Origin of the sequence: Bacillus sp. MSP13, assembly GCF_000815295.1 — a bacterium.
Classification (GTDB): domain Bacteria; phylum Bacillota; class Bacilli; order Bacillales; family Bacillaceae; genus Bacillus; species Bacillus vallismortis.
Genome location: NZ_JXAQ01000013.1, coordinates 1 through 55,828, shown reverse-complemented (window position 1 = coordinate 55,828; position 55,828 = coordinate 1). Strand labels below are relative to the sequence as shown.

General features: G+C 40.2%; 62 protein-coding genes, 7 tRNA genes and 7 pseudogenes (2 of these 76 running past the window's edge). 51 read left to right on the top strand and 25 right to left on the bottom strand.

Annotated elements, in window-relative coordinates:
- Positions 1-15 carry the 3' portion of an anti-sigma B factor RsbW gene (gene rsbW / locus SC79_RS15260; RefSeq protein WP_039075783.1) on the top strand. 468 nt of this gene lie to the left of the window's left edge, so the window shows 15 of its 483 coding nt (coding positions 469-483); its start codon lies beyond the left edge, outside the window; the stop codon is at positions 13-15.
- Positions 1-769, top strand: the 3' portion of a protein-coding gene (gene sigB, locus SC79_RS15255) for an RNA polymerase sigma factor SigB (protein ID WP_010331247.1). Its footprint begins 20 nt before the window's first position; 769 of the gene's 789 nt are visible here — the last part of the coding sequence; its start codon lies off the left edge, out of view; it ends in the stop codon at positions 767-769. Before rsbW ends, sigB begins: the two co-directional genes overlap by 35 nt.
- Positions 769-1,368, top strand: a complete 600-nt coding sequence (rsbX, locus tag SC79_RS15250) for a phosphoserine phosphatase RsbX (protein ID WP_039075782.1) — start codon at positions 769-771, stop codon at positions 1,366-1,368. The genes sigB and rsbX overlap by 1 nt, the downstream gene beginning before the upstream one ends.
- A gap of 173 nt (positions 1,369-1,541) precedes the next feature.
- A complete protein-coding gene (locus SC79_RS15245; protein ID WP_039075781.1) occupies positions 1,542-3,701 on the top strand; it encodes a Tex family protein in 2,160 nt (719 codons plus the stop codon).
- 9 nt (positions 3,702-3,710) lie between these two features.
- Here SC79_RS15245 and cmpA read toward each other — a convergent pair whose 3' ends face one another.
- Positions 3,711-3,824: a cortex morphogenetic protein CmpA gene (cmpA, locus tag SC79_RS21040; RefSeq protein ID WP_003225207.1), complete on the bottom strand. Its 114-nt coding sequence runs from the start codon at positions 3,822-3,824 to the stop codon at positions 3,711-3,713.
- Between the two features lie 103 nt (positions 3,825-3,927).
- Here cmpA and SC79_RS15240 point away from each other — a divergent pair, with 103 nt between their 5' ends.
- The 8 genes from SC79_RS15240 to SC79_RS15205 all read left to right on the top strand — a co-directional run bounded on the left by SC79_RS15240 (position 3,928) and on the right by SC79_RS15205 (position 5,222).
- Positions 3,928-4,380, top strand: a complete 453-nt coding sequence (locus SC79_RS15240) for a SprT family protein (protein WP_039075780.1) — start codon at positions 3,928-3,930, stop codon at positions 4,378-4,380.
- A 122-nt stretch (positions 4,381-4,502) separates the two neighbouring features.
- Positions 4,503-4,577 (top strand) — tRNA-Asn (locus SC79_RS15235).
- Positions 4,578-4,581: 4 nt separating this feature from the next.
- Positions 4,582-4,672 (top strand) — tRNA-Ser (locus tag SC79_RS15230).
- Positions 4,673-4,700: 28 nt separating this feature from the next.
- Positions 4,701-4,772: transfer RNA gene (locus SC79_RS15225), tRNA-Glu, on the top strand.
- Positions 4,773-4,784: 12 nt separating this feature from the next.
- Positions 4,785-4,859 (top strand) — tRNA-Gln (locus SC79_RS15220).
- A gap of 27 nt (positions 4,860-4,886) precedes the next feature.
- Positions 4,887-4,962: transfer RNA gene (locus tag SC79_RS15215), tRNA-Lys, on the top strand.
- Between the two features lie 11 nt (positions 4,963-4,973).
- Positions 4,974-5,055: transfer RNA gene (locus tag SC79_RS15210), tRNA-Leu, on the top strand.
- An 83-nt stretch (positions 5,056-5,138) separates the two neighbouring features.
- Positions 5,139-5,222, top strand: a tRNA-Leu gene (locus SC79_RS15205).
- Between the two features lie 85 nt (positions 5,223-5,307).
- On the opposite strand, the pseudogene SC79_RS15200 reads toward SC79_RS15205, so the two are convergent.
- Positions 5,308-5,496, bottom strand: a pseudogene (locus tag SC79_RS15200) (tyrosine-type recombinase/integrase); the annotation flags it as partial.
- 108 nt (positions 5,497-5,604) lie between these two features.
- Here SC79_RS15200 and SC79_RS15195 point away from each other — a divergent pair.
- Positions 5,605-5,952 (top strand): hypothetical protein, encoded by a 348-nt coding sequence (locus tag SC79_RS15195; RefSeq protein ID WP_039075778.1) that lies wholly within the window; start codon positions 5,605-5,607, stop codon positions 5,950-5,952.
- A 272-nt stretch (positions 5,953-6,224) separates the two neighbouring features.
- Here SC79_RS15195 and SC79_RS15190 read toward each other — a convergent pair whose 3' ends face one another.
- The 5 genes and pseudogenes from SC79_RS15190 to SC79_RS20705 all read right to left on the bottom strand — a co-directional run bounded on the left by SC79_RS15190 (position 6,225) and on the right by SC79_RS20705 (position 8,698).
- Complete coding sequence (locus tag SC79_RS15190; RefSeq protein WP_039075777.1) at positions 6,225-6,788, bottom strand: GNAT family N-acetyltransferase; 564 nt, start codon at positions 6,786-6,788, stop codon at positions 6,225-6,227.
- 227 nt (positions 6,789-7,015) lie between these two features.
- Positions 7,016-7,354 carry a hypothetical protein gene (locus tag SC79_RS21355; RefSeq protein WP_231559201.1) on the bottom strand — a complete coding sequence of 113 codons (339 nt, stop codon included), beginning with the start codon at positions 7,352-7,354 and terminating at the stop codon, positions 7,016-7,018.
- Between the two features lie 515 nt (positions 7,355-7,869).
- Positions 7,870-8,322: pseudogene (locus tag SC79_RS15180) on the bottom strand (SMI1/KNR4 family protein).
- A gap of 12 nt (positions 8,323-8,334) precedes the next feature.
- Complete coding sequence (locus SC79_RS15175) at positions 8,335-8,604, bottom strand: HNH/ENDO VII family nuclease (protein ID WP_371807366.1); 270 nt, start codon at positions 8,602-8,604, stop codon at positions 8,335-8,337.
- A complete protein-coding gene (locus tag SC79_RS20705) occupies positions 8,564-8,698 on the bottom strand; it encodes a DUF255 domain-containing protein (protein ID WP_082022750.1) in 135 nt (44 codons plus the stop codon). Before SC79_RS20705 ends, SC79_RS15175 begins: the two co-directional genes overlap by 41 nt.
- A 1,711-nt stretch (positions 8,699-10,409) precedes the next feature.
- On the opposite strand from SC79_RS20705, the pseudogene SC79_RS21170 reads away from it, so the two are divergent.
- The 4 genes and pseudogenes from SC79_RS21170 (at position 10,410) to SC79_RS21350 (ending at position 13,072) form a co-directional block, all read left to right on the top strand.
- A pseudogene (locus SC79_RS21170) lies at positions 10,410-10,605 on the top strand (hypothetical protein).
- Positions 10,606-11,393: 788 nt separating this feature from the next.
- Positions 11,394-11,807: an NUDIX hydrolase gene (locus tag SC79_RS15155; protein ID WP_039075773.1), complete on the top strand. Its 414-nt coding sequence runs from the start codon at positions 11,394-11,396 to the stop codon at positions 11,805-11,807.
- A gap of 678 nt (positions 11,808-12,485) precedes the next feature.
- A complete protein-coding gene (locus SC79_RS15150) occupies positions 12,486-12,719 on the top strand; it encodes a helix-turn-helix transcriptional regulator (RefSeq protein ID WP_039075772.1) in 234 nt (77 codons plus the stop codon).
- Positions 12,716-13,072: a hypothetical protein gene (locus SC79_RS21350; RefSeq protein ID WP_039075771.1), complete on the top strand. Its 357-nt coding sequence runs from the start codon at positions 12,716-12,718 to the stop codon at positions 13,070-13,072. The genes SC79_RS15150 and SC79_RS21350 overlap by 4 nt, the downstream gene beginning before the upstream one ends.
- A 489-nt stretch (positions 13,073-13,561) precedes the next feature.
- Here the strand turns inward: SC79_RS21350 and SC79_RS15140 are convergent, their stop codons facing one another.
- Entirely contained in the window at positions 13,562-14,590 is a 1,029-nt protein-coding gene (locus tag SC79_RS15140; protein ID WP_039075770.1) for a fatty acid desaturase, read from the bottom strand.
- A 788-nt stretch (positions 14,591-15,378) separates the two neighbouring features.
- On the opposite strand from SC79_RS15140, the gene cspC reads away from it, so the two are divergent.
- The 3 genes from cspC (at position 15,379) to SC79_RS15125 (ending at position 17,395) form a co-directional block, all read left to right on the top strand.
- The gene (gene cspC / locus SC79_RS15135; RefSeq protein WP_010331195.1) at positions 15,379-15,579 is read left to right on the top strand and encodes a cold shock protein CspC; all 201 of its coding nucleotides are present in this window, start codon (positions 15,379-15,381) and stop codon (positions 15,577-15,579) included.
- 600 nt (positions 15,580-16,179) lie between these two features.
- Positions 16,180-16,557 (top strand): hypothetical protein, encoded by a 378-nt coding sequence (locus SC79_RS15130; RefSeq protein ID WP_039075769.1) that lies wholly within the window; start codon positions 16,180-16,182, stop codon positions 16,555-16,557.
- Between the two features lie 283 nt (positions 16,558-16,840).
- Positions 16,841-17,395, top strand: a complete 555-nt coding sequence (locus tag SC79_RS15125) for a cupin domain-containing protein (protein WP_039075768.1) — start codon at positions 16,841-16,843, stop codon at positions 17,393-17,395.
- 153 nt (positions 17,396-17,548) lie between these two features.
- Here the strand turns inward: SC79_RS15125 and SC79_RS15120 are convergent, their stop codons facing one another.
- The gene (locus tag SC79_RS15120; RefSeq protein WP_039075767.1) at positions 17,549-18,109 is read right to left on the bottom strand and encodes a recombinase family protein; all 561 of its coding nucleotides are present in this window, start codon (positions 18,107-18,109) and stop codon (positions 17,549-17,551) included.
- A 217-nt stretch (positions 18,110-18,326) separates the two neighbouring features.
- Between SC79_RS15120 and SC79_RS15115 the strand changes: the two genes are divergently transcribed.
- The 10 genes and pseudogenes from SC79_RS15115 to SC79_RS15075 all read left to right on the top strand — a co-directional run bounded on the left by SC79_RS15115 (position 18,327) and on the right by SC79_RS15075 (position 24,965).
- Complete coding sequence (locus SC79_RS15115) at positions 18,327-19,793, top strand: SulP family inorganic anion transporter (RefSeq protein ID WP_039075766.1); 1,467 nt, start codon at positions 18,327-18,329, stop codon at positions 19,791-19,793.
- A 17-nt stretch (positions 19,794-19,810) separates the two neighbouring features.
- Entirely contained in the window at positions 19,811-20,230 is a 420-nt protein-coding gene (locus SC79_RS15110; RefSeq protein WP_039075765.1) for a universal stress protein, read from the top strand.
- A 221-nt stretch (positions 20,231-20,451) separates the two neighbouring features.
- The gene (locus SC79_RS20695) at positions 20,452-20,769 is read left to right on the top strand and encodes a sulfurtransferase (protein WP_082022783.1); all 318 of its coding nucleotides are present in this window, start codon (positions 20,452-20,454) and stop codon (positions 20,767-20,769) included.
- 19 nt (positions 20,770-20,788) lie between these two features.
- Positions 20,789-21,049, top strand: coding sequence for a metal-sensitive transcriptional regulator (locus tag SC79_RS15105; RefSeq protein WP_010331187.1), 261 nt, complete (start codon positions 20,789-20,791; stop codon positions 21,047-21,049).
- A gap of 163 nt (positions 21,050-21,212) precedes the next feature.
- Positions 21,213-21,695: a DsrE/DsrF/DrsH-like family protein gene (locus tag SC79_RS15100; RefSeq protein WP_010331186.1), complete on the top strand. Its 483-nt coding sequence runs from the start codon at positions 21,213-21,215 to the stop codon at positions 21,693-21,695.
- Between the two features lie 24 nt (positions 21,696-21,719).
- The gene (locus SC79_RS15095; RefSeq protein WP_039075764.1) at positions 21,720-22,097 is read left to right on the top strand and encodes a rhodanese-like domain-containing protein; all 378 of its coding nucleotides are present in this window, start codon (positions 21,720-21,722) and stop codon (positions 22,095-22,097) included.
- Positions 22,098-22,166: 69 nt separating this feature from the next.
- Complete coding sequence (locus SC79_RS15090) at positions 22,167-22,736, top strand: sulfurtransferase TusA family protein (protein WP_010331184.1); 570 nt, start codon at positions 22,167-22,169, stop codon at positions 22,734-22,736.
- Positions 22,702-23,866: pseudogene (locus SC79_RS15085) on the top strand (MBL fold metallo-hydrolase). Before SC79_RS15090 ends, SC79_RS15085 begins: the two are co-directional and overlap by 35 nt.
- Before the next feature lie 34 nt (positions 23,867-23,900).
- Complete coding sequence (locus SC79_RS15080) at positions 23,901-24,128, top strand: sulfurtransferase TusA family protein (RefSeq protein ID WP_039075762.1); 228 nt, start codon at positions 23,901-23,903, stop codon at positions 24,126-24,128.
- Between the two features lie 60 nt (positions 24,129-24,188).
- Positions 24,189-24,965 carry a sulfite exporter TauE/SafE family protein gene (locus SC79_RS15075; protein WP_039075761.1) on the top strand — a complete coding sequence of 259 codons (777 nt, stop codon included), beginning with the start codon at positions 24,189-24,191 and terminating at the stop codon, positions 24,963-24,965.
- Between the two features lie 23 nt (positions 24,966-24,988).
- On the opposite strand, the gene SC79_RS15070 is transcribed toward SC79_RS15075, so the two are convergent.
- The 3 genes from SC79_RS15070 to SC79_RS15065 form a co-directional block, all read right to left on the bottom strand.
- Positions 24,989-25,189, bottom strand: a complete 201-nt coding sequence (locus tag SC79_RS15070; protein WP_039075760.1) for a hypothetical protein — start codon at positions 25,187-25,189, stop codon at positions 24,989-24,991.
- A gap of 250 nt (positions 25,190-25,439) precedes the next feature.
- Positions 25,440-25,616 carry a hypothetical protein gene (locus SC79_RS21165; RefSeq protein WP_180298689.1) on the bottom strand — a complete coding sequence of 59 codons (177 nt, stop codon included), beginning with the start codon at positions 25,614-25,616 and terminating at the stop codon, positions 25,440-25,442.
- Between the two features lie 715 nt (positions 25,617-26,331).
- The gene (locus SC79_RS15065) at positions 26,332-27,006 is read right to left on the bottom strand and encodes a hypothetical protein (protein ID WP_039075759.1); all 675 of its coding nucleotides are present in this window, start codon (positions 27,004-27,006) and stop codon (positions 26,332-26,334) included.
- A gap of 209 nt (positions 27,007-27,215) precedes the next feature.
- Between SC79_RS15065 and SC79_RS15060 the strand changes: the two genes are divergently transcribed.
- The 5 genes from SC79_RS15060 to SC79_RS15040 all read left to right on the top strand — a co-directional run bounded on the left by SC79_RS15060 (position 27,216) and on the right by SC79_RS15040 (position 31,440).
- Complete coding sequence (locus SC79_RS15060; RefSeq protein WP_039075758.1) at positions 27,216-28,088, top strand: YitT family protein; 873 nt, start codon at positions 27,216-27,218, stop codon at positions 28,086-28,088.
- Between the two features lie 315 nt (positions 28,089-28,403).
- Entirely contained in the window at positions 28,404-28,718 is a 315-nt protein-coding gene (locus SC79_RS15055; RefSeq protein WP_039076026.1) for an ArsR/SmtB family transcription factor, read from the top strand.
- 12 nt (positions 28,719-28,730) lie between these two features.
- Positions 28,731-30,029: an arsenical efflux pump membrane protein ArsB gene (locus SC79_RS15050; protein WP_039075757.1), complete on the top strand. Its 1,299-nt coding sequence runs from the start codon at positions 28,731-28,733 to the stop codon at positions 30,027-30,029.
- Between the two features lie 24 nt (positions 30,030-30,053).
- Entirely contained in the window at positions 30,054-30,473 is a 420-nt protein-coding gene (arsC, locus tag SC79_RS15045; protein ID WP_039075756.1) for an arsenate reductase (thioredoxin), read from the top strand.
- 184 nt (positions 30,474-30,657) lie between these two features.
- Positions 30,658-31,440 carry a GNAT family N-acetyltransferase gene (locus SC79_RS15040; RefSeq protein WP_039075755.1) on the top strand — a complete coding sequence of 261 codons (783 nt, stop codon included), beginning with the start codon at positions 30,658-30,660 and terminating at the stop codon, positions 31,438-31,440.
- Positions 31,441-31,659: 219 nt separating this feature from the next.
- Here the strand turns inward: SC79_RS15040 and SC79_RS21160 are convergent.
- Positions 31,660-31,812 (bottom strand): annotated as a pseudogene (locus SC79_RS21160) (EamA family transporter); the annotation flags it as partial.
- Position 31,813: 1 nt separating this feature from the next.
- Between SC79_RS21160 and SC79_RS21345 the strand changes: the two are divergent.
- Positions 31,814-31,942: pseudogene (locus SC79_RS21345) on the top strand (hypothetical protein); the annotation flags it as partial.
- A gap of 32 nt (positions 31,943-31,974) precedes the next feature.
- On the opposite strand, the pseudogene SC79_RS20680 reads toward SC79_RS21345, so the two are convergent.
- Both SC79_RS20680 and SC79_RS15030 read right to left on the bottom strand, forming a co-directional pair.
- Positions 31,975-32,085: pseudogene (locus SC79_RS20680) on the bottom strand (flavin reductase family protein); the annotation flags it as partial.
- A 113-nt stretch (positions 32,086-32,198) separates the two neighbouring features.
- Complete coding sequence (locus SC79_RS15030) at positions 32,199-32,642, bottom strand: carboxymuconolactone decarboxylase family protein (RefSeq protein ID WP_039075753.1); 444 nt, start codon at positions 32,640-32,642, stop codon at positions 32,199-32,201.
- Positions 32,643-33,080: 438 nt separating this feature from the next.
- Between SC79_RS15030 and SC79_RS15025 the strand changes: the two genes are divergently transcribed.
- Positions 33,081-33,770: an HAD-IA family hydrolase gene (locus SC79_RS15025; RefSeq protein WP_039075752.1), complete on the top strand. Its 690-nt coding sequence runs from the start codon at positions 33,081-33,083 to the stop codon at positions 33,768-33,770.
- Positions 33,771-33,825: 55 nt separating this feature from the next.
- Here SC79_RS15025 and SC79_RS15020 read toward each other — a convergent pair whose 3' ends face one another.
- The 3 genes from SC79_RS15020 to mneP all read right to left on the bottom strand — a co-directional run bounded on the left by SC79_RS15020 (position 33,826) and on the right by mneP (position 36,689).
- Positions 33,826-34,515 carry a DUF554 domain-containing protein gene (locus SC79_RS15020; protein ID WP_039075751.1) on the bottom strand — a complete coding sequence of 230 codons (690 nt, stop codon included), beginning with the start codon at positions 34,513-34,515 and terminating at the stop codon, positions 33,826-33,828.
- A gap of 83 nt (positions 34,516-34,598) precedes the next feature.
- Entirely contained in the window at positions 34,599-35,420 is an 822-nt protein-coding gene (locus tag SC79_RS15015; protein WP_039075750.1) for a MerR family transcriptional regulator, read from the bottom strand.
- Positions 35,421-35,795: 375 nt separating this feature from the next.
- The gene (gene mneP / locus SC79_RS15010; protein ID WP_010331157.1) at positions 35,796-36,689 is read right to left on the bottom strand and encodes a manganese transporter MneP; all 894 of its coding nucleotides are present in this window, start codon (positions 36,687-36,689) and stop codon (positions 35,796-35,798) included.
- Between the two features lie 406 nt (positions 36,690-37,095).
- Here mneP and SC79_RS15005 point away from each other — a divergent pair, with 406 nt between their 5' ends.
- The 7 genes from SC79_RS15005 to SC79_RS14975 all read left to right on the top strand — a co-directional run bounded on the left by SC79_RS15005 (position 37,096) and on the right by SC79_RS14975 (position 41,571).
- A complete protein-coding gene (locus tag SC79_RS15005) occupies positions 37,096-37,716 on the top strand; it encodes a nitroreductase family protein (RefSeq protein WP_039075749.1) in 621 nt (206 codons plus the stop codon).
- Between the two features lie 25 nt (positions 37,717-37,741).
- Entirely contained in the window at positions 37,742-38,680 is a 939-nt protein-coding gene (locus SC79_RS15000; protein ID WP_039075748.1) for a ring-cleaving dioxygenase, read from the top strand.
- Between the two features lie 137 nt (positions 38,681-38,817).
- Complete coding sequence (locus tag SC79_RS14995) at positions 38,818-39,207, top strand: DoxX family protein (protein ID WP_039075747.1); 390 nt, start codon at positions 38,818-38,820, stop codon at positions 39,205-39,207.
- A gap of 177 nt (positions 39,208-39,384) precedes the next feature.
- Complete coding sequence (locus SC79_RS14990) at positions 39,385-39,723, top strand: thioredoxin family protein (protein WP_039075746.1); 339 nt, start codon at positions 39,385-39,387, stop codon at positions 39,721-39,723.
- A gap of 279 nt (positions 39,724-40,002) precedes the next feature.
- A complete protein-coding gene (locus SC79_RS14985; RefSeq protein ID WP_039075745.1) occupies positions 40,003-40,611 on the top strand; it encodes a TetR/AcrR family transcriptional regulator in 609 nt (202 codons plus the stop codon).
- Positions 40,608-40,955: a DoxX family protein gene (locus SC79_RS14980; RefSeq protein WP_039075744.1), complete on the top strand. Its 348-nt coding sequence runs from the start codon at positions 40,608-40,610 to the stop codon at positions 40,953-40,955. Before SC79_RS14985 ends, SC79_RS14980 begins: the two co-directional genes overlap by 4 nt.
- 142 nt (positions 40,956-41,097) lie before the next feature.
- Positions 41,098-41,571, top strand: a complete 474-nt coding sequence (locus SC79_RS14975) for a GNAT family N-acetyltransferase (protein ID WP_039075743.1) — start codon at positions 41,098-41,100, stop codon at positions 41,569-41,571.
- Between the two features lie 9 nt (positions 41,572-41,580).
- Here SC79_RS14975 and SC79_RS14970 read toward each other — a convergent pair whose 3' ends face one another.
- On the bottom strand, positions 41,581-41,949 hold the full coding sequence (locus SC79_RS14970) for an HIT domain-containing protein (RefSeq protein ID WP_052245614.1): 369 nt from the start codon (positions 41,947-41,949) through the stop codon (positions 41,581-41,583).
- Between the two features lie 329 nt (positions 41,950-42,278).
- On the opposite strand from SC79_RS14970, the gene SC79_RS14965 reads away from it, so the two are divergent.
- Together SC79_RS14965 and SC79_RS14960 are read left to right on the top strand one after the other, a co-directional pair.
- On the top strand, positions 42,279-43,463 hold the full coding sequence (locus SC79_RS14965; protein ID WP_039075742.1) for an MFS transporter: 1,185 nt from the start codon (positions 42,279-42,281) through the stop codon (positions 43,461-43,463).
- Between the two features lie 15 nt (positions 43,464-43,478).
- Entirely contained in the window at positions 43,479-44,045 is a 567-nt protein-coding gene (locus SC79_RS14960) for a TetR/AcrR family transcriptional regulator (RefSeq protein WP_039075741.1), read from the top strand.
- Between the two features lie 39 nt (positions 44,046-44,084).
- Here the strand turns inward: SC79_RS14960 and abc-f are convergent, their stop codons facing one another.
- The 3 genes from abc-f to dinB all read right to left on the bottom strand — a co-directional run bounded on the left by abc-f (position 44,085) and on the right by dinB (position 48,115).
- Positions 44,085-45,719: a ribosomal protection-like ABC-F family protein gene (gene abc-f / locus SC79_RS14955; protein ID WP_039075740.1), complete on the bottom strand. Its 1,635-nt coding sequence runs from the start codon at positions 45,717-45,719 to the stop codon at positions 44,085-44,087.
- Between the two features lie 328 nt (positions 45,720-46,047).
- Positions 46,048-47,424 (bottom strand): amino acid permease, encoded by a 1,377-nt coding sequence (locus SC79_RS14950; RefSeq protein WP_039075739.1) that lies wholly within the window; start codon positions 47,422-47,424, stop codon positions 46,048-46,050.
- A gap of 172 nt (positions 47,425-47,596) precedes the next feature.
- Positions 47,597-48,115, bottom strand: coding sequence for a damage-inducible protein DinB (dinB, locus tag SC79_RS14945; protein ID WP_039075738.1), 519 nt, complete (start codon positions 48,113-48,115; stop codon positions 47,597-47,599).
- Positions 48,116-48,281: 166 nt separating this feature from the next.
- Here dinB and SC79_RS14940 point away from each other — a divergent pair, with 166 nt between their 5' ends.
- On the top strand, positions 48,282-48,740 hold the full coding sequence (locus tag SC79_RS14940; protein WP_039076024.1) for a MarR family transcriptional regulator: 459 nt from the start codon (positions 48,282-48,284) through the stop codon (positions 48,738-48,740).
- Positions 48,737-51,394: an MMPL family transporter gene (locus SC79_RS14935; RefSeq protein ID WP_039075737.1), complete on the top strand. Its 2,658-nt coding sequence runs from the start codon at positions 48,737-48,739 to the stop codon at positions 51,392-51,394. The genes SC79_RS14940 and SC79_RS14935 overlap by 4 nt, the downstream gene beginning before the upstream one ends.
- 39 nt (positions 51,395-51,433) lie before the next feature.
- On the opposite strand, the gene SC79_RS14930 is transcribed toward SC79_RS14935, so the two are convergent.
- The 3 genes from SC79_RS14930 to SC79_RS14920 form a co-directional block, all read right to left on the bottom strand.
- The gene (locus SC79_RS14930) at positions 51,434-52,063 is read right to left on the bottom strand and encodes a nitroreductase family protein (RefSeq protein WP_039075736.1); all 630 of its coding nucleotides are present in this window, start codon (positions 52,061-52,063) and stop codon (positions 51,434-51,436) included.
- A gap of 15 nt (positions 52,064-52,078) precedes the next feature.
- Positions 52,079-52,573, bottom strand: a complete 495-nt coding sequence (locus tag SC79_RS14925) for a MarR family transcriptional regulator (protein ID WP_082022745.1) — start codon at positions 52,571-52,573, stop codon at positions 52,079-52,081.
- Between the two features lie 81 nt (positions 52,574-52,654).
- Complete coding sequence (locus SC79_RS14920; RefSeq protein ID WP_039075734.1) at positions 52,655-53,212, bottom strand: helix-turn-helix domain-containing protein; 558 nt, start codon at positions 53,210-53,212, stop codon at positions 52,655-52,657.
- Between the two features lie 119 nt (positions 53,213-53,331).
- On the opposite strand from SC79_RS14920, the gene SC79_RS14915 reads away from it, so the two are divergent.
- From SC79_RS14915 to SC79_RS14905, 3 genes are all read left to right on the top strand, one after another.
- Positions 53,332-54,057 carry an AzlC family ABC transporter permease gene (locus tag SC79_RS14915; protein ID WP_039075733.1) on the top strand — a complete coding sequence of 242 codons (726 nt, stop codon included), beginning with the start codon at positions 53,332-53,334 and terminating at the stop codon, positions 54,055-54,057.
- Positions 54,054-54,377: an AzlD domain-containing protein gene (locus SC79_RS14910; protein WP_010331140.1), complete on the top strand. Its 324-nt coding sequence runs from the start codon at positions 54,054-54,056 to the stop codon at positions 54,375-54,377. The genes SC79_RS14915 and SC79_RS14910 overlap by 4 nt, the downstream gene beginning before the upstream one ends.
- Positions 54,378-54,567: 190 nt before the next feature.
- Positions 54,568-55,776: a Bcr/CflA family efflux MFS transporter gene (locus tag SC79_RS14905; RefSeq protein WP_039075732.1), complete on the top strand. Its 1,209-nt coding sequence runs from the start codon at positions 54,568-54,570 to the stop codon at positions 55,774-55,776.
- Positions 55,777-55,828 lie beyond the last annotated feature (52 nt).

Here is a 55,828-nt window from a genome sequence, read left to right as displayed (position 1 = left end):
TACGAAACTAACTAAAGATGAAGTCGATCGGCTCATAAGCGAATACCAAACAAATCAAGATGAACAGGCGCAAGAAACGCTTGTGCGGGTCTATACAAATCTAGTTGATATGCTTGCGAAAAAATATTCAAAAGGCAAAAGCTTCCACGAGGATCTTCGCCAGGTCGGCATGATCGGGCTGCTGGGTGCGATTAAGCGATACGATCCGGTGGTCGGCAAATCGTTTGAAGCTTTTGCGATTCCGACAATCATCGGTGAGATTAAACGGTTCCTCAGAGATAAGACGTGGAGCGTTCACGTGCCGAGACGAATCAAAGAACTGGGCCCAAGAATCAAAATGGCGGTGGATCAGCTGACGACTGAAACACAAAGGTCACCGAAAGTAGAAGAGATTGCCGAATTTCTCGATGTTACAGAAGAAGAGGTTCTGGAAACAATGGAAATGGGCAAAAGCTATCAAGCCTTGTCCGTTGACCACAGCATTGAAGCGGATGCGGATGGAAGCACGGTCACAATTCTAGATATTGTCGGCTCACAGGAGGATGGATATGAGCGGGTCAACCAGCAAATGATGCTGCAAAGCGTGCTTCATGTCCTTTCAGACCGTGAAAAACAAATCATAGACCTTACGTATATTCAAAACAAAAGCCAAAAAGAAACTGGGGACATTCTCGGTATATCTCAAATGCACGTCTCGCGTCTGCAACGCAAAGCTGTGAAGAAGCTCAGAGAGGCCTTGACTGAAGATCCCTCGATGGAGTTAATGTAATGATCCAGGTTGAAGAAAACGAGCATATTCAAACTCTTGTATACCAACTGAATAAAGAAGGAAAATCGATTTGCGGCGACAGCTTTTATATGAAAGCTGATGATAAGGAGTTAATTTGTGCGGTAGCAGACGGGCTTGGAAGCGGATCGCTTGCCAATGAATCTTCTGCAGCCATCAAAGACTTAGTCGAAAACTATGCGAATGAAGACGTACAAAGTATTATCGAACGCTGTAATCAGGCGATGAAGCACAAAAGAGGCGCAACAGCTTCTATCCTGAAAATCAATTTTGAACAAAGGCAGTTTACGTACTGCTCCGTCGGAAACGTACGTTTTATTCTGCATTCCCCGTCTGGTGACAGCTTTTATCCTCTGCCGATTTCAGGCTATTTATCAGGCAAGCCGCAAAAATACAAAACGCATACCGCCACCTATGAAAAGGGTTCAAAGTTCATTATACATACAGATGGACTCAACGTACCCGATATCCGCTCCCATTTGAAAAAAGGCCAATCGGTAGAAGACATATCGAATTCGCTGAAAATGTATACAACATCAAGAAAAGATGATCTGACCTATATTCTGGGACAGCTGTCCTAGGGAGATCTGAAAAAAGAAGCTGGGCATCCGGCTTCTTTTTTTGTGAGCGGGCAATCAAACGGATAGTTTGAAATAGGGAGAAAGATATCGGCCTGCGGGCTGTTTTTTTTATGTGTTTTTTTCGGTTTTTGATACACTAGAGAAAGAACGACAAAATTGGAGGCTTTGGTTACATGGAAACGTCAGCCCTTTTAAAACAGCAAATTGCGAAAGAAATCGGTTTATCACAAAAACACGTTGAGAGTGTCATCCGCCTGCTTGAGGACGGCAACACAGTCCCGTTTATCGCCCGGTACCGAAAAGAGCAGACGGGTTCAATGGATGAGGTTCAGATTCAGACGATTTCTGAACGCTGGCAATACATACAACATTTGAATCAGCGAAAAGAAGAAGTCATCAGGCTCATTGCAGAGCAGGATAAACTGACAGATGACGTCAAGCGAAAAATTGAGCAATCGGTGAAGCTTCAGGAAGTGGAAGACCTTTACCGCCCGTATAAACAAAAACGCAAAACAAAAGCGACAGTCGCAAAAAGCAAAGGCCTCGAGCCGCTTGCCGACTATATCCTGACACTTCCGCAAGATAACCGTCTGGCAGAAACCGCAGACCAATACATCAGCGAGGAAAAAGAAGTGTTTACACGGGAAGAAGCGATTGAAGGCGCCAAGCACATTATTGCCGAACAAATCTCAGACGAGCCGAGTTTCAGAAAGTGGATTCGCCAGGAAACTTTTAAAAAAGGCATCATTAAGTCTGGAGCAGGAAAGTCGGCAGACACTGACGAGAAAAATGTGTATGAAATGTATTACGAGTATGAAGAGCCAATCGCAAAAGTCGTTCCGCACAGGGTGCTGGCGATGAACCGCGGCGAAAAAGAAGACATTTTAAAAGTGTCAATCGAACCGCCGGCGGATTACATTAAGGCGTATTTAGAAAAACAAATCATCAAAAGCCGCTCAACATCCGTAAAAGAGATTTTGCAGGAAACGATTGAAGACAGCTATAAACGGCTGATTCAGCCGGCAATAGAGCGTGAAATCAGAAAAGAGCTGTCAGAAAAAGCGGATGAGCAGGCCATTCACATTTTCTCTGAGAACTTGAGAAAGCTTCTGCTTCAGCCGCCGATGAAAGGCAAAACCGTTCTCGGTGTTGATCCAGCCTTCCGAACCGGCTGTAAGCTCGCTGTCTCAGATGAGACCGGAAAAGTCATGACAATTGATGTCATCTATCCGCACGCGCCAGTCAACAAAACAAAAGAAGCCCATGAGAAAGTGAAAGCGATTCTCGAGCAGCATCAAGTCGAGATGGTGGCGATCGGAAACGGCACGGCATCCAGAGAAACTGAGCAATTCATCGTCAATGTACTGAAGGACATGCCGCGGAACATTTATTACGTGATCGTCAATGAAGCGGGAGCAAGCGTATATTCGGCTTCTGAGCTTGCAAGAGAAGAATTTCCTGAGCTTCAGGTTGAAGAGCGCAGTGCTGTATCTATTGCGCGAAGACTGCAAGACCCTCTCGCAGAACTCGTCAAGATCGATCCCAAGTCTGTCGGTGTCGGACAGTATCAGCATGATGTCAGCCAAAAACGCTTAAATGAATCTCTGAGGTTCGTTGTGGAAACCGTCGTAAACCAAGTGGGAGTAAACGTCAACACAGCCTCAGCCGCACTGCTTCAATATGTAGCTGGATTGTCAAAATCTGTCGCAGGCAACATTGTCAAAAAACGTGAGGAAATCGGAAAGTTTTCGAACCGAAAAGAATTGAAGGACATCCCGAGACTTGGTGCGAAAACCTATGAACAATGCATCGGTTTCTTAAGAGTGCAGGAAGGGACAGAACCTTTAGACAGAACAGGCATCCACCCGGAAAGCTATAAAGAAACAAAAGCGCTATTGAAAAAGCTCGGCCTTTCAACAGAGCAAATCGGCACGGCGGAATTGAAGGATAAAATCAATCAGCTGGCGCTTTCTGAAACGGCACAAGAGCTGGGCATCGGAGAAATCACGTTGAAAGATATTTGTGAACAGCTGACAAGGCCGGAACGCGATCCGCGAGATGAGGTGCCTAAGCCTCTGCTGAAAACAGATGTCCTTCAGCTGGAAGATTTGAAAGAGGGTATGGAGCTGCAGGGCACCGTGCGCAATGTAGTGGACTTCGGAGCGTTTGTTGATATCGGAGTCAAACAAGACGGGCTTGTTCATATCTCAAAACTCAGCAATCAATTCGTCAAGCATCCTCTTGATGTCGTATCCGTCGGCGATATTGTGACGGTTTGGGTTGACGGCGTAGATGTACAAAAAGGCAGAGTATCGCTGTCTATGGTAAAATAAAAGCACTGCTTACGAGCAGTGTTTTTTCCTATAGAAATACCAGCATTGATTCAGCAGTTTAATTTGGTAATTATCTTTTTCAAGGAACGCTTTTTGCATCTGTTTTTTAAGCCAATTTGGCATAGGCTCATTCCTCCTCAGCTTTTATCATAAGAGGGACGGTGATTACCATATTGTATGCGAACGGTGAATTGTCCCGTTCAATGTTTTTTAAGTGAGGTGCACCATGGATAACAAAGAGCTTCAAAAGCTGACAGAGGATATTTCAAATACATATTTTAACAAGCCATTCCGCCATCAGGCGCTTTTTAATGACAGGCTGAAAACGACGGGAGGAAGGTACCTGTTAACCTCCCATAACATTGAATTAAACAGGAAATATTTGGTAGAACATGGCAAGGAGGAACTGATCGGCATCATCAAGCACGAACTCTGCCATTATCATCTTCATCTTGAAGGAAAAGGGTACAAGCACAGAGACAGAGACTTTCGAGCGCTGCTGCAGCAGGTCAACGCGCCAAGATTCTGTACGCCTTTAAAGAAAAAAACAGAAAACAAAAAAACTTACAGGTATATCTGTACGGCGTGCGGCCAACAGTATATAAAGAAGCGTGCCATGAATCCTGACAGATACCGGTGCGGAAAATGCCGCGGAAAAATTAAAAGAATTTTTTCGTGAAAAAGGTTGACGGATATGGCAAGCCTATGTTACATTATAAAGGTCGTTACGAGAGATAAACAAACACATTTACCTCTTGACATTGCATATCAAGGCTGATAGAATAAGTCTTGTCTCATTATTCCACAGTAGCTCAGTGGTAGAGCTATCGGCTGTTAACCGATCGGTCGCAGGTTCGAATCCTGCCTGTGGAGCCATATTGGAGAAGTACTCAAGTGGCTGAAGAGGCGCCCCTGCTAAGGGTGTAGGTCGCGTAAGCGGCGCGAGGGTTCAAATCCCTCCTTCTCCGCCATCAGATTTCGATATAAGTCTCGACCATCGGCCCGTTGGTCAAGCGGTTAAGACACCGCCCTTTCACGGCGGTAACACGGGTTCGAATCCCGTACGGGTCATCCCAATTTCGTTGGGCTATAGCCAAGCGGTAAGGCAACGGACTTTGACTCCGTCATGCGTTGGTTCGAATCCAGCTAGCCCAGCCATTTTTATTTTTTGAAATCGAATAGCAAGAGCCATTAGCTCAGTTGGTAGAGCATCTGACTTTTAATCAGAGGGTCGAAGGTTCGAGTCCTTCATGGCTCACCATTTGTCTTTTTGCGGGTGTGGCGGAATTGGCAGACGCGCTAGACTTAGGATCTAGTGTCTTACGACGTGGGGGTTCGAGTCCCTTCACCCGCACTTTATTTACAAAGTGCACGCAAATCGGTTTTGCTAGGTTAAGAGCCTGCTAAACCAGCACAGAAACACAATTTAATGATCACGCGGTCGTGGCGGAATGGCAGACGCGCTAGGTTGAGGGCCTAGTGGGTGAATAACCCGTGGAGGTTCAAGTCCTCTCGGCCGCATCAATGATACCAAGGGTTTTGACGAACTTGGTATTTTTTTGTGTTCATTTTTATATGATCTACTGTCCACAAACTGCCCACTTACCTAAAGTAAGTCATCTAATTTATCAGCCATTTCCTTCTGTTTGTTTGGATATAGGTGTCCATCAACATCAATTGTTGTTTTTACAGAACCATGTCCTAAACGTTCTTTAATTGTTATGTAATCTTCTCCTTGGTGTATTAATAGTGCAACGTGTGAATGTTTAAAATCATGTAATCTAAGTGTTTGTAAAGTCGAAGTTCTTAATTCATAAGTATTCACTGCAGTGGTCCCTTATATAAAGGAGACAATTGTTAGAGTTTAAGAAACAGATTACAATTAATGTGAACGGGGGATTTTATGCTTAAAGCAATTATTATGCTAATTTTAGGATTATCGGTTCTCGCAGCTGGCTTTATAACTCTAAAAAGAGAGTTGTCAATTGAAGCTTTTTCTATATCTTCAGCTGATGAAGCCAAATCAGAAATGAAAAACATCTTTAATGACCAACGCTGGTTTTATCTATCTGGAATAGCCCTTTTCATGCAGTTTGTTTTTCAGGGATTTCACTTGACATTTGAGTATTTTTTTTATGCATTTTTAATCAGTTCCGGAATCCAGTCACTATTTTATCTTTTCAATAAAAAAGAGTTAGACTATAAAGTTTGTGGGGTTATTATTGTTAGCTTTTTAGTGATTTATTTATAACAACAAGAAAAAGAGTGATGATTGTCCATCACTCTTTTTGTCTATTCAACGCAAATTAACAAACCGGTAAGGACAACAATCGCAACTTGCATCAGACTGGGAAGAATCGACTTTTTCATTTGATAATGTGAGTTATCAAATGAAAAGAGAACAGTTAGAGGAGTAGACTATTTAACAAAATTAAAGGGACATAACATATTAGGATATAAAATATGTTATATCCCTTCTTGTTCCACTGCGCACTCGTTACTTTAAGTGTAAATGTCGCTATGTTACTTTATGATGGAATAAAAACAAGTATCAGTTAACTTACTGCCATCTGCAGATAAATCATCATTTCTTAAAGTGCCTTCGAATACAAATCCCAATTTTTCTGGAATAGCACGACTTTTAAGGTTTGTTGATTCACACCTTATTTCAATTCTTCTACATTTTAAATTGTTTAACCCAAAGTCAGCTAATTTCTCTACTGCTTCTGTCATATATCCATTCCCACTACATTTAGAATGTATCCAGTACCCAATCTCACATTTAGGAATGGTCCAGTCAATTCTCTGAAGGCTGGTTATTCCAATAAAGTCATTGCAATCTTTATCAAAAATAAGGAACCGAAAACTTTCTCTCTTTAAAAAATCTATATGAGCATTTCTTACATTGATCTCTGTCTCTTCAACAGTTGGAAGTTCTTGAGCAAATGGCAACCACACTTTTAATTCAGCAAAGGAATCTCTAATTGCTTGATTGATAATATTCCCGTCTCCTGTTTGGTGTGGTGCTCTAAGAATGAGTCTTTCTGTTTCTAATTGTAAAGGAACATCTAACAACAAAGGATTCATTTGATTTTTCATCTCCCAAATTAAATATTAAAAAAGTAATAAAAAAACTCTCATCTCCAAAATTAATTCTGAAGCATGAGAGTTATAACTTTCTGTTATCTCTCTGGAAGGGTTACTCTGAGATCCTCTTCTATCTCTTTGATTTGTTTATTCAGTGACGCCTCCAGTAAGAATTGAATATTCTTTATTATCATCAAAGAATTTTTTCACTCTAGAGTAATTTACATTTAGCCTCGCATACATTTAACTTTGGTTTGCAATTCATCAATCTTATTAAGTTCATACTCATAATCACAGTTTTCTTCTAAAACAAAATTCATCGTTTCAAAGAAACTTTTTGCATTCTTTAAGAGTGATTCAAAAAAAACAAGTTTCGGCAGTAATACTTTTTGTTTTTGGTCAATTTCAAATAACAACATATCATTCGATATTGATTTCATTTTCAATAGAAGGGGTTGATCTGGAAAATAAGTTTCGCTTTCTCCTGTTTCAATAGCTTCTTCAATTAGATTTAAAAAATAAGCCCACAATTGGTCAACTAAGTCCCACATCGTGACATCAAGCAAATCTTGTTCACCATATTTTAAAATAATCGCCCCAGATAAATAGTAAGAGTCTAACTGTGATTTTATGTTCTTTAGTCCCTCTATATTGCTATGTGGAACAAAGTAATCGTCAATATGATTTTTTAAGATTGAAAGATCGTTTATCTTCTTATTTGGCCTAAGGATTAATGATTGAATATAAAATATTTTACCTCTCCTATTTTTCCGGATAGAATTGTCCTACTCTTCCTTTTTGAAAGCCTACAACATATTGTTGACCTCATACGGTCTACATCTTTTGCTCCGTTTTCAGCTTCAGATAACAAAGGCTTGGCTTCAAAACTGTCAATGCAGAGATTTCATAACTAAATATTACCATAGATATGAAAGTTTCAAAGGAGGTACCGAATCTTAGATCATTTAAACATAATGGGAAAATAAGAAGTAAGGGTGTTAGTTGTTTACCAATTATAAACTATAAATCAAACAAACTTAAGAAATGATGTAAAGGGAAGTTTAGTCATGTATTATTAAGATTAATCTTCCCAATCTTCATCTAAGTCCTCTTTACCTTTTTCAAGTCGCTGAAGAAAAAATTCAAGAAAATTACTGGCAGTAGTATAACCATATCCTTCACTGTTATCCCAAAGAATAACCGGACACTCTCCATCTACCATTCAGTTTGTATCAAGACAATAAGAGAATTCATCAATATACTCTATAACAATAAGACCTGGTATAAGACTGTAAAATGTTCTGTATTCTTTTGTTTGCTCTACAACTTCAGCGCCTTCAGAGTCATAACCAAGGATCATTGTTCCGTATGCACCACCAGAACCATACTCTTTCAAAAACCATTTATAACTTTCGGGGAGAGAAACTTCAAGTTCTTCTTCTATCTCAAAAATCTCTTTCTCGCTGACTCCGCCAGTGATAATAGAGAATTCTTTGTTTTCGTCTAAAAATTTTTGTACTGTTGAGTAATCCATAAAATTCACCTCTTACTGTTGTTTTTCAAATTGTTGTGCTCTCCATTTCCAATATCTCTTTCTAAAACTGTCGTACTGAGCAGAAAGTTCGGGATTGTTCCTAAAACTTTGCCCGTTATCCTTTAAACCATGGAGAATATTATGATATTTTTTGTGCAGGCTTTCAGGAACTTCAACCATTGAACTTCTTTTATTTTTGCTAAGGTTTTTTAATCTCTCTAGACGTATCCATGACATACCATCATTGGCAGCCGATGATGGCCAGAACCAGCTTGTTTTCACGTTTAGCTTTTTCAAAGGCTTCTTCTCCCCAAGGGAACCAATCCACAAGATTGTGAGCATGTTGAAGTAAATATGGAGACTTCTCAGCGATGATTTGTTGTTGGTTGGCATGGGATCACCATATTTCAGAAGACTTCTTTATTATTGGCTTTAAATTCTTTTAATATGAAAGAGGTTTAAGAATAAATAATTTTCCAAGTAGTAGTCGGAGTTTATTTTTTTCATAATTTGCTCTATAAATAATTCACCATGTTTATCTAAAAAAAGACTAATCCATTGCTTGTTTTTTACATAAATATTATCATATAAGGGAAACTTTGTTCAATTATTTTATCTTCTTTAATCCGTGTAAAGGAGTTATAAGTGAAATTTCAACGGCTTTAAAACTTTAAAGAAATGTAGTATGGTCCATCTTTTTTGTTTAGTATTTTACCACATGGTCTTTTTGAGGTTCCCGGAACTGTTATAGGTTATTTTATGGGAAATAAACAAATTTTTATTCAGTAAACTATATCCACTTAAAACAAAAACTAACTATACCTTTCATGAATTTTCTCGAAAAATAAGAGAATATTTCATATTATCAATATTATTAATTTCTATTGGAGCATTAGTAGAAGCATACATAACACCAAATTTAATAGAAAGGTTCCTATTATGATTCTTAAGTTAAAGAGCAGTTACTTTTTTATATTCTTTATTATTACCAATTTATTAGCTAACTATCTGTTTATTGAGCTTGAAAATGAGATAATCCAGAAAACCATAGAGGATTATTCTATACCACCAAGAATTTACTCTATAATCATATTGATAGTGGTATTAGTACAGATTGCTTTCACATTAGTAAGTACTATAGTACTTGCATATATTTCTTCATTATTAGGATTCTATAAATTTGATATAAATATAAAAGTTAGTTTTCTATTTAAAATATTTGTGGTTGTTCAATCAATACAGTCAATAGAAGCTATAATTGCCACTTTTGTAGGCAAAGCATATTATCAAAATAATAGTGTTTTATTTACTATTTTGTTTTTATCATTACAATTAATCACTTTATTTATCTTGACAAAAAGTGTTGTAAAACATACAAAATTCATTTATAGCTTAGTGTGTTTAGTAGGATTTTTCTTTTTACTAGGCAAATGTTTAAGTTTCTTTTTTGACTAATGGATAAATGTTCAATATTGAAGAAAGGAATGAATTTTTATGACTAAGCTTATTATTTTTATATTTCTTTTTTTATTTATGATGATTAGTAATTGGATTTGTTATAAGGTTTATCCTAATAAAACAAGCAAAAATCTATCATCTATTGCTGTGGTTGTAGTATTGATACAGTTAAGTGTACTTACACTAATTTATATAATTATATAACAGATGTCTCTAAGGCTCTAAGTCTACTTACCTTTTATTAATGATAATGCCTGCAGTGAGGGTTAAAGTTTATGACCAATTTATTTTTAATTATCTGTAGGCACTCATTCATAACCTCTTCTTTTTCCGAATTGGAACGAGGCTGTTTATTCTTCATGAAACCTCTCTTCAAACTCATTTTTATTGTGTTTTCCTTAAACTTGGGAATAAAGCCTGTTTTACAAAGACTTGAACTTAATAGGCTTCTTTTTTTGTTAATTTCACCTTGCATTAAAGGAAGGTAATATAAGATACTTGCCACCAAACGCAATGACTTACTAACTTTTTTGAGAAAATTCCTTATTTCGAAACCTTTTGTCAATCAATAACCTTAGACTTTTAAATAAACATAAGATTTTGCTATTGATTCTGAAAGGAGAGCTAAAATGGATTACATCAATAAGAAAAAGAAAAATGGAAATCTAATAATATCAATCAGAGATAAATGGGAGAATGCACTTATTGACTTTGAGCAAAAAGGTAATCAAATTGGTATAGTGATCAATTATCGTAACGAGAAAAAACTAAGTTTTCGTTATAAACAAGACTTTTGAGAAAGTGTATCAGAATATTAAAATATAAGTAGGAGAGACAGTTAATTTGATTTTATAAATTATACTGAGAAAAGATTAAATTTGTTTATAAAACTATAGAATATGGGTCATTAAAGGATCATTTATGGATATTTTAATATCATCCCACTGCAATACATAAAAATATCTGTAGTTAAAACCTAAAAAGAGTGCCCATTTTATTGAGGTACTTGAAGAATGTGGATACTGAATGAACAGGTATGTATCTTTATCGTTTTAGCTTAGCTCACCATTTTCTATCCATATTTTATATAAACCTATAGAAATGGTTCAAAGTGAATATACTGAGTGTAATGAAAACAAGCATTCATAACCAATGATATGGATTTACTATGTTGAGGGCCTAATGGGTGAATAACCCGTGGAGATTCAAGTCCTCTCGGCCGCATCCCAATAATACCAAGGGTTTAACCACCTTTGGCATTATTTTTTTATGCTTATTTTTAAATGATCTACTGCCCACAACCTGCCCGCTTATCTAAAATAAGTTATCTTATTTACTCAGCATTTCCTTCTGTTTGTTTGGAGATTGGCGCGTCCATCAACATCAATTGTTGTTTTTACAGAATCATGTCCTAAACGAATCTTCTCTTGTTAAATAGCATAACATCTATATTTGTATTGCTATGGATATGAGCCGTTTTCAGAACGCTTCCTAGAGTTAGAAAAGGGTCTAGGGAACAGTTTATTTTGTGATTGACGATGAAATGGTGTTAGATAGACTTATATCCTTTATAGTAAATATATAGAAACTTGGCATTTATAAAGGAGATTATCATGGAAGAAGTCAAAGTTGTATATGCATTGATTAAAAATGAGCTTAATCAGATATTAATGGTAGATAATCATGAGGGGCATTGGTCGCTTCCAGGTGGAAGAGTTGAACTTGATGAAAATCTAATAGAAGCTGCTATACGTGAAGTATACGAAGAAACAGGCCTAGAAGTGGAGATAGGGAATATACTGGCTATTAATGAAGCGAAATTGATAAAGAGGAATCATCACGCTATATTTTTTACATTTGAAGCAAACGTTATAGGAGGAACAGAAGTAATTAAAAATGCTCAAGAAATATTGAAAATAGAATGGGTTGATATAGAGCAAGCAAGTCAACGGACGCCTTATTACACCAAAGGGATTAATAACCTAATGAAAGGAAATGCGATGTATAACAATCAAGGAACAATATGAAATAAAGATTGTGATTGTTATTATTTGAGAAAAAAACAATAGCTAAAATCACTAATACTCTCGTACTTTGATTTATCTAAATCAAAGTGCATTTTTTTGCTTGCAAATCCAAGGAGGTTGGATTTGTGGTTACCATGGGTTATGTTTCTGTTGTAGTGACTCTATTCCCAGAACACCTTTGTTTTGAGAATGATAAAGTTTAATCTTACCAAGCCTCATCTTTAAATAAGTCCTCTAAATCTTTTTCCAATCGCTAAAAAACTCTTGCAGCAGAATAACCATATCCTTCACGGAATAACTGGACATTCTCATTTATCATTCTGCTGTTTCAGTTAATATCAAGAGAGTCAGAGAGCTCATCTATATACTCATTAACATACTCTGGTATAAGCTCGTAAAATGTTCTGTATTCTTTTGATTGCTCTACAACTTCAGCGCCTTCAGAGTCATGACCAAGGATCATTGTTCCGTATGCACTGCTCTTTCAAAAGCCATACATTACATCAGATCGATATGTGAATCTGACGGAATTATAAATTTCGTCAGGTTCTTTATGTATTCTGGTTCATGTTTAATCAAAGTAATCTAAGTAAATATAAAGGTATTTTATATTTTTGTATAAGTTAACTTTACTTTTATAAAGATGAAGTTTATAATTTAATTCAAGAGGTGATGGTCATGAAGAAAGATATGGGTGATTCGATCTCAAATAAGGTTTATGAATATCGTGTACTTGCCAGATTGTCTCAGCAAGAATTAGCAAAGAAAGTCGGGGTTTCCAAACAAACCATCTTCGTAATGGAAAAAGGAAATTATGTTCCGACGCTGCTGTTAGCTTTTCGAATTGCCGAATTTTTTAATGTGGATGTAAATGAGATTTTTACTTATGAGAAAGGAAATGATCAAAAATGAAAGTGAATTCGATCACAGATACGATCACGAACGCAATTTTTTCTCCTTTAAAGTCCTGGGCTGAACATTCTCCGGGAAATTGGAATATTCTTATTGGTAGTGGGTTTGTATTGCTTGTAGTCGGAGTGATTTTGACATTCGTATTTATTAAAAAAATGGGTAAGGGTGACGAAAGAACAAACCATATCGCTTTAAAAGCTAGCCTCTGTACGTTATATGCACTAGTTTTTTGCGACCTGCTTTTCCCAAAAGAATATATGTGGCAAATTTTCTTCTTGTTTAAGTATTCTATTGCATTCTTCGCCTCAGCAATCTATCTAGCCATTCGATATATAAAAGATTTTTTAAACTAGAAAACCAAATTGGAAAAAGTATAAATTTAATTACCAAAAAATATAGTGGCTCTGTAGTTTTAATTGTTTTAGGAGAGGGAACGATTTATGAAATCATTTTAATGAGGATTTGAAGAAGTGGGGAAGTTAGGGTGTTTTTGCTCACCAATTATTTAACCATAATTTATACAAACTTATAGAAATGATGTAAAGCGAAGTTAGTAAGTGTAATGAAAACAGCTTCCATAATCAATGATACGGATTTACTATGTTGAGCGCCTAGCGGGTGAATAACCCGTGGAGGTTCAAGTTTCTCGGCCGCATCCCAATCATACCAAGGGTTTAACCACCTTAGTATGATTTTTTGTGCGGAATATACGGCAACAAATACACCGAATTACTGTATCCATCACGAAAAAAAGTGCTAACCTCTGCACAAAACCGTTGCGCGAGACAGCACTTTTATTCTGCAAGATATACTGCCCCTTATCATCGGTTACGGGGATTTATTTAATCCGCTCCAAGCCGCGCTGATACTTGGCTTTTAGAAGCTTTTTTTAAGTGGCTAAAACCGACAAATTTTTTGCTTTCTTCATCCCATAGGCGGAACTTTAACGACTTAAGACTTGTTGCCAGTGTAATGGTCGGAACGTTTTGCAATGGTTCAGCATTGTTATGCGCTTTTTCAAGCTTATAGTTTGGCACTCTCGGGCTTAAATGGTGAACATGATGAAAGCCGATATTGCCTGTTAGCCATTGCATGACTCTTGGTAGCTTATAATAAGAACTTCCTTCAACGGCTGCTTTTACATATTCCCAATGCTCATCTTCTTCAAAATAAGAGTCCTCAAACGTATGCTGAATATAAAACATCCAAATGCCGAGGGATCCCGATATCAGAAAAATGGGCGCCTGAACCAGCAGGAAGTTTTGCCAGCCAATAGCCCAACATAAAAGTGATGCCAAAGCGGCGATCCCCAAGTTCGTTACATACGTATTCATCCGTTCTTTGCGTTTTGCCCCTTTCCGATTAAAACGATTGGTAATCCCGAAGACGTAAATCGGCCCAATCACAAACATAACAAACGGATTTCTGTATAAACGGTACATGATTTTTGTCTTACTTGAGGCTTCCTTATACTCTTCAACGGTGAGTACCCAAATATCGCCTGTGCCGCGTTTATCCAGGTTGCTGCTTGTCGCATGATGGACAGAATGGTCGTGTGCCCAATGATCAAAAGGATGCAGAGTCAGAATTCCTGTAATTGTTCCAAGAATTCGATTCGCCTTTCTGTTCTTAAAAAAGGAATAGTGGCAGCAATCATGAAAGATGATGAAGGTTCTCACTAAAAAACCTGCAGCAAGGACAGAAAAAGCTAATGTAAGGAAATAAGAAATCGACAAACTTTTATATGCCAAACACCATAATAGAAAAAATGGTGCCAATGTGTTCATGATTTGAAAAATACTTTTCTGTAAATCAGACTTTTCATAAGGTGTAACCAGTTTTCTCAACGTCCTTAGGTTTTGTTCATTCATGTTTTAAAGGTTCCCCTTCCCGGATGATCTTCTGAGTAAAGTAAACGTTTATTGCCTTTGAAGTCCCGGCGCCATGCACCATATATGAAGGTATCTTTCCCAATTATTTATGAAATTATTGGCAATCGTAAAAAGATTTCCAGATCAGTTACATCTTTATTAGCAGAGACAGCCGGGATACAAAAGGAATATGAAGAATATACCCAGCTCTTTATCTGCCCAAACTCTTTCCGTGCTTCCCTATGGGAATCGGTTTATTGAGCCTGTGAACATTGATTGTTTGAGGAAATGGATTGATTGATGAGTGTCAAAAAGAGAGCCAGAAGGAGAAAGGCTTTTGAAATCTGCAGAAACAAAGCTCTACCAGTGAACAGTCCTGCTTTTAAATACTTGAACAAGAAACACTGAGCTTTTGAAATAAATCTTTAATAATCAATAATGAAGTGCAAAGAGCAAAGAAACAGTTAGAAGACATTCGTGATTCTTTTTCACGATGTTTTCAAACGATAGTGAGGAATAGACCTCTAGACATGTTATCAAAACCGATGCAGAATGATTTGCATTTTTTTGTTTTGTTTACCGCTTCTGCACTGGAATCCACCCATGGAAAAAATAATAATGAATAAAACGAAAATATTAATTTGGAATGATTTCCGTTTCGTGTTATGATAAAGAAGAATTATTTTTGTTCGGTGTAAAGGATAGTATGAATATTGACTTTTCGTCTTGAGGATACTATGGGCAAGGATAGTATATATTGTGTGGTAACACACTAGGAGGCAACAATAATGGAACAAGGTACAGTAAAATGGTTTAATGCAGAAAAAGGTTTTGGCTTCATCGAACGTGAGAACGGAGACGATGTATTCGTACACTTCTCTGCTATCCAAAGCGAAGGATTCAAATCTCTAGACGAAGGTCAAAAAGTAACGTTTGACGTTGAGCAAGGTGCTCGTGGAGCTCAAGCTGCTAACGTTCAAAAAGCTTAATCTTCAATCGTTTTAAAAAAGCAGGCCCTTTCTTTAGGGCCTGTTTTTTATGTTCTCGTTTGATAATATGCAATAAAAATCCTTACTCAACGTTTTGAGTAAGGATATGCTAAAAGGTGATAGAAAAGATTAAGCTTCAAACGTGTGGTTACAGTATAAATCACTCAGTTTACAATTTGAGGGATCTATACTTTTTATCGGTGTTCTCACTTATTTAAGTCAAAAAATGATATCCTCAATTCTAGACCTCAATTCTAGACCTCTAATCTAGACCTCTAATCTTCATTCCTTTTATTGTTTCACTTCCACAAATTTATGATTCTGTTAGATAAAGGTTATGATATAATAATTGGAAAAAAGGATAAAGTTGATTTTATCCTCTCGACTAGAAAAAAGTGAGGTATACTGCATTGTGGTTAAGCTGATAAGCAACTATTTAAATGATGGATACAATCGGTATTTGTTCAATCTTAATGATAAATAATGGTTTTGGCAGCTGTGATGTAACTGCATATTCTTCATTCAATCACATAAGATGATTATGGAAAATTTAAAAACAGGATATACAATTTTGACACACATAAAAAAGGAGTTATCACAATGTGGAAAAGGTTTTTTCTGGTGTTGCTTACGTTAATGATGTCAATAGTTGTCATGCTAGTGGCTGCTAAAAATTCACCTGGAGAGCATGTCATTTCATTTGATGAGCCTATTATTCTCATGATATCAATGGGGATTGTCGTATGTTTATTTATCCCTCCATTAGTCATGTCCTTTTTTGGCAATTTTGTTGTAAGAATCATATCTGGAGTATACCAATGCTTTATCGTTTTCACTTTTATGGGGCTAATCCCAATTGGCTTTTTCATTCCCAGTGGCTTCTTGACAATTCTAGTTGCTATTGCCGGAACGTTAGTTAGTATAGCTAGTGTTGTAGGAACCTTATTCATTGGTAAAAATAAAGAGGCTAAACTATAATTTTGTACGTGAAAGAAGCGGCTAATGAAGGTGCTTCTCGTTTTTACAGTGACAGTTGGACACTTAATCTAGCAGAAATATGGGGAGGAAGCTACTTACTCCAATAGTTGAATAAATGACACCATAAACACCATGAAACCTATTGTTTCATGGTGTGTTTTTTGAATCATTTGCACTCGTGAACGAACCACCGGCCATCCATAAAGAAGTTATACATTGGCACATTCCCGCCTCACGTGCATAGGGTATTATCATAAAACTAAGAAAATGTGGGGATCGAAACATGTACTATATACCTGTTATTCAGCCATATCCTTATGCTGTGTATGCACCAAGGTGCTGTGACGGAAGATCGGTTTATTGGATGAATCCTAATATAAGTAAGCATGTAAATGCAGGCCAAAATCTTCAATTGACAGATTATGGGCCGAAACCATTTGTTATGAATATTAACAAAGCGACAAAACAAAACAATACGTTCCGTACCGCGTTATGGACAGGTGCGCACCTGCAAGTTACTGTCATGAGTCTAGATATTGGAGAAGATATCGGTTTGGAAATGCATTCTAACCTCGATCAATTTTTGCGGATTGAGCAAGGCCGCGGCATCGTTAAAATGGGCAAAAGCAAAGATCAGGTAAACTTTCAGCGAAATGTCTATGATGATTCAGCCATTGTCATACCTGCCGGCACATGGCACAATCTGATCAATACAGGCAATACGCCGCTAAAACTATACTCCATTTATGCCCCGCCTAACCATCCATTTGGCACGGTTCATGTGACCAAAGCAGATGCAGAAGCTGCGGAAAAAGAGCACAGTTCATACAAAATTTGAGCGGGTTAATGAGACTGTTTCACATCCTCATTTATCTTTTTCGGTTTTAACGCAAACCATTTCCGGTGTTTGTTTATGTGGATCATTTTTGAGAGGGAATGAAACATGAATAAGAAACATACCAAAAATAGCGGTATGTTTTTTTCGTGTTTATTATGAATCAAAATCATTCCAATTATCTAAATAACGGTACAGTGTTGTTTTACTGATGCCCGTCTCTTTGGTAATTTGCTGAATGGTATACGTTTTGCTTTGATACATCTCCATCGCGCGCCGGACATTATGGTCTGGTTTCCTCGGACGTCCTGTGTTTTTCCCCTTTAATTTGGCCTCTTGAATTCCAATCTTTGTGTTTTCACTAATCATGTCAAATTGAAATTCGCTGACTCTTTCTAAAAAATCGAAGAATATGGAACCGTTTTTCTTTGTGGTGTCTACTTTGTCTATTATTGAAATAAAATGGATTTGTTTCGTTTTGAAAAACTCAAAGATATCAATTAGGTTTTTTATAGAGTCCGCAATGCTGTATAACTTATAAATGATTACGGTATCTCCGGTATTTAAACTGTTGCATAATGACTCGAATTCTGGTCTGTTTTTTGCTGAATTCGTTTGTTCAATATATATTTTTTCGCAGTTGAACCCTTTAAGTGCAGTTATCTGTTGTGTTACATCCCGATCTTGACTAAACGGACGTGCATATCCAAAAATCAAATCATCAACTCCTGATGAATGTTGTATATTTCATTATAACAAAATAAGATGGATAGCGCAGAATCCGAAGTCAGTTCCAAAATAGATCTATTTTGGAACGAAAATTGTAGACATTTGAATTCTTGTTTGTTACATTCAAAATAGTTGCAAACGCCCCTGGCTTCTATGAGAGTTAGAAGTCAACAAAAAATAATCATAAAGAGGTGTACTGTATTTTATGTTGAAAAAATTAAATATGGAGTGGTTCTCAAATATAAGAGGGGACTTATTAGCCGGGATTGTCGTTGCTTTGGCATTAATACCTGAAGCCATTGGTTTTTCTATTATTGCAGGTGTTGACCCGATGGTGGGATTGTATGCCTCATTTTGTATTGCGGTGGTGATTTCTTTTGCGGGCGGAAGGCCTGGGATGATTTCTGCGGCTACAGGGGCTATGGCGTTGTTAATGGGAACGCTCGTGAAGGATCACGGATTACAGTATCTGTTTGCTGCTACGATCCTGACCGGTATCATCCAAATCATATTTGGGGTTCTGAAAGTGGCGCGATTAATGAAATTTGTACCTCGATCGGTTATGGTAGGTTTTGTTAATGCGCTGGCCATTTTAATTTTTATGGCGCAAGTTCCTCATTTTGTTGGAATATCCAGTCTGACATATGTGTTTGTCGGCATAACATTGGCCATTATTTATTTGTTCCCGTTTATGACAAAAGCTGTTCCAAGCCCATTAATCGCAATTGTATTTCTTACTGTCGTTTCTATTTGGGGGCACTTCAATGTTCAAACAGTTGGTGACTTAGGAACGATCAAACAAGCCTTGCCAAGCTTTTTGATTCCTGATGTTCCATTCAACTTTGAGACGTTGTCCATTATCTTCCCGACCTCTATTGCTCTTGCTGTCGTTGGCCTGCTTGAGTCGCTGCTGACGTCTTCCATTGTTGATGACATGACTGACACAGATAGTAATAAAAACCGGGAAAGCCGAGGGCAAGGGATTGCCAATATCGTTGCAGGATGTTTCGGCGGTATGGCAGGGTGTGCCATGATCGGTCAATCTGTTATTAACGTAAAATCTGGAGGGAGAGGGAGACTGTCAACCTTTACGGCTGGCATGTTCCTCATGTTTTTAATACTTGTTTTAGGTGAATGGGTTGTTCAAGTTCCTATGCCTGCATTGGTTGGCGTTATGATTATGGTTTCAATTGGAACATTCGATTGGTCTTCAATCCGGTCGCTTAAAAAAGTTCCATTCACTGACTCGGTTGTCATGATTGTCACAGTCATTACAGTAGTGGCAACAGATAACTTATCCATTGGCGTCATCGTAGGCGTCCTGTTAAGTGCTATTTTCTTCGCTTCTAAAATTTCACGAGTAAAGGTGGATTTGTCTTCTGTTTCTGAGAAAGAGGCTGTTTATGACATTAAGGGCCAGGTGTTCTTTGCTTCTGTTCAAGATTTTGTGAATTCATTTTCATATGACGATGTAAAAGAGCGTGTTGTGATGAACTTTTCAGAGGCGCATATTTGGGATGATTCTGGTGTCGCCGCAGTGGATAAGGTTGTCTTGAAATTCAAAGAGAATCATGCAGATGTTACATTAGTTGGCTTAAACGAGTCAAGCCGACATTTGATTGAAAAGCTGGCTACCTATAATCATCCTAATGCACAGCCGTCAAGCCATTAAGGGGAAGGTGAAGGGGTATGTATCAAAATATTTTGTTGGCAGCTGATGGATCAGATCACTCCATTCGATCAGCAGAACATGCAATTCGTATAGCGAAACTGGTGCCTAATGCAAGAGTGGAAATCATTTTTGTTAAAGATTATGCAAAAGCGAAAACCGAAGTGCTTCATACCGCGAGTTCTGCAGAGTTAGAAATGGAAAGGCGTAAAAAATTAGAGCCGATTCTAGAAAAATTTGAGCAAGCTGGCGTTCAGCATGATGTAATAATGAAACACGGAGAACCAGGACCGGCCATTGTTGCTTATGCAAATGAAAATCAATTTGATATGCTCATAGTAGGAAGCAGGGGCTTGAACACTTTACAGGAGATGGTGCTGGGCAGTGTAAGCCATAAAGTGGCTAAACGAGTGAATTGTCCTGTACTGATTGTAAAGTGATGGATAGAACAAGCTGATTTTAAAAAAATCAGCTTGTTTTTTTGTGTTTCATTTAGCTGAGTATAAGTGATAGCGGTTTTATTTACAGTGTGACACAGCGCTCCGTTTTACATACTTTGACTTTATACCCTGGTAGGTATATTGTTGATGCATAAATAAGAAGATAGTAAAGGTGGTGCGGATCAATTTTTTACTTGGTTGGCGCATTTCTGCTTATTTTCATATTGATCTATGCCATGTATAGACGTTATTATCCTGTGAGAGGTATTTTGTGTATCAATAAAGATGAATTGGAAGTGCTAGACATGACCATATTAGATATTCGCCATTATAACGATGCAGCCAATTTTTCAGATGATTTTATTTTAAACATTCCATATGCGTATCTAAAACGTTTTTATTTAGAGATTCCGCGTGATAAAATACACATAATAGCTCGTGATAGGGTAGAATTACATTTAGGAGTGCGTTTTTTAAAGCGCAAAGGCATTTATGTGAACAGTTATGAATTGGCAACTTGTAAATGCAGAAATTCATGAAAGAAAGGATTTCAACGACATGGAGTATGATCAAAAGGTTAAAAATCGCTTACGCAGGATAGAAGGGCAAATTAAAGGTGTATTGACGATGATGGAGCAAGGGAAAGACTGCAGAGAAGTTGTGACTCAATTGGCAGCCTCACGTAATGCGATCGATAGAGCATTAGGTGTTATTGTTGGCACAAATCTTGAGCATTGTATTCGTGAAAGCTTGGATCAGGGCGAAGACACATCCAACTTAGTAAAAGAAGCGGTCGACTTACTGGTAAAGAGCCGATAAAAAATTCATCAACCTATCCTTTTTAAGGTTGACGGATTTTTATATGCGTTATAATATACCCCTATAGGTATTTTGTCGGTTGAATGATAGCATAGCATTCGCCATCAAAAAATTTTAAGTTTCTATATACCCATGGGGGTAATAGGAGGTTAGGAGGATAAACATGACAGAACAAACAAAACGCACAACGATTGTATTATTCAGCGGGGATTATGATAAAGCGATGGCTGCTTACATTATTGCAAATGGTGCAGCCGCCTATGATCATGAAGTGACCATCTTCCATACGTTTTGGGGATTAAACGCTTTACGTAAAGAAGAGCTGGTTCCTGTGAAAAAAGGATTTCTTGAAAACATGTTTGGAAAGATGATGCCTCGAGGCGCTGATAAGATGGGCTTATCTAAAATGAACTTTGCAGGTATGGGTCCTAAAATGATCAAAAATGTGATGAAAAAGCATAATGCATTAACATTGCCTCAGCTAATTGAGATGGCTCAAGAACAAGGTGTAAAGCTCGTCGCTTGTACGATGACAATGGATCTGCTCGGTTTGCAGGAACAAGAACTATTAGATGATATCGACTATGCTGGCGTAGCAGCTTATTTAGCTGATGCTGAAGAAGGCACTGTGAACTTATTTATTTAATTGAAGAGAGGTGAATCGAATCCGATGGATAGCAGTGTCATGATCTATACCATGCTCTTTTTGTTGTTTCTATGGATAGTGATTCGGAATGTTTCACCAGTAAAAGGTGTGAAACAAATAACAACGACAGTTTTAAAATCAGAGCTGAAAAGTAAAGGGAAACAGTTTATAGATGTTAGAACACCTTTTGAGTTTCGTACGAAGCATATAAAAGGTTTTAAGAATATTCCCTTGTCAATACTGCCTCAACAAACAAATCAACTTTCGAATGACAGGGAGATTTTGGTTATTTGCCAAAGCGGTATGAGAAGTATGAAGGCGAGTAAGATATTGAAAAAACAAGGATTTAAAAGTGTTACAAATGTAAAAGGCGGCATGAATGCATGGCATGAATATCGGTGAAAGGAAGAAGATCTCTTTTTTTGACGGATCATATACCCCTACCCCTATTAGATAAAAGGAGGAAATAACATGATACAAGCAAATGTTGTATTAGATGCTAAAGGTTTAGCATGTCCGATGCCTATCGTCAAAACGAAGAAGAAAATGAAGGATTTAAAAGCTGGTGAAGTATTAGAAATTCAAGCAACAGACAAAGGCTTTACGGCAGATTTGCAAGCATGGGCCAAAAGCACAGGTCATCAATATCTAGGTACTGAAACAGAGGGAGATTTATTTCGCCATTTTCTTCGTAGAGGAGGCGAGCCTGCATCAGAAAACGCATCGTCCATTCCGGACATTTCATTAGAAACTTTCAAACAGAAAGTAGAAAGTGAAGAGCCGCTTCACATTTTAGATGTCCGCGAGGCAGAGGAGTATGAAGAAGCTCATATCCCCGGTGTAGTGCATATCCCTCTTGGTGAAGTGGAAGCACGCTCTAGCGAGTTAAATAAAAATGATGAAATTCACATCATATGCCATTCGGGAAGAAGGAGCGAAATGGCAGCCCAAACAATGAAAAAACAAGGTTTTAAAAAGGTAATCAACGTCGTCCCCGGTATGCGTGATTGGACAGGTAAAACAGAAAAGGGAGGGAGGTAAACATGACCGTGCAAGCACTTACCGTAAAAGAAGTGACACAAAAAATCTTTAACAAAGAACCTTTATTTATTCTGGATGTTCGTAATGAAAATGATTTTAGCGATTGGAAGATTGAAGGGCATTATTTTGACCATTTAAATGTACCGTATTTCGATCTTTTAGATGGGGTAGAAGATATCTTGGAGAACATTCCTTCAGATAAAGAAGTACTGGTCGTATGCGCAAAAGAAGGTTCATCCGTCATGGTAGCCGACATGCTTTCTGAAGCCGGTCTTTCTGTATCCTATCTTAAGGGTGGGATGAAAGCATGGAGCGAACATTTAGAACCGGTAAAAGTCGGGGATTTAAAAGATGGCGGTGAAATGTATCAGTTTGTTCGAATCGGAAAAGGCTGCCTGTCATACATGGTCATTTCCAATGGTGAAGCAGCGATGATTGATGCGACACGTATGGCAGATATTTTTATAGACTTTGCGAAAGAGAAGGGTGCGGCGATTACACACGTATTTGATACACACCTTCACGCAGACCATATTTCAGGCGGCAGAGCAATTGCCGAAAAAACAAAAGCAATTTACTGGTTACCGCCGAAGGATGCTGAAGAAGTGGTATTCGATTATCAGCCGTTGGAAGAAGGAAATGATATTATCATTGGAAATACAAAGATTAAAATTCAACCGATTTTTTCTCCGGGGCATACCATTGGCTCCACTTCTTTCATTGTCGATGATCAGTATCTTCTCTCAGGTGATATCTTATTTATCGATTCAATTGGCAGACCAGACTTAGCCGGTATGGCAGAAGATTGGGTAGGAGATTTAAGAAAAACTCTTTATAGCCGTTACAAAGCGCTACCAAAGGATTTAATCGTATTACCGGCACACTTTATGATCATTGATGAGCTAAATGAGGATGGCAGTGTGGCTAAAAAACTAAGTACATTATTTGCCGAGAACCATGGGTTGAACATTGCGGATGAAACCGAATTTAGACACCTGGTAACAGATCATTTGCCTCCGCAACCAAATGCATACCAAGAAATTCGTGAAACAAACATGGGGAAAATCAGCCCGGATGAAGAAAAACAGCGTGAGATGGAGATCGGTCCAAACCGCTGCGCAATACGGTAACACATGATTCTATTAAAAGAGGAGAGAGATGAGCATGAAATCAGATAAAGTATTAGACGCAAAAGGACTGGCATGCCCTATGCCGATTGTGAGAACGAAGAAAGCGATGAATGAACTGGAATCAGGCCAAGTATTAGAAGTGCACGCAACTGATAAGGGAGCTAAAAGTGATCTTGCGGCTTGGTCTAAATCAGGCGGGCATGACCTTTTAGAGCAAACTGAAGAAGGCGATGTACTGAAATTCTGGATTAAAAAAGGTTAATGGATGTGAAAGGGTATCGATTATAAAGATACCCTTTTTCTTTGAAAAGGAGGCAACCAAATGGATATGGCCTTTATGATCACTCTTTTCATGATAGGGTTTATTGGTGCTTTTATTTCCGGAATGGTCGGTATTGGCGGATCTGTTATTCATTATCCAATGCTATTGTACATTCCTGCTTTAGTGGGAGTGACGTCATTAACAGCCCATGAAGTTTCAGGGATAGGAGCGATTCAAGTCTTCTTTGCGACACTTGGCGGTGTATGGGCTTATCGTAAGAGTGGTTTTTTGAATAAGCCATTAATCATTTATATGGGGAGCAGTATCCTTATAGGTAGTGTACTGGGGAGTTACTTTTCGCATCTTATATCTGAAAAAGGAATGAACTTCATATACGGAATATTGGCTATTATAGCTGTGATATTAATGTTTATACCTAAAAAAGGACATGAACATAGGGAAGGCGAAGAAGTCATATTTCATAAATGGTTAGCTTCATCTTTAGCCCTTATCATTGGCGGAGTATCAGGTATTTTAGGAGCTGGCGGCGCTTTTATCCTCGTTCCCATTATGTTATCGATTTTAAAGATTCCGGTGAGAATCACCGTCGCTTCATCTCTTGCGATTACATTTTTATCATCTATTGGCGCGACAGTTGGAAAGGTAATCACAGGACAGGTTCTTTTTGTGCCAGCTCTGGTTCTGATGATCGCTAGTGTAATTGCTTCTCCTATTGGCGCAAAAGTTGGACAAAAGGTAAATACAACATTCCTGCAATGGATTTTAGCGCTATTAATTACAGCCACAGCTATTAAAATCTGGTTAGGGTTCCTTTGATAGTAATCAAAGGAATCAATTCATCAATCATTAGCTTTCTTTCTATGTTTTGCTACTTGGCCGCATTCAATAAATGTTTCAAGTGCTGGATGACATTCTTTTTGATAATGGTGGTTTGGGCAAGCTTTGATGATAATGCTTTGAAGAGCATTTGATTTAGTGGTTTTCAGCTTTTTATTGCATGTAGGACAGCGTTCAGAAAATAAAAAGGTCAATACCTTCACTATTAATCCCCTCTTTTCAATGCTATTAAAACTTACCGGTTTGATAGGGATTATGAGTGATTACATTTCATAAGTCAATAAAAATGAGCTGATCAATATTCGCCAGGCAGGGCATAGTGGGGCAATAGCTTGTGGAGAATACGATCCCTTGAGGCACATCAATCATACCAAGGGGTATAATACCCTTGGTATTTTAACGGTTTTTATTCCACCTTACAACATTCGTTTTAAAATCTTAGGAAGAAATAGTTTAAGAGTTTGTAACGGATTGTTTTTTCAGTTTCATAAGACTGCCAAATGATGATGATGCTATAAAAGCTCCCGCAAAACTAATGTACTGAGGATAATCAAATTTTGCTTCCGGCAAAAGAATACCAGTCATAAATAAAGTAATGCCAACTAAAATTCCAGTCACTCTCATTATCATGATGTAATGCCTCCTATAAGCAGATAGGGAAAATTATACATTATGATGCGGGATCATGCATCTCAAAAGGGGAGAGAGAGAAGAAATGATGGAAGCCCTTTGCGAAAGTGTAACACCTTCAAGGTTGACTATGGAGTCAGAGTTTGAAGGAAGTAGCTAGAAGAAAAACAAGCATTATATTACATGCTTGTTTCAGCGTGTCGACAAACCCTCGCATTCGTTGTCAGTCCTGCGCGTTGGTGCTCACGAATTGCTACATTCGCTGTGCTCCATTGCTCGCCCTTCCTAGACTTCAAGGGTTTTCAATCACGCTGAAAAGATGACAAAGTCATAAAACGAAAACCGTTTTATGACTTTGTCAACAATCTGAAACAAGCATCATATTACATGCTTGTTTTTCTTAAGACAGCATTCACTTATTTCTGAGATATAAGCTTTTGATTCAGATTGTATGCCACTAAACATACGGCGCTATAAAATAATAATGCAACACCTAGTAATAATACAATCCAGTGAAAAGTCTCTGATAATTCGAGGGTAAGACTCATCACATTTAGAATGTTTCCAACGGTAAGGATAGCTAATAGAACCGGTAGATTTTTCAGCAAGTGATCACACTCCAAACTTTGTTCCATATGAATATATCATACTTTTTTCCTTTATAGCCATTATTTATAGAAAGGAACTCAGTGAAATAAAGTTTGGTGATTGCTGTTTAATGAATAACCATCATGTCAATAAGCCGTTTGATTTTTTTATTGTCGCCTGTCTTTACGTACACTGTTTTTTTATTGTTCATGATATTCTCAGTCACTTCCCGCATAACCCCTTGATCTAAATCATCAGCGGAATCCCAGCGTAAAGGGACATTGTATACATGAATCGTGCCATCCCCGTTACCATGATAAGTGACTGATCCATCGACTAATCGAGAACCTGCCAACTGGATCACATCTTCTGGATAGCTGGCACTTGTCTCATCATTAGGATTGATCGGTTCACCAGCTGAAATGTGCCGAACATTTAATTCATCTATCTCTTGATTAGGCCCAAGCTGCAGCCAAACACGGGCATATTCGATTTTTTCAGAAGAATACGCTGCCAATCCAGTGTCTTCATTATCTTTCTCCTCATTTTTTGCTTTTTCTGAAGAGGTGTCATCTGATTCACCTGTTGTGGATTCTTCTGATCCCGTTGTTGGCTCTGATTCATCTTTGCTGATTTTGTTGCTGTCTTCGTTATCATGATGATTTTCGTCAGTTTGTGCAGCAGTTTCATCATTTGAAGTTTGTTTTGATTCTCCATTCTTACTGCCCGCACATCCAGCAAGCAATAAGGCGAGCAAAAGCAGAGCGGCATTGCAGTAAAATATCTTTCCGAGTTTCCTCATTCTTTCATTCCTCTCCATCATTTGATACATACATATCGGGAAATAATGAAATCCATTTTTGGTCAGCGATCATGACAATATTGTGCTAATGAGCACGGCGGAAGCAGACTGCTTGATTGACGAATCCTTTTCATAAAAGCAAGTTTTCTGCCAAAAAATGATATTATGGTATATTTAAATATAACATAATATATGAAATGAGGAATGGCATGAATACAAACGAAAAACATAAGAAATTCAAAGCGAAGATCATCCTGCAAGTCATCATGGTCATAATCGGAGGAATCATAGCGGCATATGGACTGGAAACGGTGCTCATTCCAAACAGCGTATCTGATGGAGGGGTGACAGGCCTCAGCATTGTTGGGTCACAGCTGTTCCATTTGCCGCTGGGGATTCTGATTGCCGCTCTTAATATTCCGTTTGTCTGGTTAGGATATAAGCAAATTGGGAAACGCTTTGCGTTATTATCAATTATCGGAATCGCATCACTTGCCGCGGGTACAAGTTTTATGCACCACACTCCAGCCATCATCGAAGGGGATACTTTGTTGATAACCGTTGTCGGCGGGATTATCCTTGGGTTTGGAATGGGTCTGGCGCTGCGTAATGGCGGCGCATTAGATGGAATTGATATGCTTGCAGTGCTGCTGTCCCGAAAACTGCCATTCGGAACGAGCGATCTCATTTTATTCTTAAACCTTTTTGTGTTTATTTTTGTTTCCACTGTATTTGGTTTGCAAGGAGCATTGCTTTCAGTCATTGCTTACTATATTGCATCCAAGGTCATTCATGTCGTTGAGGAAGGCTTAAGCGGTTCTAAAACGTTTCAAATTATTACAACCCAACCTGAATTGATGGTAGAAACCATACGTGATCAACTAGGCCGAAGCGCCACATACAAAGAAGCCTACGGGGGTTTTTCCCATGAGAAATTCAAAGAAATCACATGTGTCATCAACCGGTTAGAAGAAACCAAGCTAAAAGAAATCATAAATGACATTGATAAAAACGCTTTTGTTACCGTATATGACGTAGCAGAAGTGAAGGGCAGCAATTTTAGAAGGGCCAATCATCATTAGAAAAAAAGTGACGAATCGCAGAGCAGCCATCATATGGTTTGACGAGCCTTATGAAGCTGTTTGTCCATGATTTGTTGAAATCCTGTTTCCTTCAAGCAGGATTTTTTCTTGTTTAGGTAAATATAATCAATTGATTATATAAGTGAGAGCTTATATAATGAGGTTGTGAAGAACGTAATGTTTATTTTTTTGCAGGGACAGTGCCTCTTTTTGATTGGGGGTATGATCGCTGGGCCAATATATCATGATTCCATTATATATTGGGTTAAAGGGGGAGTTCATTTGATTGCTGATACAAAAATAGGAGTGGCAGCGATGACCGGCTGTTTAAAAATACTTAGTGATCAAACAAGGCTTATGATGATGAAATTATTTTTTGAAAAAGAATATTGTGTCTGTCAATTGGTTGATATGTTCGATATGAGTCAGCCGGCCATCAGCCAGCATTTGCGAAAATTAAAGAACGCGGGATTTGTGAACGAGGACAGAAGAGGGCAATGGCATTATTATTCAATCAATGAATCATGTCCGGAGTTTGATACATTGCAATTGATCTTGCATCAAATCGATCAGGAGGACGAATTGTTACTGCTGATGAAACAAAGGGAAACTCAGTCAACTTGCAAGTAAGGAGGTAATAGATTGATTTCAATCATTTTGGCGGTAGCCATATTTTTATTCACTTTAGTATTGGTCATATGGCAGCCGAGAAACTTGTCTATTGGGTGGTCAGCCTGTGGAGGAGCTGTTTTGGCTTTAATAGCCGGCGTTGTCAATTTTCAAGATGTAATAACTGTGACAGGCATTGTTTGGAATGCGACATTGGCTTTTGTGGCCATCATTATTATCTCGTTAATCCTTGATCATATCGGTTTCTTTGAATGGGCAGCGCTTCATATGGCGAAGGCTGCAAAAGGAAACGGTGTTCGGATGTTCGTTTATGTAGCGATATTAGGAGCGATCGTCGCCGCATTATTTGCAAACGACGGTGCGGCTCTTATATTGACACCGATTGTATTAGCGATGGTCCGGGCATTGCATTTCAATGAAAAATTAGTTTTTCCTTTTATCATTGCCAGCGGATTTATAGCAGATACGACATCGCTTCCGTTCGTCGTGAGCAATTTGGTCAACATCGTTTCAGCGGACTATTTTGATATTACGTTTATTGATTATGCATCCAGAATGATTGTGCCGAACTTATTCTCGTTACTGGCGAGTATCATTGTACTTTACCTTTTCTTCAGAAAAAGCTTACCTAAACGTTATGATCTGACTGAGCTTAAAAAACCTGCAGAGGCAATAAAAGACCAGAAGATGTTCAAACTATCATGGTATATCTTAGGGCTGCTGCTAATTGGTTATTTCACCAGTGAATTTTTCTCTATTCCCGTATCAGTGGTAGCGGGCATCATCGCCATCTTTTTCTTAATTGCAGCACAAAAGAGCCCAGCCGTTCATACAAAGCAAGTGCTGAAAGGAGCGCCGTGGGCTATCGTGTTCTTTTCAATCGGCATGTACGTTGTTGTGTACGGTGTCCGTAATGCCGGGTTGACAGATGTCCTTTCAGGCGTGATTCAGGCCTTGGCCGATCAAGGCTTGTTTGCGGGGACGATCGGAATGGGCTTCATCGCGGCGATTCTTTCTTCCGTTATGAATAACATGCCGACTGTCATGATTGATGCATTGGCTATTGCCGGCACAGATACACAAGGGATGATGAGAGAAGCGCTAATCTATGCCAATGTCATCGGATCCGATTTAGGCCCTAAAATAACGCCGATTGGTTCCTTGGCGACACTATTATGGCTTCATGTCCTTTCACAAAAAGGTGTGAAGATTTCCTGGGGCACTTATTTTAAAACAGGAATCATTCTGACAATCCCAACATTATTCATTACACTTGTCGGCCTGTATATGTGGCTGATGATCATCCATTAATGTTTCAAAAAGGAGAAGATAAACATGTCAAAGAAGACCATTTACTTTTTATGCACTGGAAACTCTTGCCGCAGCCAAATGGCTGAAGGATGGGGGAAAAAATACCTTGGAGACAAGTGGAACGTGTACAGCGCGGGAATCGAAGCTCATGGGTTAAATCCTAATGCTGTCAAAGCGATGACAGAAGCAGGAATCGATATTTCCAATCAAACCTCAGATATGATAGACCTGAACATTTTAAACAATGCTGATTTGGTTGTGACTCTCTGCGGTGATGCAGCTGATAAATGCCCAGTGACGCCTTCACATGTCAAACGTGAGCATTGGGGATTTGATGATCCGGCAAAAGCGCAAGGAACGGACGAAGAAAAATGGGCGTTTTTCCAAAGAGTGCGTGATGAAATTGGAGACCGCTTAAAACAGTTTGCTGAAACTGGGAAATAGATATGCACAGTGTGTAATGAAAAACAGGTGTCTGCGAGCTGAATGCAGACACCTGTTTTTGTTTAACTTGTCCATGATCCATGAGTTGTCCGCTTAAAAGGGAAGGTATTTAGCTTGTGACAGAGGAAAATTGATTTTGTGAACAGAATCATGAAGAAGACGCTGTTTTAAAGGAGTTGTCAGTTTGCAGAAGGTAACAAAAGAAACATATAAAGGCTTAAAAACATGGTTTCATGAAAAAAATTGCCCAACATTTGTCTATTCAATAGTAGAACAAACCATTTCGGGAGTTGTTTATGTGGATGAACACACCTTCCCTAAATCATTTTTGATAGAGACTAAATCAGGAATTTACTTTATTGCGGGAGAAGAGGGGAATCAAGATTTCAATGATTTCGTTGCTGAATATTATGAAAAACAAGTGAAATCAACAAAAAGATTTACCTTGTTTAGTTCTAGCGATACATGGGACAGAGTCATGAAAACAATCCTAAAAGACGAATTGAATCACATGAAAAGAGTCGCATTTTCTTTTCAGCAAAAACCGTCTATATCGGAATTACAACTTCCAAAGGGGTTTGTATTAAAAAGGATAGACGAAGACATTATCTCAAACAGCACGGAATTTAACAAAACATATTATGAGGACTATTGGGATTCTGTTTCGCAATTTTCTTCAAAAGGTTTCGGATTTGCCGTATTACATGGCGGTCAAGTTGTTAGTGAGTGTACATCTATCTTTTTAGGACATAATCGTGCAGAAATGGATATCTATACACTTGAAGAATACAGAGGCAAGGGTTTAGCTTATTATGTGGGAAGTGAGTTTATCGATTTTTGTCTAAAAAATGGAATGGTGCCTAGTTGGGATTGTGATGTTAACAACAAATCTTCCTTTAGATTAGCAGCTAAACTAGGCTTTAAGGCCATGACCGAATACTCCCTTTTCTATACTGGAAAATCGTAAAACATTGATTCAAAAAAAGAGAGAAGAGATAAGCACTCTTCTCTACCTGGGTCAGCGGTTAAGAAACTATTTTAAGATTCCAGATGCCATTGCCGGCGAAGTGTTTTCGATAAGTTCTTTCTTGTTTCATCAGTGACAACATGATACCAGATGCGATCTATTTTTTGTCATCTCCTTTTATTTCGAGCTGTTTTACGTTTTGAACGGCTTTTAATCACTTTATTTGTGTCTAAGAGCGTTTTCGTGCCATTTCATTTGATTTGGGTTTAAATAGGTGAAACACACCCCGCCGACTGTAACTGCCCCGCCTAGCAGTGAAATAAACGCGGGTATTTCGCCAATCCACATCCAAGAAATGAGCAAGGTTAAAGCTCTTGGCAGAATCTATGGTCAGGAAAAAGGGAATGAGGTTCGCTTATCATATGCTTATGCATCTCTTGAAGACCTTCAAAAGGGGATTTGTGAATTGGGTTTGATGATTAAGGAGTTGGCAAGCGGGTAACTCTATATTTTTAAAACGGTAAAAGGTTCATGTTACTTCTCTTTTAATCCAAAATGATACTTAAAATAAATAAGCGGACACCATTTGGAAGGATTGATATGGGTTTCGTTCAATAAAATACTTTCCTCGGTATGAAAATGTAATTGATTGCGCCTAAAGCCAAAGTCGAATCTTTAAAAGATTAAAAGAAAAAAAGTAATTTGCATTTGCTCATACCTGCTGCGACTATCTGGCAGGTATGGGCGCGCAAATCACTTTATTTTGAAGCTGCTTGATTCCCCATTGCAATAGAGATGCGATTCCAGCTGTTTATCTGATTGATGATAAGAACAAGGTCAACATATTGCTTTTCATCATAATGTTCCCGCACTCGATGATATAGCTCTTCAGGAACCCTTTTAGATGGAATGAGTGTGATATGTTCAGATAGTTCGAGCGCTGCTTTCTCTTCAGGTGAATAAAAATCACATTCATTCCAAGCGTGTAAACAGTAAATCCGCTGTTCCGTTTCGCCCATTTTTCGAGCATCCGAAGTATGCATATCTATGCAGAAAGCACAGCCGTTTAGTTGAGAAACTCTGATTTTGATTAGTTCTCTCGTCGTGCGGTTAATTGAAGATTGTTTCGTGTATTTCTCCATATCCATCATGACTTTCATACCTTCAGGTGCAACCTCATAATAAGACACTCTTTGACTCATAAGGCAAGACTCCTTTTCTTAAGATACTTAAATTGTATTCCGATACAGATAATTTTACCAATGCGACAGTATTCTTTCTAAGCAGTATGTGTGAAACAGAGAATAATTTAAATTGGATGAAGTTAAGCAAAAAAGCTTTAGCTATCATTAAAAGTCATAGCATTGGTTTTCATCTTTCCAGGCTGGCTAACACTTTGGCTTGCTGTATTGAGTGATACAGGGGCCGCTTTGATTGTGATTTTAAATGCGCTAAGGTTGCTGAATGATAAAGAGCAGACATCAAGAAATCATTTGATGATCGCCATATCGCATATGTTATGTGGTATGGCTGTTTTTTTACATCTAAACTGTCAATTTCTCTTTCTTTCACAAGCTAATTTGATTTTACATTGTGGTAAGATTTAGAAGATAAAGTCGTGAGAAAAAGGAGAAGTCAATTTGGTGCAATCACTCATTTTCGATATGGATGGAACGTTGTTTCAAACGGATACAATTTTAGAATTATCATTAGATGATGCTTTCGGTTATTTAAGGTCACTTGGCCAATGGGATACAGCGACCCCTATTGAGAAATACAGGGAGATCATGGGCGTTCCTTTGCCTAAAGTGTGGAAGACGTTGTTGCCGCATCACTCCAATGAAATAAGAGAAAGGATAGATGCTTATTTTTTAGAAAGGTTAATAGCTCATATCAACCAAGGGAAAGGCGCATTATACCCTCACGTTCAAGAGATTTTCAGTTATTTGAAAGACAACCACTATTCAATTTTTATAGCAAGCAATGGCTTAAGCGACTATCTAAAAGCCATTGTGAGTTTTTATCAGTTGGACTGGTGGGTGACTGAAACGTTCAGCATTGAACAAATACATTCGCTGAATAAAGGTGATTTAGTAAACGCTATCCTGAAAAAATACGGCATTCAACATACGGCAGTTGTCGGAGACCGCCTATCTGACATAAACGCGGCTAAAGACAATGGTTTGATGGCAATCGGATGTCATTTTGATTTTGCGCAGGAAGAGGAACTTGCTCAAGCCGACGTTGTCATACATGATTTAATTGAACTGAAAACATTGCTGCCAGAGCTGAAAAAAGGAGATGTAGTTTTATTCAGCCGTCAAATGTAAAGGAAAGAGAACAACAAACGTCTCTTTCCTTTCAGTATGACTTTCTTTCCGAACATTAAAACCGCAGCCCAAATGTATGAATCACGAAAATAACAATAGGCGGAATCAACAGGGACGGCAGCAGGTTTAGCGTTTTAAACTTCTTAATGCCCAGAATGCTTAACCCTGAACTGAGGATGAGGATGCCTCCTACAATTGTGATTTCGTTGATAAGGTCTGTATTAAGCGCACTCTCCATGACTTTAGCAAATAAATAGATGGAGCCCTGCCAGGCAAATAGCACAATGGCAGCCGCTGCGATTCCAAAACCAAAAGTCGAAGCGAGCACAATGGAGGTAATCCCATCTAATATTCCGTTTGTCAGGAGGTATGTATAATCTCCATGCAACCCGGCTTCAACAGGGCCTAATATGGAGAGTGAACCGAAACAAAATAATAAGATCGCCGTTGATAAACCTTCAGCTAAATTGCTTTTAGAGAATCTGTTCACCAGCTTGTTGAATCGCAATTCAAGGTTGATAACTTGGCCAAGCAATCCCCCAATGGCTAAACTGACGATAAAAAGAATGGGGTATTTACTTTCAGGCAAATGCTGCGTAATCGCGTTGATCCCCAGCGCAACTGCTGCAAACCCCATTGCCTGCATCAAGATATTCTGATACTCGTCTTTAATGCCTTTCTTACATATCCCACCGATCACACTTCCGGCAATAATCATAACGGTGTTAAAAATGGTTCCTAACATAAGCTTTCTCCTCCAATAATGATTCCTGCATAAAAAAATAAACCCTCAAGTTAGTAGAGAGTCAAGAGAGGTTAAAAACATATTCATGAAATCATTTTGATGGGCAGCAGGATTTCAGTCACATAATTGTCTAGATGATTTGTTATTCCATAATCAATGAGTGTGATTTCAATTGAGTCTCCTGCTATTTCATAGTGATGCTCGTTCATATATGCCACTAACTGTTTGTAATAGGGTTCGGCTTCGGGATGTGACCCTTTAAATCGGATTTGCAGATATTCTCTGGAAGGAAAAATGATTTCGGATGAAGTTTCTTCATTTTCATCTTCAAGAATCATGAATATGCTGGAATATTTGTCGAACTGATGTGCTTTTACATTTGCTGCTGAAATGGATAAACCGATCTTGCCTATAAAAATTTCCTTGTTGGCACTCAGGCGGGTTCTCAATTCCGCTAACGAATGCTCGATATCATGGCCGAGAATATATTCATGCTGTAAATAAGCCACACGCAATGCGGGAAGTTGTATTTTTGTAATGTGACCTAACGGCGTGTGAACAGCATCTTCTATTTGCATGATGCGGCGGGAGATCTTTTTTTCTATGCATTCCAATTCTCTCTTTTTGCGTTCAATTTCAGTTTGCTGGCTTTTCAGTAAATGAAGCAGAGTATTTGTGTTTTGAGAATGAAAAAAATCAAGAAGTTTATGGATTGGCAGGCCTAATGCCCTCAAATACTTGATGGTGTCCAGCCGCTCAAACTGTTGGGTAGAATAATATCTATAGTTTGTTTGCTCATCTTTATGCTCCGGTTTCAAAAGACCGATTTCATCATAATACCTGAGCGCAGAGATTTTTACATTGAATAACTTTGAAACTTCTCCAATCGAAAAAAACTCCTTCATTTTAACAACCTTTCTGTTCATTGGATTGTATACATGTACATTATATAGTACGGCGGGGGCTATACGTAAAGTTTGCGGCGTCAGGCAATGAAGAAAGCTCCTCTATGAAAAGAAACTTTCAGCGTGTCGACAAACCGTCGCATTCGTTGTCGGTCCTGCGCGTTGGTGCTCCCGTGAAAAAAGATCAGCGGCTAAAAGCTAGAGAGCGTCCTGCTCAAACGCCCCTGTCACCGCATCCTGCGGAAGTCTGCTCCAATGCTCGCCCTACCTAGACTTAAAGGGTTTTCAATCACGCTAAAAAGATGACAAAGTCATAAAAGGAAAACCGTTTTATGACTTTGAACAATCTAAAGCTTCTCTATGAAAGAAGTTTTTCTATTCTTCAAAATAAGGATTCACATGGATGAGCACTTCTTCCACATCTGGAAACTGCCTTTTGATTTCATTTCGGATGTCGCGGGCAATATCGTGTCCCTGCTTAATTGTCAAATCATGATCTAAAGATAATCGGACATCAAGCAATTTATAGTGGCCATGTTCTCTCGCACGGATTCTATCGATTCGTTTTACTTGATCACATTGAAAAATAACCGCTTTGTATTCCGCTATCAGCTTAGGATCAACGCTTTTCTCCATGAGAATATCAACAGACGGCCTGATTAATTCCATTGAAATTTTGAAAATAAGGTAAGCCACGATGGCACTGGCAATAGCATCGGCGTACAACAGATAGGTCCATCCGCGGGTGTTTCCGATAATCGCCAATAGAACACCGATAAAAGCGGCGAGAGAGGCAACGATATCACCTTTATGATCGTATGCGATCGCGATAATCGCTTTACTGTTCCATTTTTCCCCCTGCTTGATGGAATAACGATATAAGATCTGCTTGGCTGCGTACGAAATCAGGGCTGCAAACAATGCGCTGTATTGTGGAACGCTTGGCCCTTCAACAAAGGACAGAACCGCTTCTATTAGAATATAAACGGATACGATCAGTAAGATGATGCCTACAATCGCCTCACTGATGACTTCAGCTTTCCCATGGCCAAATGGATGATCCTGGTCGGGCGGTTTGTTGGAAATGCCGATCACTGCCAGGACAGCAATCGAAGCAACGACATCCGCTGCGGAATGTATACCGTCTGCAAAAACGGCTTCACTATCGCCTATAAGGCCAAAGAAGATCTTTCCGGCCATTAAAATCAGGTTGGCTATTAATGCGATCAAAGCAACTTTTTTGCTTATTTGTTCTCTTTCACTTGCCATTTTTTCCTCCCGTAAAACTGCACAAAAAATACGAATGCTTCTTATTCACTCTCCGCACCCTTTCTTGTGAAATCACTTTGCTTATCATACCAATTGAATTTCGAGTGGGTCTATAGCAACGTTGTTTCCTATTTACTAATAAATAAGGCGGCAGAAAAAAAGTTGGCGCAAGGCTAAAAGAACACACAGCAGACAAAGAGTGAAAAATCTCACCTGATTTTTTAGCACCTATTGACATTAAAAGATATGTATTTTATTATTATCTCATATTCAAGATATTTTAATTCGAGATAAATGTTGCTGAACATAGAAAAGCAATCTCAAAGATTGTTGGTTTTTTTGAATCACAATGAATGAATTTTTTATAATGTAATATCTCGAATTCGAGATAAAAGGGGTGTAATAAATGGCTGAATTTACACAGTTAGTGAATGAAAGACGATCTGCAAGCAACTTCCTTCCAGATCGTCCCATCACGAAAGATGAACTTAACGAGATGTTTGAATTGGTGGCGTTGGCTCCATCAGCTTTTAATTTGCAGCACACAAAATATGTAACGGTTCTGGATCCGGATGTAAAAGAAAAGCTGAAGCAGGCCGCAAACGGCCAATATAAAGTGTTTAGCTCATCTGCGGTTCTTTTGGTATTAGGGGATAAGCAGGCATATCAGCAGGCGGCGGACATCTATGAAGGGTTAAAAGTGCTTGGGGTATTAAATAAACAAGAGTATGATCACATGGTTCAAGACACTGTTTCATTTTATGAAAACAGGGGAGAACCATTTATGAGAGATGAAGCGATAAGGAATGCTTCGCTTTCCGCGATGGTGTTTATGCTGACTGCTAAGGAAAAAGGCTGGGATACCTGTCCTATGATTGGGTTTGATACTGAAGCCGTGAAACAGATTTTAAACATAGATGACCAATTTGAGATTGTCATGATGATTACAATTGGAAAAGAAAAAACAGAGAGCAGAAGACCGCGCGGCTACAGGAAGCCTGTGAATGAGTTTGTTGAGTACATCTAAATAACGTGTAAAGGAGCGGATAAAAATGGCGAAAAAAACGATGGGAATCCATCATATTACAGCAATTGTCGGACACCCTCAAGAGAACACAGATTTTTACGCAGGCGTTCTGGGGCTTCGATTGGTTAAGCAAACGGTCAATTTTGATGATCCAGGTACGTACCATCTTTATTTTGGAAATGAAGGCGGGAAGCCGGGAACCATCATCACCTTCTTTCCGTGGGCGGGAGCCCGCCAAGGCATCATTGGAGACGGGCAAGTTGGCGTAACTTCTTATGCGGTGCCGAAGGGAGCTATGGCTTTTTGGGAAAAGAGACTTGAAAAGTTCAACGTTCCCTGCACCAAAATCGAGCGTTTTGGAGAACAATATATAGAATTTGATGATCCGCACGGCCTTCATTTAGAGATTGTGGAAAGAGAAGAAGGAGAAGCCAATACGTGGACGTTCGGAGATGTAACACCTGATGTTGCCATTAAAGGCTTTGGCGGTGCAACCCTGTTATCAGCGCAGCCTGACAAAACCGCTGAACTATTAGAAAACATCATGGGGCTGGATCGGATCGGCAAGGAAGGAGACTTCGTTCGTTATCGATCTGCCGGGGATATCGGAAATGTGATTGACCTTAAAGTAACGCCAATTGGCCGCGGGCAATTGGGAGCCGGAACGGTGCATCATATCGCTTGGCGTGCTAGCGATGACGAAGATCAATTAGATTGGCACAGATATATTGCTTCTCACGGATACGGTGTGACGCCTGTCCAGGATAGAAACTATTTTAATGCGATTTACTTTAGAGAACACGGAGAAATCCTGTTTGAAATCGCAACGGATCCGCCGGGCTTTGCACATGATGAATCACCTGAAACAATGGGCGGAAAATTGATGCTGCCTGCGCAGTATGAACCGCACCGCACACAAATTGAACAAGGGCTGCTGCCGTTTGAAGTGAGAGAATTAGATTGATTGTAATAAATGCGGAAGCCTGAAGAAAAGAAGACACATATACTTAATAAATGATTGCTGGAACTGCTGGCGGTAAAAAAACAAGACTTGCTGCCTGTCAGCACAGCATGTGACATCAAAAACAAGGAGAGATAAAAATGGAAGATGCAGGACTGTTGCTTATTCGTATTATGATTGGTGTGGTATTTCTGTTTTATGGATCACAAAAATTATTCGGCTGGTTTGGAGGATACGGGATTAAAGGGACCGGCCAGTGGTTCGAGTCAATTGGGGTGAAACCAGGTAAGGCCGCGGCCGCTTTAACAGGTCTTGGGGAATTCGTAAGCGGAATTCTATTTATTTTAGGAGTATTCCTCCCGCTTGGAGCTGCTATCATCACGATCGTGATGTTAGGTGCCATCGTAAAAGTCCATGGAGCGAAAGGATTTGCGAACGGTGCCGGCGGTTTTGAATATAACGTGGTGCTGATTGCAGTCTCCATCGGGGTTGCGCTCATCGGTTCAGGGGCTTACGCGCTGCATTTTTAATATTCAAAGTATCTAAGAACAGTTACTGATAACCGGTAACTGTTCTTTTGTTTTGGGTTTTTCAAGAATAACTTGCTAAGCAAAAAAGCGGATAGACTAACTGTAAATGTGTATAGTGAATGATACGGATCGCTGAGCATAGTCATGAAAGACAGACCCATTTAAAGGAGTACATTGATGAAAGAGATGACAGAATTACATTCATTAGCTGCTATAGAACATTTCATTAAACAGCATCAATTCAGTTTTATCTATATATCAAGACCCGGCTGTACGGTATGCCACGCTGTTCTGCCGCAGCTCAGACTATTATTGGATCAGTTTCCGAAGATCGCATTGGGGCATATCAATGCTGACGAAGTAGAAGAGGTTGCCGGCAGATTTTCAGTTTTCACCGTTCCTGTGCTTCTTTTGTTCGTTGATGGGACTGAGTTCCTGAGAGAAGCCCGTTTCGTTCATTTTGAACAGCTCGAAGAAAGGCTGAAAAGGGTTTATCAGTTATATGAAAATGAATAAAGTTTACACTTATCAAATGACAAGCCCCCTTTTAGGGGGTTTTGTTTTCTTGAAAATGGCATAACGCCAGGCCATCCCCCTTGCTTAAAGTTGGACATCATTTTTATGACATCAAAAACCCATTTCATCGGTGAGGGGATGGCTGTTTCACAAGTAAAGAAATAATACATGGCAAAATCCTTGAATAAGTTGGGGGGGTTGGGGTTCATTGACATAAAATCCAACAGTATGAAATAATACTCTTGAATAACATTACTTTTGAGTATCTTTTTATGGAGGATGATCCCAGTGAAAAGCAAAAAAGGACGTAAAGGGGAAGAAAGCAGGAAACGATTACTCAAAGCTGCTGCTAATGAATTTGCGATTAAAGGATTTCATAAGACGAAGGTAAGTGACATTGTGAAAAGAGCCGGACTGACGCAGCCTTCCTTTTATTTGTACTTTCAAAGCAAAGAAGCCATCTTTGAGGAGTTAATCACCGATTTTCACTCACGGATCAGAACGCTGACAGAGTCATTGCTTCTGGACAACGGATTACATACGAAAGATGTCTCGAAAAGGGTGCTGTCAGCTGTGGAAACTGTTTTTCAATGTCTTGCTGAAGATAAGAATGTAACCAAGATTGGCGTTTTTCTGAATCCAGAAGCGAAACAAATGAAAAAAGACTTGGCGGCGGTTTTGAAAGAAAACCTAGAAGCAGAACAGCGGCTTGGCTATTTTGACTCCGAACTCGACATGGAAACGGTCGCTGAGTGTTTGATCGGCATGATCGTACATGTAACCGATTCATTTTTATTAACCGGAATGAAAGCTCCGGAAAACCTCGCCGCAGAGGTTGTAAATCTTTTTATATACGGGATGCTTCCGAAAGGGCGTGACGTAAAATGATAGCTATGATCATGAAGGTCAGTTTAGCAGTTTTTATGCTTGCGGGAGGCATTATAAAGGTGTTTCGCGTTCCCTTTCAAGTTGAGCATTGGAGGCATTATCAATATCCATTATGGTTTCTGACTGTTACTGGAATTCTTGAAATAGCCGGGGCACTTGCTATGACAGCGGGTATTTGGAATCGGCTTGGAGCGTTTGGGGCAGGCGCACTGTTTATCTTTCTCATGGCTGGAGCGGTGCATGCGCACATGATTCGAGCGCGCCAATCGGTTCTCATGACGATCCCCGCGATAATCTGTTTGGTTGTTTCGGTCATGATCGTTATGCGGGAATTCATGATGTAACAGTCTATTATGGTTGATTTGCAGGAGATTGATTTCTCTTAGCGAAAGAAAGAGAGTCAGAGGTTTAAACCGGCTGGTTGAATTTCTGCATCGTTATTCGACTGGCGTTGGCTGGACTTTTTTCATAAAGGAGGAATACAGAGTGGCGATTACTTTAGTAGACATGACTGCCGAAGAATTCGGGGCATTTCGCGGAATGTCCGTGCAAAATTATGCCAAACAAAACATAGAATCAGGTACTCGGACAGAAAAAGAGGCGCTTGAGAAATCAGAGCAGGCATATGAGAAAATGATCCCGAACGGACGAAACAGCAGCAATCATTATTTTTGGAACATCACAAATGAACAAGGAGAAAGGATCGGCTGGCTCTGGCTGTATGCTGATCCGCACCATCCGCAAAAGGAAGCGTTTATCTATTCATTTGGAATGTATGAGGCCTTCCGCGGAAAGGGGCTGGCGCAATTGGCGCTTCAAACGCTGGATGAAAGAGCAAGAAAGCTTGGCGCGGAAAGACTTGCTCTCCATGTGTTTGCGCACAACGAGACAGCCGTTCATCTCTATCAAAAGATGGGCTATGCCATGACCAATATACGTATGCGGAAACAGCTGAACTGATACCGCCGCTTACTTTAGCGGTTCTCCAAACACAATATGCCAATGTAAATGTTTAGAGTCCTGATAAGCGCCTAAGTTGGTGATGACACGGCATGCGCCTTTTTCTTCCGTCACCATGGAAGCGACCTCTTGAATGACACTCATTAATTCAAGGAGCAAGCCATGGTCTTGCTCTTCCAGAGTGATCAATGAGGAGATATGTTTCTTAGGAACAGCCACAATGTGGACTGGATAAAAGGGCTTTGTATGATAATAAGCCAATACGTTATCTGTCTCTATTACTTTATTCACCTTCGTATTCCCGCTAAAAACCTCATCACAGTAAAAGTCTTCAGTCATATGATCATCCCTCACTTTGTTTGATTCTTCTATAGTCATCCGCAATGTTCCTTCAATTATATTAGATGTAGAAGGACTCTTCATACCATTTTCGGTTCGTGTTGATGTTTGACAACGGTAAGATATCCTGGTGGCAGCCAGTCTTTTTGATGTAATGATTATTGAAATTGTCAGCATTCTATAGATATCCTCGCCTGTAACGACTAATAAACTTATTTTCAACCATTGAATTTCAATCTGACTAGTGTCAGTTTGCGATTGTAATAATCAAGTAATTACCAAATGTTATTTATAAGTTTATAGTTTACAACCTGACCATAGTCAGATAAAGTGAGTGTGATAGATCAAAAGAAAAGGAGAAGAAGCTGATGGATTTACATGCGGAAAAAATACATACTGCAAAAATATGGTCCATATCATTTATTTTTGTCACACTTTCAAATGCATTTTTATTTATGGTGTTTGAAATGTTATTGCCGACATTACCTTTGTTTGTTACGGCTATCGGGGGTGGGGCAAAGCAAGTTGGATTGGTTACAGGTATTTTTATGATATCTGCCATTGCCATACGCCCTTTTGCAGGGATTTTGGCTAAACGATTTAACAAAAAATATTTACTTATATGTGGGATTGTGATCAGTGCCTGCTCAACTGGTGCCTATTATCTTGCATCAGACGTAGGCGTCCTATTGCTCATTCGTTTAATACATGGAGCCGGTTTTGGGTTAGCAACCACTTATTTTGCGACGATCGCCGCGGAAATTATTCCGAAGGAGCGCCGGGGTGAGGGGATTGGATATTTTGGAGTAGGCGAAACGATTGCGGTTTCGGTTGGGCCGATGATTGGTATCGCGGCACTGGAGCTTTATGATTTTCAGAGACTTTTTTTAGGCGGGATGTCTGTTCTTTTACTGGCTGTGTTAATGGCTGTACTCGTTCGGAGGCGGCCTGAAGGAAAAGACACCGCTGAAAAGGGAATGGTAAAGGTCAAGGTGTTAGAAAGACGTGTGCTGTTTCCTTCGTTTCTCATATTGTTAGTCGGAATAGCTGCATCTGCGATCATGTCCTTTTTTTCACTCTATGCGATAGAAAAGGGTTTCCGAAGTGTCGGAATGTTTTTCTTTCTGATTGCGGCAGCCAGTTTTTTTATACGTCTTATCTCAGGGAAAACGTTTGACCGATTCGGAGCGGCCGCTATCCTTATCCCCGCTTCAATTTTCTCTTTAGCAGGGCTGTCAATACTGTATCTTGCCCAAACCGATGGCATGTTTTTTGCTGCGGCAATATGTTACGGGTTTGGATTTGGGTCTATATTTCCGGCTATCCAGACATGGTGTATCAACCTTGTTGAAGAGCATGAACATGAGGATGCCATGGGGACATTCTTTAATTTTTTTGATATGGGAATTGGCGGAGGCTCTTTATTACTAGGTGTTGTGGCAACGGTCTATTCTTATCAGGCGCTTTATATCGCTTCCATTTTGGTGTACCTGCTGTTTCTTTTATTATATATTTTATTTATCTGTTCCAAGAGAAAAGGAATAAAACATTAGGGGGAGGGCGGAACAGTGACCCGAGAACATATAAAACGCGAAGCCGTTCGCCAATTTAATCAGCTTGGGTATGAGGGAGTTAAAATGGCGCATATTGCCAAAGAATTGGGAATCCGGAAACAATCTCTGTCCTACCATTTTTCATCAAAAAAGGATCTGTTGACGGAAGTATATCCGGAGATTGTTGAAGAAGAAGTAGCGTTTATCAATGATTTTTTTGAATCCGGAAAGGATATGCCAGCCAAAAATTTAGTATATGATTTTTTAAAAGAAACCCAGGTGCGCTTTCATGCTATGCCCAATGTAGCCTTTTTGCAGGCGATGTCGTTTAAGGCTCCTGCTGAAGTAAGTGATTTTATTTCAGCCCAGTACCTGCTGTTTCTGCATGCTTTGAAAAGCCGAATTGCCCTTGTTTTTAAAGAATCGGGTATCACCTGTCCGCCCGAGAAGTGTGCGATTGCCTTTATCACTCTTTTTGACGGGCTGAACATTCAGCTGGTATATGAGAATAAACAATCATTTGAGAGATCTTTAGAGATTTCCTTCGAAATTTTTTGGCAAGGGCTGAAGGCAAAACCTTAAAAAATACCAAGGGTGAACAGCCCTTGGTATCCCTTACCGCTATTGATCAAGCTCTTTCATTCGTTTTGTAATGTCATTGAACGCCTGATCAAGCTCCTTGTATCCTTTATCATTCGGCGTCATCAAACTGAGCTTTCCCAGCACTTCTTGTCTTTCTGTCTCAAGCTTTAAACGAAGCTCCTCCCGCTCATTTCTTTCTGAAGGAGCGCCATGTAACTTCTTTTCGATGCCATCGTCCGAGATGACGAGTTTACAGTTTGTTGTTTTTTCGAGAAAGTAGCGGTCATGTGACACCGCCAGCAATGTGCCGCTGTAGTGTGACAGTGTATCTTCCAGCTGTTCGCGTGAGGGCAGGTCGAGATGGTTTGTCGGCTCATCTAACATCAGCACGTCTTTTTCCTCGAGAATATAAGCCATTAGTTTGACCTTTACACGTTCGCCCATACTCATATGTTTGATCGGCTCCGCCCATTGCGGAGCTGTAAAACCTAAGTGCTTCATTAGATTTTGAACGTGTCCTCTTGCTTCGTATGTTTCATGATCAAATACCTCTTCCGGTGTTTGTTCTAAAGGCAAGTCAAACACCTCCTGCGTTAGATAGCCGATGTTTGCAGACGGCGACACCCATACATGCCCCTCAGCCGTTTCCTTTCCCAGAATGATTTTCAGTAATGTTGTTTTTCCGCTGCCATTGGGGCCTATGATTGCAACCTTTTCGCCGTGCTGAATTGTAAAGTGTGCGTTTTTAAATAGGATTCTTTCTCCAAAAGCCTTCGTTACATGCTGAACTTCCAAAAAGCGTTTTCCTGTTTTTTTGGTTGTATCCATTGAAAAACGGACAGCATATTCCGGCTCAACGGGTTCCGCCTTTGCTTTTTCCAGCTCTTGTTCAAGCCGCTTGCGCTTGGATTTCATTTGGGCATCCGTACGCTTCGCTTTTACACGGTGATATTCTTTAAACCCTTCCTTTTTCGTCGATTGGGCGTGTGCTTTTTCCGACCATGTACTAAGCTCATTCATTTGGGCTTCAATCCGTTCAACCATTTTTTGCTGCTTCTCATATTCACGCTGCTGGGCGAGCCTTTGCTTTTCCCGGTGCTTCATATACCCAGAGTAATTTCCTTTGAATTCAATCAAGGTTTGAGCTTCGAGCGACCATATTTTTGTTGCGGTTTCGTCTAAAAAATAACGATCGTGAGAAACAAGAATCACAGTCCCTCTATAACTTTTCAGCTGTTGAATGAGGAATTGCAAGCTTTCTTCATCAAGGTGGTTTGTCGGTTCATCTAACAGTAAAAGGTCTGCATCCTCTGATAGTCCTTTCGCCAGCCGCGCTTTCAGTTTTTCGCCGCCGCTTAACTGTTGGAAATCACGGACGGGCACACGCCATTTCTTCAGTAATTTCTTTTCGGCGGGCGTCTGGTCCGCAAAGGAATACGACAAGGTTTCCTGTTCTACCAGCGTCATTTTTAAATCCTGCCGAAATCTTTGGATTTGCCCCTGTGCAGGGGCTAAGCCATTGTGAATGAGGTGCAGCAATGTTGATTTCCCAGCGCCATTTTTGCCGATCATCCCAATGATATCTCCTTGCTGTACACTGGCATTTACGTTTTTAAAAACAGTGAGGTTCCTCACTTCATAGCTGACATTTGTTAATGTGACGATCTCTTTCATTCATATCCCTCGCTTTAAAGGGAGAATCAAAAAATCCTCCCAAATGTGTTGGAAGGATTAGCCGCGCCGTTGCATGATCAAATAAGCTATTGTTCATCAATAGCCATGTCGTATATATAGAAAATGGGCAGACTAATCCTATTTTTTCTGATTTGAAATATTGATTTCAAACGTAAAAATAAGATTAGTTAATCATTGTCCACCCATCATCCCTTCTTGTTTGTTACACACACTATAGCATAACTTCACATGCGAAAGCGAAGGTCATTTGGTATATTTTTCATCAAAAAAACTCCTGCTCTCACTTTTGAGGCAGGAGACGCGAGTCTTATTGAAGTTTTGCTTTTCGCACTTTATAAATCACAATCAGCAAAATAAACCAAACCGGCGTAACAAATAAGGAAATCCGAGTGTCTTGAGCTAATGCTAAAACAACAATGATAAACGCCAGGAACGCAAGAATCAGGTAATTTGCAAATGGATAAAGCGGAAGCTTAAACTTGTTTGTTTTCGCTAATTCAGGTCTTGTTTTTCGGTATTTCATATGGCAGATGACCGTAATGCCCCAAATATAGATAAAGCAGACGGTTGAAATGCTTGTGATCAAGGTGAATACGCCTTCTGGCATGATGTAGTTTAGCGTGACACCGATTAAAATCACGATACCTGAAAAGAACAACGCATTTCTAGGTACTTTACGCGGAGTCAGTTTCGCCATTGATTCCGGCGCGTTGCTATCTTTCGCCAGGGAATACATCATGCGGCTTGTACTGAACACAGCGCTGTTGCATGCAGAAGCAGCGGATGTCAAAACAACAAAGTTGATAATACTTGCTGCCGCTACGATGCCAACCGCGACAAATACTTGTACGAATGGGCTTTCGCTTGGATTGATGACATTCCAAGGATAGATGCTCATAATCACAAGAAGAGCACCGATATAGAAAAGCAACACCCGGATTGGGATATTGTTAATCGCCTTAGGAATGACTTTTTCAGGGTTCTCTGTTTCACCAGCTGTAAGTCCGACCAGCTCAATGCCGACAAAGGCAAACACAACCATCTGGAACGAGAGGATAAACCCGTGCATTCCATTCGGGAACATGCCTCCATGGCTCCAGAGATTTGTGAAGCTGGAGGCCCCTGAGCTAGTGGGAAAGCCTTTGAAGATCATCACAAGACCAATGGCGATCAGCGCCAAAATGGCAATGACTTTAATTAACGCAAACCAAAATTCTAATTCTCCAAAAAGCTTGACGGTTGCCAGGTTCATAATCAATAAAACAATCAGAGCGATCAAGCCGGGCACCCATTGCGGGACACCGGGGAGCCAATATTGAGTGTAAAGCCCGACGGCTGTCAAATCAGCCATCGCGATGGAAATCCAGCAGAACCAGTATGTCCAGCCGGTGATAAAGGCTGCCATATCGCCTAGATAGTCTTGTACAAAATCAACAAAAGAGTGATAGTTCAAATTCGATAACAGCAGTTCACCGAGAGATCTCATAATTAAAAAACAAATGATCCCTGTGATCAAGTAGGCGAATAAAATCGAAGGGCCGGCAAAATGAATCGATTTTCCTGAGCCGAGAAATAACCCCGTCCCAATCGCCCCGCCGATGGCGATGAGCTGGATGTGCCTGTTTTTCAGGCCCCTCTGCAAGTTTTGCTGATTTATATTGTTTTTCGTCATATCGTCTGTCACTTTGTATGTTCCTCCATTGAAAATTGTTTTGAGCCAGCAATACGTTTTTAATGATTATTATAACACTAAAATTTCTAACTTTTTTACTATAAAGGTAAATGAAAAGAAATTTTAATGTTTTTTGAAAAATCCATTTGAAAAAAGCGGTTCTATTTTGGGAGCCGCAGTCTATTTATGCCATGTCTGTATTTTTCATATACAGGTAGAGCCCATAATCTGTCGGAGCAGATGAGTATCCTGCCTGCCGCAGCATTGCTGTGATATTTCCGCGGTGGTATGTCCCGTGATTGACTACGTGGGGAACCAGCTCAGCAACAGTCGTTTGCATGATTCCGCCTGAGGGGTTTTGAATCTGGAGAGGTTTATCGATCTGTAAGTTTTGCTGTAAACATAAGGTGTAGCGCTCGGCTAACTTCAAAAACTGGGCTTCCATCTCCTCTATTTCTTTTGTCTCTGTCTGGTCCTTGAGCTGTTCAGCCAATGCCAGAGCATCGTTCATGCTTTTGCCGGAAAATACTTCAATCCAGCCGAGATCAGAGAGGTAAACATGAGATAAGACATGGGATATAGACGGAAACACACTTTGAATGTCTAGGCGGTAGACCTCTTTTGGAAGCTCTTTTAACCGATTGAATATTTGCTGATTGGCCCATACGTTATATTCATAAAAATGCAGTGAGAAATCTGACATGTCGGTATTCTCCTTTCGGGTTTATACCTCCATTGTATAACGAACGAGCGTTTCTTGTGGAGTGTTCATGAATAAAATAGGTTGACAGACATAGTTTAGAGGAATAAACTAATTGACATTGATCATATAGTTTAGAGGGGTAAACTAATTAGAGGAGGGGAAGATGTTGAATGAACAAAAGTTATGTCAGGCGATAAACCTGTTTGTGGAAGTATTACTCGAGGGGACAGAGTTTGTGCATCGTGAAATCAATCAGGATGTCTTCAAACATATCTCAAGAGAACAGGCCGACCTGTTAAAAATTTTAAAAGTTAAAGGACCAACCTCTCCCGGCAGCCTGGCTATGTATCAAAATGTACATAAGAGCGCGATTTCGAACAGATTGAAAAAGCTGCTTGAAAAAGGATTGGTTGAATGGGATGACTGTCCGGCAAATCGTGATAAGCGCTCTAAGCTTATTCACATCACATCCAGCGGTGAAGACATACTAGATGAATTAGATTCAGCCATTTTTAACGCTCTTAAAGAGCTAATCGATGATATAGATGAGGAACACTTAAACTCTATCATAGAGATATTCACCATTCTAAAAAGCAAATTTAAAGGAGGAGATCCCGCCGAATGAGAGCAATCATCAAATTCAAGTGGGCTATTGCAGCCGTTATATTAGCACTAACCGTGATACTGAGTTTGTTTTCTCCGAACGTCACGGAGCTTGCCAATCAAAAGGGGCAGGCACAGCTTCCCGCTGATGCTGTTTCAGAAAAAGCGAATGCCATTTTAAAACAAGCGGGAGAAGACAATAATTCGATCAGTATGGTCTTGACATTAGACCACGCTTTGAAAAAAGACACAGAGGATCAGCTCCGGACAATGATTGATAAAATCAAAAAAATTGACGGGGTAGAAGATGTTACGTCTCCTTTGACGGCGGAAAAAGAAGTCAAAGACCAATTGATCTCGCAAGACAAGAAAACCGTCCTCATTCCTGTCACGATTACAGGTTCTGATAAAAAGGCGGAAAAAATCGCGGATGACATGTATAAAGTCGTTCCTGATGATGTAACCGCATATATAACAGGAGCTTCTCTTATCAATCAGGACTTCGCTCACAGTTCAGAGGAAGGGCTCAAGAAAACGGAAGTGATCACAGTCTGCTTGATCATCGGTTTATTGCTGATTGTGTTCCGCTCTGTTGTGACGCCTTTTATCCCGATTGTGGTTGTCGGGTTCTCTTATCTCATCAGTCAATCCATTTTGGGCATTCTCGTGTACAATGTTGATTTTTCTATCTCGACGTTTACACAGACTTTCCTAGTCGCCATCCTGTTCGGTATCGGAACAGATTACTGCATTCTGCTTCTGACCCGATTCCGTGAAGAATTGGCAAATGGATATGACAAAAAAGAAGCCGCCCTTATCGCTTACCGTACAGGAGGAAAAACCTTATTTATCAGCGGTTTTGCTGTATTAATCGGGTTTTCTGCCTTAGGTTTTGCGAAATTTGCGATTTTCCAATCCGCAGTAGGAGTCGCAGTCGGTGTCGGAATTTTAATGATCATCCTCTACACACTGCTGCCATTATTTATGGTGACACTAGGCGAAAAGTTATTCTGGCCTTCTAAGAAAGTGCTGTCGCACAGCGACAATAAATTATGGGCGTTTCTTGGCAGACATTCGGTTGTGCGTCCGTTTCTGTTTATTGTCATCACGGTGATCATCACGCTTCCGTTCATCTTGGCCTATGATGACCAGATTTCATTCGATTCGACTGCGGAAATCAGCAGCGATTATCAATCAGTAAAAGCTCTTGAGGTTATCAAAGATGGATTCGGTGAAGGGAAAGCGTTCCCGATCAATGTTATCGTGAAAGGAGACAAAGAACTCACGACAGCTGATACAATCCCTTACCTTGGAAATGTCAGCAAAGCGATTGAGAAAGTCGATCATGTTGACTCTGTCATGACCATTACACAGCCGACCGGTGATACAATCAAAGATTTATATATTGATAAACAGCTAAACTCAGTTTCAGACGGTCTGGATAAGACGGCAAAAGGAATCACCGATGTCCAGAGCGGTTTAACGGATATAGAAAATGGATTGAATCAAATGGCTGGGCAAACCGGCTCTGCCTCAGATAGCAGCTCCGGCGGTTCACTAGGCGATGCGGCAGACGGATTGGGCAAAATCAATCAGCAGCTGCAGCTTGTGAGCAAACAGATTTCCCAAACCGGCAATACCGCACAGACCGTGCAGCAGCTTACGGCAATCAGCGGACAGCTTGGACAGATTCAAACCGGCCTTGAACAAGCGGACCAGCAGCTCTCAGGCCAGCAGGCACAAGCCGGAACGCTGACAGAAAGCCTGAAGAAGCTCGCTGGAGGCGTGAAGAGTGCAAATGACGGCCTGACGAAAATCTCTGACGGCATGTCAGCTGCCAGTGATATGTTAGAGAACATGGGCAAAAGCTCAAGCGTAAGAGATACAGGCATTTTTATTCCTGAGCAAGTCATGAAGGATAAAGGCTTTAAGAAGTCAATTGACCAATATTCCTTTGCGGATGGCAAAGGCGTGAAATTAAGCGTCGTCCTGGACTCTAATCCTTATTCAGAACAGGCCATTACAACAATCAATCAAATCAAAAAAGCCGTAGCAAACGAAGTTGACGGCACTCCTCTGGAGGATGCCCAGATCGTATACGGCGGAGTCACAAGTGTGAATGCGGATTTAAAAGAACTGTCCACAGCGGACTTCTCCAGAACAATGGTGATCATGATTATAGGCTTGTTTATTGTGTTAACCATTTTGTTCCGCTCGATGATCATGCCGATTTATATGATCGCGTCATTGCTGTTGACGTACTATACGTCGATATCCATAACAGAATTAATTTTTGTGAACGGCCTGGGAAATGCCGGCGTCAGCTGGGCAGTACCGTTCTTCAGCTTTGTCATCTTGATCGCGTTAGGCGTGGATTATTCGATCTTCTTGCTTGACCGCTTTAAGGAGGAGGTGCACCTTGGCATAGAGCAAGGTGTCATCAAGTCAATGAGCAAAATGGGGTCCGTCATTATTACAGCGGCCATTATATTGGCCGGCACGTTCGCGGCGATGATGCCCTCGGGCGTCAATACGCTGATGCAGGTGGCGAGTGTCATCATTATCGGGCTGCTGCTTTACGGCCTTGTCATTCTTCCGCTCTTTATGCCGGCAATCATCGTGACCTTTGGAGAAGGCAACTGGTGGCCGTTTAGAAGGAAGAAAATCAAAGAATAATAGAGAAAAGAGCCCAGAAATGAGTCTGGGCTCTTTGTTTTACTTCCATTCTGCAATTGTATCAATTGGCAGACGGTAGGAAGCATAGCCTTCGTCCGCTGCTTTTCCGATAGAAAGAAGCATGACCGGTACATACCGTTCTTTATCTAATCCGAACGTTTCCGCGATGTTTTCTTTATCGTAACCGCCGATCGGATTTGTATCATAGCCGTGCGCGCGTGCAGTCAGCATCAGCTGCATCGAAACGAGCCCTCCGTCAATCAGGATGGTTTCGCGGTTCACCTGCGCCGGAAGCTTTTCAAAATGAGCGGTCAGCGCGGCGATTTGTCTATCTTTGACCTCTTGAGGCATGTAACCGAGTTCCACCGCTTTTGAATAAATTTCTTCTAAGTAGTCTGCATTGTTCATGTCTGCAAATACAGCGATGACGGCAGATGATGTTGTGACTTGTGTTTGGTTAAAGCTTGCAAGCGGTGCGAGCTTTTCTTTTCCTTCCGGGCTGTCGATGACGAGAAAACGCCATGGCTGCGCGTTAACAGAAGATGGCGCAGTTGTTGCTTCCTCTAAGATTTCTTTCATCTCTTCTTTGCTGATTGTCACCGCTGGATCATAGTTGCGAATAGAACGGCGGCCTTTCATAATCTCCATAAAATCGTTTGTTTTGATCATGTGGATACACTCCTCTTAAGCTTCGATATTGTCTATGTTGTTACGCATGCGCGCCAGCACACCAATAAGCAGGCGGCGCTCGTCAGCACTTACATTTGCGAGCATTTCCTTCATGAAACGCTCCTTTTCTTTCTTAGAAGACTCGATCCGCTCTCTTCCCTGGGCTGTCAACCGAACAAGGGTGATGCGATTGTCCTCAGGCTTGCGCCGTCTTGAGACCATGCCTTTGGCTTCCAGCTGTTTCAGGTGTCTAGTGACGGCTGCGCTATCTATATTTACTTTCTTTTGAAGGTCGCTTTGACTGATCTCATCTGCATGATAAAGCAATGTCAGCAATTCCAAACGAGATTGGCTGATGCCCGTGCATGCCTCGAACTTCACGCCAATCACCTTGTTCACGCCTTGCAGCTGATATAAAATCTCGGCTTCCTCTGAACAAAATGATGCCAAAACCCATCCCTTCTTTCTTGTCAAACCTATTAATTGATATATCAATGATTGACACGTCAATTAATATACAATGATTGATTCCAACTTGCAAGCCATTTGCACATTTGAAAAACCTCCCTCGTTTATGAAGGGAGGTTTTGGTCATTCTTGCGGCTCAGGATAAAACATCAGCAGAAAAAAGCTGGCCGTTTTTTCAGAAGAATTGATGTAGCTGTGCGGGGTTGATCCTGTAAATTGCAAGGCATCTCCTGAAGCGAGCATGTGCTTTTGGTCTTGCAGTTTAACCGTTAATTCACCTTCTTTAATGAATAGATATTCTTCTCCTAAATGTGTTTTTGCTTCATGTATACATCCAGGTTTCAGATCAACAACATAAATTTCAAACTTTGTTTCAGGATTGTAGGGAAAAAAAGGGTAGACACTGTAGTTTTCTTCATTATCTGTAACAGGTTCAATATCCTTCAGATTGATTTTTTTCACTTTCGGCTTGTCTTCTTTCAGAAATATAGAAAAGGATACTTGAAGCCCGTTTGCGATCTTCCATAGCGTGGTGACAGTCGGGGTTGATTTCCCTTTTTCGATTTGTCCGAGCATCGCTTTGCTGACACCCGTTAATTCAGAAACTTGATCAAGAGTCAGTTTTCTGTTTTTTCTAAGTTTGACCAGATTCATTGCGATAATGGCTTGGATATCATCCATACATGTATCTCCTTACGTCCATATTCGCTTTCATTATAACATATAGAAATCTGTTATCACATTCTGTTGTCAGTTATAACATACAAGTGTATAATATATTAGACGAGGAGGGGACCAGAATGATATCTGAGAAAGAAATGGCTCATGCACAAACTGACGAGCCGACATTTCTGAAGGGGCTTCAAGATTGTATCCCGACGTTGATCGGTTACATCAGTGTAGGATTGGCACTCGGAATCGTGGGAGTTGCATCGCATTTGAGCGTGATGGAAATTGTGCTTATGTCGGGATTGGTTTTTGCGGGCGGCGCCCAGTTTATTATGTGTGCGTTGTTGGCGGCAAACAGCCCGATGTCCGCCATTATTTTGACCACGTTTATCGTGAATTTACGGAATTTTCTATTAAGCGCTGCGCTCGCTCCTCATTTTTCAAAGTATTCACTGGCGAAAAATGTAGGGATCGGCATGATGGTGACAGATGAGTCGTTCGGTGTGGCTTCCAATAAGATTGTCAAAAACGAGCCGATTAACGATCGCTGGATGTTCGGCTTAAACCTTACAGCATATGCGTGCTGGGTGCTGTCTTGTCTGGCGGGTGCTGTTTTTGGCAAATGGATAACCGACCCGGAATCATTCGGACTTGATTTCGCGGTGACGGCCATGTTTTTAGCGCTGCTGGTTCTTCAATTGGAGCATGTTGTGCCGGCGAAGCTCAAACATTATGTCTCTCTCATGATCTATATGGTGATCGCAATGGTTGTGTTTTCTTTCTTTATGCCGTCTCATCTTGCTGTCATCATATCAACGGTCATCGTAGCGACAATCGGGGTGGTGACGGATAAATGAGTATCAATACATACGTCTTGATGGTGATTATTGGCTGTGCGCTGGTGACGATGATTCCCCGTATCATTCCTTTTTTAGTTGTACGGAATATCACTTTGCCGGAGCCCGTGCTCAAATGGCTTTCCTATGTGCCGGTGTGTATATTGACAGCGCTGGTCGTAAAGGATTGTATGATTCAGTCTAATGGTACTGTGCAATTGAATTGGCCTGCAGCCGCCATCTTGATCCCGACCCTCTTGATTGCGATGAAAACGAAAAGCTTATCCATTACTGTGATCAGCGGTGTACTTCTTATGGCGGGATTGCGGTTATGGGCATAAAACAAGAGGATTGGCACTTACTTGATCAGGGCAGAAGACCCTGATTTTTTTGTCTTTCGTTCAAGCTTTAAGCGGCTTTCGCAGTTTGAAAGTTATGATACAATATACAAATGTTTCACAGCTTCAATCCATCGTTGGAGTTGACATCGATTTGACATAAGGGACTAGGGTGAAGGGAAGGTTTGATAACATGCTGCAAAATCCTACTGGAAAAGAACGCTTGGCATTGGCGTTGCTGCTCGGCATGCTTGCTATATTGGGCCCGCTTAACATAGATATGTATTTGCCGAGTTTTCCTGAAATCGCGGATGATTTATCAGCAAGTGCCTCACTTGTACAGTTAAGTTTAACAGCCTGTCTGGTCGGCCTTACCATCGGCCAGTTGATCGTCGGGCCGGTCAGTGACGCGCAGGGAAGACGAAAGCCGCTATTAATCTGTATTTTTTTATTTGCGTTATCTTCTCTGTTTTGTGCGCTGTCGCCCAACATTACAACACTAGTGGCTGCGCGCTTTTTACAAGGGTTCACCGCTTCCGCGGGACTTGTGCTGTCTCGCGCCATCGTCCGCGATGTGTTTACCGGAAGAGAGCTTTCTAAATTTTTCTCGCTGTTAATGGTTATTACAGCTGTTGCGCCAATGGTTGCGCCAATGACAGGCGGCGCCATTTTGCTTTTGCCATTTGCAACGTGGCATACAATTTTTCACGTGTTAACAATCATCGGGTTTTTACTTGTCTTGTTGATTGCGTTTCGATTAAAAGAAACGCTGCCGCCGGAAAAACGGATTCCAAGCTCAATCGGAACATCTGTTAAAACGATGGGCAGCCTGCTGAAGGATCGGTCCTTTATGGGGTATGCGTTAACGGTCGGATTTGTTCACGGGGGAAGCTTTGCATATGTGTCCGGTACGCCTTTTGTATACCAGGATATTTATGGAGTGTCGCCGCAGGTGTTTAGTATTCTGTTCGGCATTAACGGCCTGGCGATTATATCGGGCAGCTTTATCATCGGGCGTTTTGGCGGAATCATCCATGAAAAAAGCCTGCTTCGCATAGCGGTCATTACCGCTATGCTTGCGACGGCTGTGCTTTTGGCTATGACCATGATTCACGGCCCTCTCGCCACATTAGTCATATCCATTTTTATTTACATGATTACAATTGGCATGGTTCTGACCAGCACGTTTACGCTGGCTATGGAGAAGCAGGGGCACCGAGCCGGAAGCGCAAGTGCGCTGCTTGGCATGCTTCCGCTTCTCCTCGGATCGATCGTTTCCCCGCTTGTCGGCATTAATGAAACGACTGCCATTCCAATGGGAGCGATCATGTTTGTGACAGCGGTCATCGGTTCGCTGGCGTTTTTTGGATTAACGAAGGAGCGAGCGGAGAAAAGCTTATAAACAAANANANCANCGCGTGTGTGTAGTAGTAGTAGTAGTAGTAGTAGTACGT

Bases quoted from the DNA above. Each gene is read 5' to 3' on its own strand.
- rsbX (WP_039075782.1), top strand. From the start codon at position 769: ATGATCCAGGTTGAAGAAAACGAGCATATTCAAACTCTTGTATACCAA.
- SC79_RS15245 (WP_039075781.1), top strand. From the start codon at position 1,542: ATGGAAACGTCAGCCCTTTTAAAACAGCAAATTGCGAAAGAAATCGGT.
- cmpA (WP_003225207.1), bottom strand. From the start codon at position 3,824: ATGCCAAATTGGCTTAAAAAACAGATGCAAAAAGCGTTCCTTGAAAAA.
- SC79_RS15240 (WP_039075780.1), top strand. From the start codon at position 3,928: ATGGATAACAAAGAGCTTCAAAAGCTGACAGAGGATATTTCAAATACA.
- SC79_RS15195 (WP_039075778.1), top strand. From the start codon at position 5,605: ATGCTTAAAGCAATTATTATGCTAATTTTAGGATTATCGGTTCTCGCA.
- SC79_RS15190 (WP_039075777.1), bottom strand. From the start codon at position 6,788: ATGAATCCTTTGTTGTTAGATGTTCCTTTACAATTAGAAACAGAAAGA.
- SC79_RS15155 (WP_039075773.1), top strand. From the start codon at position 11,394: ATGGAAGAAGTCAAAGTTGTATATGCATTGATTAAAAATGAGCTTAAT.
- SC79_RS15150 (WP_039075772.1), top strand. From the start codon at position 12,486: ATGAAGAAAGATATGGGTGATTCGATCTCAAATAAGGTTTATGAATAT.
- SC79_RS21350 (WP_039075771.1), top strand. From the start codon at position 12,716: ATGAAAGTGAATTCGATCACAGATACGATCACGAACGCAATTTTTTCT.
- SC79_RS15140 (WP_039075770.1), bottom strand. From the start codon at position 14,590: ATGAATGAACAAAACCTAAGGACGTTGAGAAAACTGGTTACACCTTAT.
- cspC (WP_010331195.1), top strand. From the start codon at position 15,379: ATGGAACAAGGTACAGTAAAATGGTTTAATGCAGAAAAAGGTTTTGGC.
- SC79_RS15130 (WP_039075769.1), top strand. From the start codon at position 16,180: ATGTGGAAAAGGTTTTTTCTGGTGTTGCTTACGTTAATGATGTCAATA.
- SC79_RS15125 (WP_039075768.1), top strand. From the start codon at position 16,841: ATGTACTATATACCTGTTATTCAGCCATATCCTTATGCTGTGTATGCA.
- SC79_RS15115 (WP_039075766.1), top strand. From the start codon at position 18,327: ATGTTGAAAAAATTAAATATGGAGTGGTTCTCAAATATAAGAGGGGAC.
- SC79_RS15110 (WP_039075765.1), top strand. From the start codon at position 19,811: ATGTATCAAAATATTTTGTTGGCAGCTGATGGATCAGATCACTCCATT.
- SC79_RS15105 (WP_010331187.1), top strand. From the start codon at position 20,789: ATGGAGTATGATCAAAAGGTTAAAAATCGCTTACGCAGGATAGAAGGG.
- SC79_RS15100 (WP_010331186.1), top strand. From the start codon at position 21,213: ATGACAGAACAAACAAAACGCACAACGATTGTATTATTCAGCGGGGAT.
- SC79_RS15095 (WP_039075764.1), top strand. From the start codon at position 21,720: ATGGATAGCAGTGTCATGATCTATACCATGCTCTTTTTGTTGTTTCTA.
- SC79_RS15090 (WP_010331184.1), top strand. From the start codon at position 22,167: ATGATACAAGCAAATGTTGTATTAGATGCTAAAGGTTTAGCATGTCCG.
- SC79_RS15080 (WP_039075762.1), top strand. From the start codon at position 23,901: ATGAAATCAGATAAAGTATTAGACGCAAAAGGACTGGCATGCCCTATG.
- SC79_RS15075 (WP_039075761.1), top strand. From the start codon at position 24,189: ATGGATATGGCCTTTATGATCACTCTTTTCATGATAGGGTTTATTGGT.
- SC79_RS21165 (WP_180298689.1), bottom strand. From the start codon at position 25,616: ATGATAATGAGAGTGACTGGAATTTTAGTTGGCATTACTTTATTTATG.
- SC79_RS15065 (WP_039075759.1), bottom strand. From the start codon at position 27,006: ATGAGGAAACTCGGAAAGATATTTTACTGCAATGCCGCTCTGCTTTTG.
- SC79_RS15060 (WP_039075758.1), top strand. From the start codon at position 27,216: ATGAATACAAACGAAAAACATAAGAAATTCAAAGCGAAGATCATCCTG.
- SC79_RS15055 (WP_039076026.1), top strand. From the start codon at position 28,404: ATGACCGGCTGTTTAAAAATACTTAGTGATCAAACAAGGCTTATGATG.
- arsC (WP_039075756.1), top strand. From the start codon at position 30,054: ATGTCAAAGAAGACCATTTACTTTTTATGCACTGGAAACTCTTGCCGC.
- SC79_RS15030 (WP_039075753.1), bottom strand. From the start codon at position 32,642: ATGAGTCAAAGAGTGTCTTATTATGAGGTTGCACCTGAAGGTATGAAA.
- SC79_RS15020 (WP_039075751.1), bottom strand. From the start codon at position 34,515: ATGTTAGGAACCATTTTTAACACCGTTATGATTATTGCCGGAAGTGTG.
- SC79_RS15015 (WP_039075750.1), bottom strand. From the start codon at position 35,420: ATGAAGGAGTTTTTTTCGATTGGAGAAGTTTCAAAGTTATTCAATGTA.
- mneP (WP_010331157.1), bottom strand. From the start codon at position 36,689: ATGGCAAGTGAAAGAGAACAAATAAGCAAAAAAGTTGCTTTGATCGCA.
- SC79_RS15005 (WP_039075749.1), top strand. From the start codon at position 37,096: ATGGCTGAATTTACACAGTTAGTGAATGAAAGACGATCTGCAAGCAAC.
- SC79_RS15000 (WP_039075748.1), top strand. From the start codon at position 37,742: ATGGCGAAAAAAACGATGGGAATCCATCATATTACAGCAATTGTCGGA.
- SC79_RS14995 (WP_039075747.1), top strand. From the start codon at position 38,818: ATGGAAGATGCAGGACTGTTGCTTATTCGTATTATGATTGGTGTGGTA.
- SC79_RS14990 (WP_039075746.1), top strand. From the start codon at position 39,385: ATGAAAGAGATGACAGAATTACATTCATTAGCTGCTATAGAACATTTC.
- SC79_RS14985 (WP_039075745.1), top strand. From the start codon at position 40,003: ATGATCCCAGTGAAAAGCAAAAAAGGACGTAAAGGGGAAGAAAGCAGG.
- SC79_RS14980 (WP_039075744.1), top strand. From the start codon at position 40,608: ATGATAGCTATGATCATGAAGGTCAGTTTAGCAGTTTTTATGCTTGCG.
- SC79_RS14970 (WP_052245614.1), bottom strand. From the start codon at position 41,949: ATGACTATAGAAGAATCAAACAAAGTGAGGGATGATCATATGACTGAA.
- SC79_RS14965 (WP_039075742.1), top strand. From the start codon at position 42,279: ATGGATTTACATGCGGAAAAAATACATACTGCAAAAATATGGTCCATA.
- abc-f (WP_039075740.1), bottom strand. From the start codon at position 45,719: ATGAAAGAGATCGTCACATTAACAAATGTCAGCTATGAAGTGAGGAAC.
- dinB (WP_039075738.1), bottom strand. From the start codon at position 48,115: ATGTCAGATTTCTCACTGCATTTTTATGAATATAACGTATGGGCCAAT.
- SC79_RS14935 (WP_039075737.1), top strand. From the start codon at position 48,737: ATGAGAGCAATCATCAAATTCAAGTGGGCTATTGCAGCCGTTATATTA.
- SC79_RS14930 (WP_039075736.1), bottom strand. From the start codon at position 52,063: ATGATCAAAACAAACGATTTTATGGAGATTATGAAAGGCCGCCGTTCT.
- SC79_RS14920 (WP_039075734.1), bottom strand. From the start codon at position 53,212: ATGGATGATATCCAAGCCATTATCGCAATGAATCTGGTCAAACTTAGA.
- SC79_RS14915 (WP_039075733.1), top strand. From the start codon at position 53,332: ATGATATCTGAGAAAGAAATGGCTCATGCACAAACTGACGAGCCGACA.
- SC79_RS14910 (WP_010331140.1), top strand. From the start codon at position 54,054: ATGAGTATCAATACATACGTCTTGATGGTGATTATTGGCTGTGCGCTG.
- SC79_RS14905 (WP_039075732.1), top strand. From the start codon at position 54,568: ATGCTGCAAAATCCTACTGGAAAAGAACGCTTGGCATTGGCGTTGCTG.